Source organism: Pseudomonas sp. NY15364 (assembly GCF_048068235.1).
In the GTDB taxonomy this organism is placed as follows: domain Bacteria; phylum Pseudomonadota; class Gammaproteobacteria; order Pseudomonadales; family Pseudomonadaceae; genus Aquipseudomonas; species Aquipseudomonas mendocina_D.
In genome coordinates, this window is the sequence record NZ_JBLUPX010000007.1 from 110,130 (window position 1) to 167,800 (window position 57,671).

A 57,671-nucleotide genomic window follows, 5' to 3' on the forward strand; every position below is an offset into this window, starting at 1 on the left:
ATGACAGAGTGGCCGGGTTTCACCTGGCCTGCGCGATCAACAGCTGCAAATGGCGCGATCGAGTACCGCGCGCAGCTCCTGAGGGTGAGCCACGACCACATCGGCACCCCAGTTGCGCGGGTTGTCTTCGGGGTGGATGTAGCCATAGGTCACTGCTGCGGTGCGGCAGCCAGCGGTACGGCCGGACTCGATGTCACGGGCGTCGTCGCCGATGAACAGCACTTCCTCGGGTTTGACCCCCATCTGCTGGCAGGCGAGCAGCAGCATGTCCGGCGCCGGTTTGCTCTGCTCGACGTGGTCTGGGCAAACCAGCACTGCCGAGCGCTGGGCCAGGTTCAGACCCTGCATGATCGGTTCGGCGTAGCGCACCGGCTTGTTGGTGGCGACGCCCCACAGCAGGCGCGCCTGCTCGATGTCGTCGAGCAGGGCCTCGATGCCGTCGAACGGGCGAGTGAGGACGGCGCAGTGTTGCTGGTAACGCTCCAGAAACTCCTGGCGCAGGGTTTCGAAGGCGGCTGAGTCCGGGTCTTCATCGAAAGCGCAGGCGACCATGGCGCGAGCGCCGCCGGATACCTGGTCACGAATGGCTTTTTCTGCCACTGGCGGCAGGCCACGGGCCGCGCGCATGGCCTGGGTGATGGCGATGAAGTCCGGCGCCGAATCGAGCAGGGTGCCGTCCATGTCGAAAAGAACTGCTTTCAAACGCATGCGTTCTACTCCTTGCGCAGCGTCTGGATCATGTAGTTGACGTCGACGTCAGCTTCTAGCTTGTAGTGTTTGGTCAGCGGGTTGTAGGTCAGACCGATGATGTCCTTGACCTCCAGTCCGGCTGCGCGGCTCCAGGCACCGAGCTCGGAGGGGCGAATGAATTTCTTGAAGTCGTGGGTGCCGCGCGGCAGCAGGCGCAGGATGTATTCGGCGCCGATCACCGCGAACAGGTACGCCTTGGGGTTGCGGTTGATGGTGGAGAAGAACACCTGGCCGCCCGGCTTGACCAGCGTGTAGCAGGCGCGGATGACCGAGGACGGATCGGGTACGTGCTCGAGCATCTCCAGGCAGGTGACGACGTCGAACTGGCCTGGCATTTCCTCGGCCAGGGCTTCCGCAGTGATCTGCCGGTAGTCGACTTCCACGCCTGATTCCAGTTGGTGCAGTCTGGCGACCGACAGCGGCGCTTCACCCATGTCGATGCCAGTCACTATTGCGCCGCGCTGGGCCATGGCCTCGCTGAGAATGCCGCCGCCGCAGCCGACGTCGAGAACGCGTTTGCCGGCCAGGTCGACGCGCTCGTCGATCCAGTTGACCCGCAGTGGGTTGATGTCGTGCAGGGGTTTGAACTCGCTCTCGCGGTCCCACCAGCGGTGTGCCAAGGCCTCGAATTTGGCGATTTCGGCGCGGTCGACGTTGCTCATAAGCATCTCTATTCAAAGCATGGAAAGCGTATCGCCGCTATGTTGCCAGTTTAAGAACAGGCGTGGGGCGGCGCGGATTCGTTCAATGTATGTCAGTTTGTCGCAGTGGTTTGGGAATGTTGTCGCGCCCAAGGTTTATCCGCTGCTCATTTATTTCGTTGATACTCGGTCTGCCCCCTCTCCCATTTATGGGAGAGAGTTGGGGAGAGGGCCAGGCGAATAGCTCGGTGTTTCCTGGCCCTCTCCCCCCGGCCCCTCTCCCGCAAGCGGGAGAGGGGGGATAAGCAGTGTTACTTGCTGGCAATTCTGGCTCCCCATTCCCTGGCCTTGGCGATCAGCTCGCTTTCGTCCATGCGCGTCAGGCGGCCGTCTTCCAACAGTTGCTTGCCGCCAACCCACAAATGCTTCACGCAGTCGCGGCCGCTGGCGTAGATCAGCTGCGATACCGGGTCGTAGATCGGTTGCTGAGCCAGGCCGGAAAGGTCGAAGGCGACCACGTCGGCCAGCTTGCCCAGTCCCAGCGAGCCGGTCTGTGTTTCCAGTCCCATTGCGCGCGCGCCATTCAAGGTAGCCATGCGCAAGGCGCTGTGAGCGTTCAGGGCGGTGGCGGAGCCAGCGACGGCCTTGGCCAGCAGGGCGGCGGTACGGATTTCGCCGAGCAGGTCGAGGTCGTTGTTGCTGGCGGCGCCATCGGTGCCGATGGCGACGTTGACGCCGGCCTGCCACAAGCGCTCGACTGGACAGAAGCCGCTGGCCAGTTTGAGGTTGGATTCAGGGCAGTGCACGATGCTGCAGTTGTGCTCCACCAGCAGTGCCAGATCCTCGTCATCGATCTGCGTCATGTGCACTGCCTGGAAACGCGGGCCGAGCAGGCCGAGGCGGGCCAGGCGGGCCAGCGGGCGTTCGCCGTGCTTGGCGACGGCTTCGGCCACTTCCTGGGCGGTTTCGTGCACGTGCATATGAATGCCGGCATCCAGCTCGTCAGCCAGTACGCGAATCTGTTCCAGCTTGTCGTCGCTGACCGTGTAGGGCGCGTGGGGGCCGAAAGCGATGCGAATGCGTGGGTGCTGCTTGAGGTCATCGAACAGTTGCAGGCCCGTGCGTAGGGCTTCGGCGGCATTGAGTGCGCCGGGTACCGGGAAGTCCAGCACGGGAACGGTGATCTGCGCGCGCATGCCGGCGTTGTGCACGCGTTCGGCGGCGGTCTGCGGGTAGAAGTACATGTCGGAGAAGCAACTGATGCCGCCCTTGATCTGTTCTGCGATAGCCAGATCGGTGCCGTCACGGACGAAATCCTCGTCGACCCACTTACCTTCGGCGGGCCAGATATGTTCGTGCAGCCAGGTCATCAGCGGCAGGTCATCGGCAATGCCGCGCAAAAGCGTCATCGCAGCGTGGCCGTGGGCGTTGATCAGACCGGGGGTGAGCAGGCACTGCGGCAGCTCTCGCACTTCCGTTGCCGGGTGGCGCAGCGCCTCGGCACGTGGCGCGATCAGTGCGATCTGCCCGTCGCGGATTCCCAGGCCATGATCGCGCAGCACGACCCCGGCTGGTTCCACGGGCACCAGCCAGGTGGGCAGCAGCAACAGGTCGAGAGGAGATTCGGGCATGAGGGCGTCCGTCTGGCTTGATCGATGCAGGGAAGGTCGCCAGTGTATAGATGAACGCACGCAGCTTGAAGTCGTGGGGCGTGCCGGATAGTTCGGCTGGTGCCAGTTGGTCTGCGTATAATCCGCGATTTTTTTGGCGGTGACAGATGGAGTGCGCGATGCGCGAGCAATTGCTGGCGGTGGAGAAGGTTCAGGCAATCGAGTGGCGCGATGGTGCGTTGTACCTGCTCGATCAGCGCCTGCTGCCGTATCAGCAGACCTGGCTGCGTTTCGACTCTGCCGCCGAGGTGGCCGATGCGATTCGCGACATGGTGGTGCGTGGTGCGCCGGCTATTGGCATCGCTGCTGCCTATGGGCTGGTGCTGGGTGTCCGTGCTCGTCTACAAGACGGTGGTGACTGGCGTGAGGCGTTGGAGGCCGATTTTGCCTATCTCGAGCGCTCGCGCCCGACTGCGGTGAACCTGTTCTGGGCTCTGCAGCGCATGCGTGAACGCCTGGCAAGACTCAAGGATGGCGACGACATCCTGGCGCTACTGGAGGCTGAGGCGGTGGGGATTCACCTCAGCGACCGTGAGGCCAACCTGACCATGGCGCAGTTGGGCATGGAGCTGATTCGCAAGCATCAGGGCAATCCGCAAGTGCTGCTGACGCACTGCAATGCCGGTGCCCTGGCAACCGGCGGCTTTGGCACCGCGCTTGGGGTGATCCGTGCGGCGTATCTGGAAGGTTTGGTCGAGCAGGTCTATGTCGATGAAACCCGCCCCTGGCTGCAGGGAGCGCGACTGACGGCCTGGGAATTGGCGGGTGACGGCGTGCCGGTCACGCTCAATGCCGATGCAGCGGCGGCTCACCTGATGAAGACCAAGGGCATCACCTGGGTCATCGTCGGTGCTGATCGCATCACGGCCAACGGTGACGTGGCCAACAAGATCGGCACTTATCAGCTGGCGGTCAACGCCATGCACCACGGCGTGCGGCTGATGGTGGTGGCGCCAAGTTCGACCATCGACATGAATCTGGAAAGTGGCGAGGACATCCTGCTTGAAGAGCGCGATGGCCTTGAGTTGCTGGAGGTGGCGGGGCATCGAGTCGCGGCCGATGTGCATGCCGTCAATCCGGTTTTCGATGTGACGCCGGCTGATCTGGTTGACTACATCGTGACCGAGAAGGGCGTGATCGAGCGTCCAGATAGCGCCAAGCTGGCGCAGTTGATGTGCCGCAAGCGCCTGCATTGAGCCTGCCATGCGGGCGCCGTCGCGGGGTAGGTGTGTAGCACGCTTTGTGGTAATCTCCGGCAGTTTTCAAGGGGGCTGACTACAGCCACCTTCACTGCATCGAATCGTGACATAACTCGTTGATTTGTCGTGAGTCGCTGATGGCTTGAGGCTATCGCGACGAGCTCCATGGCGTTCAGGAAGAATGACGCGGAGTTTCACCAGAAAAAGGAACCAGGCTTCTCATGGGCGAACTGGCCAAAGAAATCCTCCCGGTCAATATCGAAGACGAGCTGAAACAGTCCTACCTCGACTACGCGATGAGCGTGATCGTCGGGCGTGCGCTGCCGGATGCGCGCGATGGCTTGAAGCCGGTACACCGCCGTGTGCTCTATGCCATGAGCGAGCTGGGCAACGACTGGAACAAGCCCTACAAGAAATCCGCCCGTGTGGTCGGTGACGTGATCGGTAAATACCACCCGCACGGCGACACCGCGGTGTACGACACCATTGTGCGTATGGCGCAGGACTTCTCCCTGCGCTACCTGCTGGTCGACGGCCAGGGCAACTTCGGCTCGGTGGACGGCGACAACGCCGCGGCCATGCGATACACCGAAGTGCGCATGACCAAGCTGGCCCACGAGCTGCTGGCCGACCTGGACAAGGAAACCGTCGACTGGGTGCCCAACTACGACGGTACCGAGCAGATCCCGGCGGTCATGCCGACCAAGGTGCCGAACCTGCTGGTCAACGGCTCCAGTGGTATCGCCGTGGGCATGGCCACCAACATCCCGCCGCACAACCTCTCCGAGGTGATCGACGGTTGCCTGGCGCTGATCGACAACGCCGAGCTGACCGTCGATGACCTGATGCAGTACATCCCCGGTCCGGACTTCCCGACCGCGGGCATCATCAACGGTCGTGCCGGCATCATCGAGGCCTACCGTACCGGCCGTGGCCGCATCTACGTGCGTGCCCGGGTCGAGGTCGAGGATATCGACAAGGCCGGCAACCGCCAGCAACTGGTGATCACCGAGCTGCCGTATCAGCTGAATAAGGCGCGTCTGATCGAGAAGATCGCCGAGCTGGTCAAAGAGAAGAAGATCGAAGGCATCACCGAGCTGCGTGACGAGTCCGACAAGGACGGCATGCGCGTGGTGATCGAGCTGCGTCGCGGCGAAGTGCCGGACGTGGTGCTGAACAACCTCTACGCCCAGACTCAGATGCAGAGTGTGTTCGGCATCAACGTCGTGGCGCTGGTCGATGGTCAGCCGAAGATCATGAACCTCAAGGACATGCTTGAGGTGTTCGTCCGTCACCGCCGTGAAGTGGTGACTCGGCGTACCGTCTACGAGCTGCGCAAGGCGCGTGAGCGTGGCCACATCCTCGAAGGTCAGGCCGTCGCACTGTCGAACATCGATCCGGTGATCGAGCTGATCAAGGCTTCGCCGACGCCGGCTGAGGCCAAGGAACGCCTGATCGCCACTGCCTGGGAGTCGTCCGCCGTGGAGGCCATGGTCGAGCGCGCCGGTGCCGACTCCTGCCGTCCTGAAGGGCTCGATCCGCAATACGGTCTGCGCGATGGCAAGTACTTCCTGTCGCCCGAGCAGGCCCAGGCCATCCTCGAGTTGCGTCTGCATCGCCTGACCGGCCTGGAGCACGAGAAGCTGTTGGCCGAGTACCAGGAAATTCTCGGCCTGATCGGCGAGCTGATCCGCATCCTGACCAGTCCCGAGCGCCTGATGGAAGTCATCCGCGAGGAGCTGGAGAAGGTCAAGGCCGAGTTCGGCGACAAGCGCCGTACCGAGATCGTCGCCTCGCGTCAGGATCTGACCATTGCCGACCTGATCACCGAAGAAGAGCGCGTCGTCACCATCTCTCATGGTGGCTATGCCAAGAGTCAGCCGCTGGCCGCCTACGAGGCGCAGCGTCGCGGTGGCAAGGGCAAATCCGCCACCGGGGTGAAGGACGAGGACTACGTCGAGCACCTGCTGGTTGCCAACAGCCATGCCACGCTGCTGCTGTTCTCCAGCAAGGGCAAGGTGTACTGGCTGCGTACTTTCGAGATTCCCGAGGCTTCGCGTGCTGCCCGTGGTCGCCCGCTGGTCAACCTGTTGCCGCTGGACGAGGGCGAGCGCATCACCGCGATGCTGCAGATCGACCTCGAAGCGCTGCAGCAGAGCGCCGGTGCCGACGAAGACCTGGACGACGAAGGCGTGGTGATCGAAGGCGAAGCCACTGAAGTGGTCGAGGCCGAGGAAGTCGAAGAAGTCGAGGGTGAAACCCCCGAACTGGTCGCCGAACCGACCGGCGCCTACATCTTCATGGCCACCGCATTCGGCACCGTGAAGAAGACCCCGCTGGTGCAGTTCAGCCGCCCGCGCAGCGCCGGTCTGATCGCGCTGAAGCTGGAAGAGGGCGATACCCTGATTGCTGCCGCCATCACCGACGGCGCCAAGGAAGTCATGCTGTTCTCCGATGCCGGCAAGGTGCTGCGTTTCGCCGAGAGCAAGGTGCGTACCATGGGCCGTACCGCCCGTGGTGTACGCGGCATGCGCCTGGGCAAGGATCAGCAACTGATCTCCATGCTGATTCCGGAGTCCGGTGCGCAGATTCTCACCGCCTCCGAGCGTGGCTTTGGCAAACGCACCGGCCTGGGCAAGTTCCCGCGTCGCGGTCGTGGCGGCCAGGGCGTGATCGCCATGGTCACCAGCGAGCGTAACGGCAAGCTGGTCGGCGCCATCCAGGTACAGGACGGTGAGGAAATCATGCTGATTTCCGACCAGGGCACCCTGGTGCGCACCCGTGTCGACGAAGTCTCCAGCTCCGGCCGTAACACTCAGGGTGTGACTCTGATCAAGCTGGCCAAGGACGAGACCCTGGTCGGCCTGGAGCGTGTGCAGGAGCCGACTGCGGTGGAAGAGGACGAACTGGTCGATGGTGAAGAGGGCGCTCAAGTCGCCGAAAGCGCCGACGCACCAGTCGCCGACGCCGAGGAAGGCAGCGAGGAGTGAGAGCCTGTGGGAGGGGCTTTAGCCGCGACTGTCGCCGCTAAAGCGCCTCCCACAGAGCGTAGGGTGGGTTGAGCGCAGCGATACCCATCGGCAAGCAGTGTGGACATGCCATCGCCTGGTGGTGGCGTTCTGTGAATCTGAGAGAGACAGACGTGAGCAAGCGAGCTTTTAACTTCTGCGCCGGCCCGGCCGCGCTGCCGACCGCTGTACTGCAACGCGCCCAGGCCGAGATGCTCGACTGGCAAGGCAAGGGCCTCTCGGTGATGGAGATGAGCCATCGCAGCGACGAGTACGTGGCTATCGCCAGCCAGGCCGAGCAGGACCTGCGTGATCTGCTCGCTTTGCCCAACGACTACAAGGTGCTGTTCCTGCAGGGCGGTGCCAGCCAGCAGTTCGCCGAGATTCCGCTGAACCTGCTGCCGGAAGACGGCGTGGCCGACTACGTCGAAACCGGCATCTGGTCGAAGAAAGCCATCGAAGAGGCGCGTCGCTATGGCGCCATCAACGTGGCTGCCAGCGCCAAGGCGCACGACTACTTCGCTATCCCCGGACAGAACGACTGGCAGCTTTCGAAAGACGCTGCCTACGTGCATTACTGCAGCAACGAGACCATCGGCGGCCTGCAGTTCGACTGGGTGCCGCAGGTCGGTGATACCCCGCTGGTCGCCGATATGTCTTCAGACATCCTCTCGCGCTCGCTGGACGTGTCGCAGTTCGGCCTGATCTACGCCGGCGCGCAGAAGAATATCGGCCCGAGCGGCCTGGTGGTGGTGATCGTCCGTGAAGACCTGCTCGGTCGAGCCCGTTCCAGCTGCCCGACCATGCTCGACTACAAGATTTCTGCTGATAACGGCTCTATGTACAACACCCCGGCGACCTATTCCTGGTACCTCTCCGGCCTGGTCTTCCAGTGGCTGAAGGAGCAGGGCGGCGTCGAGGCCATGGAGCGCATCAACCGCGCCAAGAAGGACCTGCTGTACAAGGCCATCGACGACAGCGATTTCTACAGCAATCCCATCGCCCACAACGCGCGTTCCTGGATGAACGTACCGTTTCGTCTGGCTGACGAGAAGCTGGACAAGGCCTTCCTGGCCGGTGCCGATGAGCGCGGCCTGCTCAACCTGAAAGGGCATCGCTCGGTCGGTGGCATGCGTGCCTCCATCTACAACGCCGTTGGCATGGATGCGGTCGAGGCGCTGGTGGCCTATATGGCCGAGTTCGAGAAGGAGCGCGCCTGATATGTCGGAGCAGGAACTGCAAGCGCTGCGGGTACGCATCGACAACCTCGATGAGCGCATCCTCGAGCTGATCAGCGACCGTGCGCGCTGCGCCGAAGAAGTCGCCCGTGTGAAGATGAAGGAATTGAAGGAGGGCGAGTCGCCCGTCTTCTACCGCCCCGAGCGCGAAGCTCAGGTGCTCAAACGCGTGATGGAGCGAAACCGGGGCCCGCTAGGCAATGAGGAAATGGCGCGGTTGTTCCGCGAAATCATGTCCTCCTGCCTGGCGCTGGAAAACCCGTTGAAAGTCGCTTATCTCGGCCCTGAAGGCACCTTCAGCCAGGCAGCAGCGATGAAGCACTTCGGTCACGCGGTGATCAGCGTGCCGATGGCGGCCATCGACGAGGTGTTCCGCGAGGTGGCTGCCGGTGCGGTCAACTTCGGTGTGGTGCCGGTGGAGAACTCCACCGAAGGCGCGATCAACCACACCCTCGACAGCTTCCTCGAGCACGACATGGTCATCTGCGGCGAAGTCGAGCTGCGCATTCACCATCACCTGCTGGTCGGTGAAACCACCAAGACCGACAAGATCACCCGCATCTATTCCCATGCCCAGTCGCTGGCGCAGTGCCGCAAGTGGCTGGACGCGCACTACCCGAACGTCGAGCGCGTGGCGGTTTCCAGCAACGCCGATGCGGCCAAGCGGGTCAAGAGCGAGTGGAACAGCGCGGCCATCGCCGGCGACATGGCGGCCAATCTGTATGGCCTGACCAAACTGGCGGAAAAGATCGAGGATCGCCCGGACAACTCCACGCGCTTCCTTATCATTGGCAGCCAAGAAGTGCCGCCGACCGGCGACGACAAGACCTCGATCATCGTCTCCATGCGCAACAAGCCGGGCGCGCTGCATGAGTTGCTGGTGCCGTTCCACAATAACGGCATCGACCTGACTCGCATCGAGACTCGTCCTTCGCGCAGTGGCAAGTGGACCTACGTATTCTTCATCGATTTCGTTGGTCATCACCGCGATCCGCTGATCAAGGATGTGCTGGAAAAACTTGCCCAGGAGGCCGTGGCGCTGAAGGTGCTGGGGTCATATCCGAAGGCGGTGCTCTGAGATAAAGCCCCTCACCCCCGGCCCCTCTCCCGGAGGGAGAGGGGAGACAAGCAAAACGGCGCAGGGCTGAAATCTATGTCCAGGCTAACGATCGTACTGACTGCACATGATTGATCAAACGTTCACCGTACACCTCCCCTCTCCCTCGGGAGAGGGGCCGGGGTGAGGGTGGGAGTTATCACAATTTAAAGAGAGGGCAAGGATGCCACCCAAGCACAGACCGCTTCCTGCATGGCATAAGCAGCGTGCGCGGGAGCTGCGCACGACGGCAACCGATGCCGAGGTTCGGCTGTGGTATTGCCTGCGCTCGGGGCGGTTGGGCGGTTTGAAGTTTCGCCGGCAGCACCCGTTGCCGCCTTACATCCTCGACTTTTACTGCGAGGCGGCGAAACTGGCGGTGGAGTTGGACGGTTCGCAGCACGGCGGTGAAGACGACGCTGCAAGAACGTTGGATTTAGAGCATGAAGGCATCATGGTGCTGCGCTTTTGGAATGATCAGGCCTTGAAGGAAACCGAGGCTGTGTTGCAGGAAATTTATCGGGTGGCTAGCGAGCGGATTGCGCTTTTGACGCTCTGAAAGCCCCCTCACCCCCAGCCCCTCTCCCGGAGGGCGAGGGGAGTGAATCGCGGTCGCTTCGCATTTGTGGGCATGCTTGTGAGATGTATTGTTCTGTCGCTGGGTGGTTGGTAAGTGCCGGATCTAGGTGGGCTCAAGTATCGGGCTAGCTGACGGAATGAAGATATGGCTACCGCCGCCGCCCGGTTCCCCTCTCCCCTTGGGAGACGACTGCATGGATGCAGGAGGTAGGGCGACGCAGGATGCCAAAGCAGAGGGGCTAGGGGTGAGGGTAGGGCGTGCCGCGAGGAATTGGATTGAAGAGGTTTGCAAATGAGCTGTGATTTCATCGCCCTGGCCCAGCCAGGCGTGCAAAAGCTGTCCCCCTACGTACCAGGCAAGCCAGTCGACGAGTTGGCTCGTGAGCTGGGGCTCGATCCGGCCGGTATCGTCAAGCTGGCCAGCAATGAGAACCCGCTCGGCCCGAGCGACAAGGTGCTGGCAGCGATTCGCGCCGAACTGGACGAACTGACCCGCTACCCGGATGGCAATGGCTTCACCCTCAAGACCGCTCTGGCTGCCCGTTACGGCGTCGACGCCGCGCAGGTGACGTTGGGCAATGGCTCCAACGACATCCTCGAACTGGTTGCCCGTGCCTATCTGGCGCCCGGTCTCAACGCCGTGTTCAGCGATTACGCCTTCGCGGTTTACCCCATCGCCACCCAGGCAGTAGGCGCGCAGGGCAAGATCGTGCCAGCCAAGGATTACGCTCACGACCTGCAGGCGATGCTTGCCGCCATCGATGACAACACCCGCGTGGTCTTCATTGCCAACCCCAACAACCCGACCGGTACCTGGTTCGGGCCGGATGCGCTGGAAGCCTTCCTGGCCAAGGTGCCGGAGTCGGTGCTGGTGGTGCTGGACGAAGCCTATATCGAGTACGCCGAAGGCGACGAGTTGCCGGACGGCCTTGATTACCTGGCGCGCTACCCGAACCTGCTGGTCTCGCGCACCTTCTCCAAGGCCTACGGTCTGGCCTCGCTGCGCGTCGGCTATGCCATCAGCTCGCCGGCTATCGCCGATGTGCTCAACCGCGTGCGCCAGCCGTTCAACGTCAACAGTCTCGCGCTGGCTGCTGCCTGCGCGGCGCTGAGCGATGCCGACTACCTGGCTGAAAGCCGTCGCCTAAACGATGCCGGCATGCAGCAGCTGGAAGAGGGCTTGCGCGCTCTGGGGCTGAGCTGGATTGCCTCCAAGGCCAACTTCATCGCCGTCGATTTTGGCCGGGATACCGCCGCGATCAACCAGGCGCTGCTGCGTGAAGGAGTGATCGTGCGACCGATGGCCGGTTACCGCATGCCGAATTTCCTGCGCGTTTCCATCGGTTTGCCGCGCGAGAATGCGCGCTTCCTCGAGGCACTGACCAAGGTGCTGTCGGCGTGACTGTCACTGCTGTGCAATCCAATGCCCCTAAGATCGGCCGCCTGGTGGTGGTCGGCCTCGGTCTGATCGGTGGCTCCTTCGCCAAGGGCCTGCGTGAGCGTGGTCTGTGCCGGGAGGTGGTGGGGGTCGATCTGGATGCCGAATCGCGTCGTCTGGCGGTACAGCTGGGCGTTGTCGATCGTTGCGAGAGTGACCTTGCTGCCGCCTGTCAGGGGGCCGATGTCATCCAGCTGGCAGTGCCTATCCTGGCCATGGAGAAGGTGCTTGCTCAGCTGGCCGCGCTGGATCTCGGCAATGCCGTGCTGACCGACGTCGGTAGTGCCAAGGGGAATGTCGTGCGTGCGGCACGTCTGGCATTTTCCGGCAAGGCTGTGCGTCTGGTGCCCGGCCATCCCATTGCGGGGTCCGAGCAGAGCGGGGTGGAGGCGGCCAACGCCGAGCTGTTCCGGCGCCACAAGGTCATCCTGACGCCCTGCGAGTACAGCGATGAGGCGGCTCTGGCGCTGGTCGAAGGATTGTGGCGCGAGCTGGGGGCGGATGTCGAGGCGATGGAGGTCGAGCATCACGACCAGGTGCTTGCCGCCACCAGTCATCTGCCGCACCTGCTGGCCTTTACCCTGGTCGACTCGCTGGCCAAGCGCAGCGAGAACCTGGAAATTTTCCGCTATGCCGCTGGCGGTTTCCGCGACTTCACGCGGATCGCCGGCAGTGATCCGGTGATGTGGCACGATATCTTCCTCGCTAACCGCGAGGCCGTGCTGCGCACACTGGATACGTTTCGCGACGACCTCGACGCCTTGCGCGATGCGGTCGACGCCGGGGATGGGCATCAACTGCTGGGCGTGTTCACGCGCGCCCGCGTTGCCCGCGAACATTTCAGCAAAATTCTGGCCCGCAGGGCCTATGTGGACGCTATGCACTCGACCGATCTGATTTTCCTGGCAAAACCTGGTAGCTCGCTGGCTGGACGTATCCGCGTACCGGGTGACAAATCCATCTCGCACCGTTCGATCATGCTGGGCTCGCTGGCTGAAGGCACTACCGAGGTCGAAGGCTTCCTCGAAGGCGAAGATGCCCTGGCCACACTGCAGGCCTTCCGCGACATGGGCGTGGTTATCGAAGGCCCGCACCACGGCCGCGTGACCATCCATGGTGTCGGTTTGCATGGTCTGAAAGCGCCGGCCGGCCCGCTGTACATGGGTAACTCCGGCACCTCCATGCGCCTGCTCTCCGGCTTGCTGGCCGCGCAGCCGTTCGACACTACGCTGACCGGTGATGCGTCGCTGTCCAAGCGCCCGATGAACCGCGTGGCCAAGCCGCTGCGTGAGATGGGTGCGGTCATCGAAACCGGTCCGGAAGGTCGTCCGCCGCTGACCATCAAGGGTGGCCAGCGCCTGACCGGCATGGCCTACGAAATGCCCATGGCCAGTGCCCAGGTCAAATCTTGCCTGCTGCTGGCTGGCTTGTACGCTGCGGGTAGCACCTCGGTGACCGAGCCGGCGCCGACTCGTGATCACACCGAGCGCATGCTGCGCGGCTTCGGCTACCCGGTCAGCGTCGAGGGCAGCACTGCCAGCGTCGAATCCGGCCACAAGCTGAGCGCCACGCGCATCGAAGTACCGGCGGATATTTCCTCGGCTGCTTTCTTCTTGGTCGCTGCCAGCATCGCTGAAGGCTCCGAGCTGGTGCTGGAGCACGTCGGCATCAACCCGACCCGTACCGGCGTGATCGATATCCTCAAGCTGATGGGGGGCGACATCACCCTGGAAAACCAGCGTGAAGTTGGCGGCGAACCGGTGGCGGACATTCGCGTGCGTGCGGCCAAGCTGAAAGGCATCGATATCCCGGAAGATCTGGTGCCGCTGGCCATCGATGAATTCCCGGTATTGTTCGTCGCTGCTGCCTGCGCCGAAGGTCGTACCGTGTTGCGCGGCGCCGAAGAGCTGCGGGTGAAGGAATCCGATCGCATCCAGGTCATGGCCGACGGCCTGATCGCGCTGGGTGTGAAGGCCGAGCCGACCCCGGATGGCATCATCATCGAAGGCGGTAGCATCGGCGGTGGCGAAGTCTGGGCGCATGGTGACCACCGCATTGCCATGTCCTTCAGCGTCGCCTCGCTGCGCGCCACTGCGCCGATCCGCATTCATGACTGTGCCAACGTCGCCACGTCCTTCCCCAACTTCCTAGCCTTGTCGGCTGAAGTCGGCATCAACGTGGCTGTAGAGGGCAAGGCATGAATGCCCCGGTAATCACCGTCGACGGGCCGAGCGGCTCCGGCAAGGGCACGCTCTGCTCTTTGCTGGCCAAGCAGTTGGGCTGGAATCTGCTCGACTCCGGTGCGTTGTATCGCCTGCTGGCTTTTGCTGCCGGTAACCATGGTATCGATCTGACCAACGAAGAGTCGCTCAAGCAGCTGGCTGCGCATCTCGATGTGCAGTTCATCGACAAACGCATCATCCTCGAAGGCGAGGAGGTGACCGACGCCATCCGTAACGAGCAGATAGGGGCGGGCGCTTCCATGGTCGCTTCGCTGCCGGCTGTACGCGAAGCGCTGCTGCAGCGTCAGCGTGCCTTTCGCGAAATGCCCGGCCTGGTGGCCGATGGCCGCGATATGGGCACCGTGGTATTCGCCGACGCGCCGCTGAAGATCTTTCTCACCGCCAGCGCCGAGGAACGTGCCCGTCGCCGCTACTTGCAGTTGAAGGGCAAGGGCGATGATGTTAATCTCGCGAGTCTTCTCGACGAGATACGGGCGCGCGATGAGCGCGATACCCAGCGCGCGGTGGCTCCGCTGAAGCCGGCAGCCGACGCAATCGTGCTGGATTCAACCGAACTGTCCATCGAGCAGGTGCTTGAACGAATTCTGAGCGAGGTCGCTGATCGCGATCTGGCCGGGTAAGGACTTTCGGTTGCTCTAAATCGAACAGTCCGCAAGGAGGCATACGGGAGACCAGTCCTTGTCCCGTAGGCCTCTTTTTACATGAACGAACCCACATGGTCTGGAATGTGGTTTGGGCGAATCCCCGCCCTTGATCAACAGGAATCAACATGAGCGAAAGCTTTGCAGAACTATTTGAAGAAAGCCTGAAATCCCTCGACATGCAGCCGGGCGCCATCATCACCGGTATCGTGGTCGACATCGACGGTGACTGGGTTACCGTTCACGCCGGCCTGAAGTCCGAGGGCGTCATCCCGCTCGACCAGTTCTTCAACGAACAAGGTGAGCTGACCATCAAGGTCGGTGACGAAGTCCACGTCGCGCTGGACGCGGTTGAAGATGGCTTCGGTGAAACCAAGCTGTCCCGCGAGAAAGCCAAGCGCGCTGAATCCTGGCTGGTTCTGGAAGCTGCGTTCAACGCTGAAGAAGTGGTCAAGGGCGTTATCAACGGTAAGGTCAAAGGCGGCTTCACCGTTGATGTCAACGGCATCCGTGCGTTCCTGCCGGGTTCCCTGGTTGATGTCCGTCCGGTGCGTGATACCACTCACCTGGAAGGCAAAGAGCTGGAGTTCAAGGTCATCAAGCTCGACCAGAAGCGCAACAACGTTGTCGTTTCCCGTCGTAGCGTCCTGGAAGCCGAGAACAGCGCCGAGCGCGAAGCTCTGCTGGAATCGCTGCAGGAAGGCCAGCAAGTCAAAGGTATCGTCAAGAACCTCACCGACTACGGTGCGTTCGTTGACCTGGGCGGCGTAGATGGCCTGCTGCACATCACCGACATGGCTTGGAAGCGCATCAAGCACCCGTCCGAGATCGTCAACGTTGGCGACGAGATCGACGTCAAGGTTCTGAAGTACGATCGCGAGCGTAACCGCGTATCCCTGGGCCTGAAGCAGCTGGGCGAAGACCCATGGGTTGCCATCAAGGCTCGTTACCCGGAAAACACCCGCGTCATGGCGCGCGTCACCAACCTGACCGACTACGGCTGCTTCGCCGAGCTGGAAGAGGGCGTTGAAGGTCTGGTGCACGTTTCCGAAATGGACTGGACCAACAAGAACATCCACCCGTCGAAGGTCGTCAACGTCGGCGACGAAGTGGAAGTCATGGTTCTGGACATCGACGAAGAGCGTCGTCGTATCTCCCTGGGTATCAAGCAGTGCAAGACCAACCCGTGGGAAGACTTCTCCGGTCAGTTCAACAAGGGTGACAAGATCTCCGGCACCATCAAGTCGATCACCGATTTCGGTATCTTCATTGGTCTGGACGGTGGCATCGACGGCCTGGTTCACCTGTCCGACATCTCCTGGAACGAAGCTGGCGAAGAAGCCGTGCGTCGCTTCAAGAAGGGCGACGAGCTGGAAACCGTCATCCTGTCGGTTGACCCGGAGCGCGAGCGCATCTCCCTGGGTATCAAGCAGCTGGAAGACGATCCGTTCAGCAACTACGTCTCCATCAACGACAAGGGCACCATCGTCCGTGGCGTTGTGAAAGAAGTAGACGCCAAGGGCGCCATCATCGACCTGGGCAACGAGATCGAAGCGACTCTGAAAGCCTCCGAAATCAGCCGTGACCGCGTTGAAGACGCGCGCAACGTTCTGAAAGAAGGCGACGAAGTAGAAGCCAAGATCATCAGCGTCGACCGCAAGTCCCGCGTCATCAGCCTGTCCGTCAAGTCGAAAGACGTTGAAGACGAGAAGGATGCGATGAAGGAACTGCGTAACAAGCAAGACGTTGAAAGCACCGGCCCGACCACCATTGGTGATCTGCTCCGTGCTCAAATGGAAAAACAGAACTAAGTTCGGTTGATCCATCAAAAAAGGCGACCTTCGGGTCGCCTTTTTCGTTTTTGCCAATCCATCAAACAGCGCGTCACTTGTAGGAGCTGCGCCCTGCAGCGAATAGCGGCCATCCAGCAATACCGAGCCCATACCTAAAAGCTTCGCCCCGAGTCGGGGCTCCTACGCGCATGCGCCGCCGACGCTCCCTCTGTAGGAGCCGCGCCCCGCGGCGAACGGCGGCCATCCAGTAATACCGAACCAATACCTAAAGGCTTCGCCCTGCCACGCTCATATCCACACTGCATCCCAGTGCGGATAATCACCTGCGCACTTCACAAGCCCGGCTCTCAAGGGGTTTGCCACCACATATCTCGCCATACTCCGAACATCCTCCTCCCGGCGTAGCGCGTGATCATGAAAGCCTTTTTGCCATATAGGCTGACCCAGGCGTTTGGCGGATATTGATTTAACTCTGCCCATTAATCGGGGCAATGCTTCGTCATGTAGTTGCAGCAGCCAGTGCAGATGATCCGGCATCACAACAAAGCAAAGCGTTTGGTGCGACCCAAGCATCTCGTCCTGACGAATGATCTGGATGAGCGTGCGCGCTGCAGAGAGATCGGCAAACACAGGAACACGGTCCTTGGTCACGGTGGTGACAAGATAGATTTGCCCGCTACTGGACCAGCGTCCATCGCGAAGCTTATGCGCGGCATAGCGTTTCTCGGTCATCGGATTCCCTTCCGTTAGCGTTCGCCAGTTCAGCTTAGTCGAGCCAGAATCAGAGCCCGTGAAAGCTTCACCCCGATGCAGGGCCCTCACACCAAACCGCAAAACAACGCTCCCCCTGTAGGAGCCGCGCCCCGAGGCGGGGCTCCTACACGAATGCGCCAGTCGACGCTCTCTGTAGGAGCTGCGCCCCGCAGCGAATGGTGGCCATCCCGCAATATCGAACCAATACCCAAAAGCTTCGCCCCGAGGCAAGCCTCCTACACGAAGCCCTGGTTATCCCAACTAACCGCAAAACTCGCTAACACCTTGTTTTTTAGGCTGTTCAAAAGCTGATCAGCATGCTAAAACCAAACCGTCGAGTCTTCTAGCCGCTTGAAAAAGAAGGGAAAACCATGACCAAGTCGGAGTTGATCGAAAGAATTGTCACTCATCAAGGTCAGCTGTCCTCCAAGGATGTCGAGCTAGCCATCAAGACCATGCTCGAGCAAATGTCCCAGGCACTGTCCACCGGAGATCGCATCGAAATTCGCGGCTTTGGCAGCTTCTCGCTGCACTACCGCGCCCCGCGCGTTGGGCGTAACCCGAAAACCGGCCAGTCGGTACGTCTGGACGGCAAGTTCGTGCCGCATTTCAAACCGGGCAAGGAGTTGCGTGACCGGGTCAATGAGGACGAGTGACTGCGCTTTGTCCTTCTCGCTGGAGCAAGTCTACTGATTAGGCGGCCGCCTGGCGTCACACTTTTGTCATACTTGCGAAATCATGGAAAACCGGCAAAATGTGCGGGCTTTCACAAGGCGCGCCCTTGCCAGATTTCCAGCTAGTTCAGTTAATTACCATTCTCTGAACAGTCATCCGCACTACTGGGCTGAGTCCCTTTAAATTTCGCCAGCGTTAAGGGATTGACTCGTGCGGTACCCCTCCATTGTTCATCACGGCGCCGTAACAGGTGTGACTGGCTCATGCCATCAGCTACAGATGGATGATGAGCATGCGCTGCTGATTGACTGCGGCCTTTTTCAAGGCGCCGAAACCTCCCCTGAAGGCCGGGCAGGCGCCGGCAAGCTCGCAATCGATTTCTCTCTGGACGGTATCAAAGCACTGGTCGCAACCCATGTTCATATCGACCACGTGGGCCGCATACCCTATCTCCTTGCAGCCGGCTTCAAAGGCCCGATCCTCTGCAGTGAGCCGTCGGCCAAGCTTCTACCCATCGTCCTCGAGGATGCCTTCAAGCTCGGTTTCAGTCGTGATCAGAAGCAAGTAGAGCGCTACCTCAAACTGATCGAGCAGCGCATCGTCGCCTTGCCCTACAAGCAGTGGTTCACCCTGATCGACACGCCGCAGCTCAATGCTCGTATTCGTCTACAGCGTGCTGGCCACATCCTCGGCTCGGCCTACGTCGAAGTGGATCTGCAGTACCCCGAGACGGGCGAGAAGAAACGCATCGTATTTTCCGGCGACCTGGGGGCGCCTCATGCGCCAATTCTCCCGGCGCCGAAAGCCCCATACAAAGCCGATATTCTGGTCATCGAAAGCACCTACGGCGACCGTCTGCATGAAGACCGCCGCAGCCGGCGTGCGCGTCTGGAGAAGGTGCTCGAGCATGCGCTGAGCAACCAGGGCACGGTGCTGATCCCGGCCTTCAGTACTGGCCGCACTCAGGAGCTGCTCTACGAACTTGAGGACATCATTCATCGCAGAGCGCTGAAAGAGTCAGCTAGGGCTCAGTCGAGTGCTTCCGGGCCGAACACCAGTAAAGCGCCAGCCCTCGACTGGGCAAGTTTGCCTATCATTCTCGATTCTCCGCTGGCCAGTCGCTTTACAGCGGTTTATCGGGAGCTCGACCGGTTCTGGGATGACGAGGCGAGGGCGCGCTTGGCCAAAGGCCGTAACCCACTGGCCTTCCGTAATCTGCTTACGGTGGACAGCCACCAGGCCCATCTGGCTATGGTCAACCGCCTGACGCAAACCGCTCAGCCGGCTATCGTCATCGCAGGCAACGGTATGTGCTCCAGTGGGCGCATCGTCAACTACCTGAAAGCCATGCTCGGAGATGCACGGCATGACGTGCTCTTCGTCGGCTACCAGGCGGATGGCACGCCAGGAAGGCAAATCCAGCGCTTTGGCCCGCGTAGTGGCTATGTGGAATTTGACGGGCAGCGCTATGACATTCGTGCTCAGGTGCATACCATAGGCGGTTATTCAGCTCATGCCGATCAGTTAGGGCTGGTAAGGTTTGTCACCCGCATGAGCGCGTGGCCAAATGAAATTCGTCTGGTGCACGGCGACAAGCCAGCTAGACGTGCTTTGGCTGATGCATTGCGAGAACGCTATGTTGACCAGAACAGTGATGTGGACATCCTGTTGCCGGGCATTGATGAGGAGACAGGGATGGGGTGAGCCGTTGCCATTCCTTTGCGTAGACGCCCAGTAAATCTGTGGCTTTGTCGCTCTATCTAGAGTTTGGTTGGGTCGGAAAACCGGCCTGCCATTACCTTGATCAGTACCCACCACACAGGTTCAATGTTTCATGACGTCAACTAACCCTATTCAACCAGTAGTACTGTGCGGCGGATCAGGTACGCGACTGTGGCCATTATCGCGGTCAGGTTTTCCAAAGCAGTTCCTTTGTCTGGTAGGCAACGACAGCTTGTTCCAGCAGTCCATCAAGCGTCTTCTGGGCGGTAGTGAGTCAAACGATGCGCCTTCTTCGCCTTACATCGTATGCAATGAAGAACACCGTTTTTTGGCCCAAGAGCAACTCAGGGAGCTTGGAGTCGACAATGCAACATTCCTGCTAGAACCGGTAGGCCGTAATACTGCGCCGGCGCTGACTCTGGCTGCCTTGGCAGCGCGCGATGCAGGAACAGATCCAGTACTCGTGGTTACCCCGGCAGATCAAGCTATCACTGACGACGAGGCTTTCCGCGTTGCGATGTATCGGGCGGTTGAATCTGCGGTTGAAGGCAACATTGTCATCCTCGGCATTACGCCTGACAGGCCTGAAACGGGCTATGGCTATATTAAGGTGGCTTCTGACAAAGAGGCAGTTGCTACCGTTGAGCGTTTTGTAGAAAAGCCCGATCGGGACACCGCTCAAGCCTACCTGGATGAGGGCGGCTACTACTGGAATGCGGGCTTATTCGTACTCAAGGCCTCGGTATGGCTAGCGGCTCTGGAGAGCTTTCGACCCGACATTCTTCAGGCTGCCTTGACGAGCTGGATGGGCAAGCGAATCGATGGCGCTTTCATTCGACCCGATAAAGAGGCTTTTACGGAGATCCCTAGCGAATCGATCGATTACGCCGTCATGGAGAAGTGCCCCGGAAGTGCCTTGCCCATCAAGATGCTACCGCTGGATGCTGGCTGGAGTGACCTGGGCGCCTGGGATGCCGTATGGAGCGTGTCGCCCAAGGATGACAAGGGTAATGCCCTTCACGGAGATGTGCTGATAACCAAAAGCAGTAATTCGCTTGTACATGCCAGCAGCCGCCTTGTAGCACTGGCCGGCGTTGAGAACCTTGTGGTGATTGAAACAGCAGATGCTGTGCTTGTTGCAGAGAGAAGTCGCTGCCAGGACGTTAAGCAGATTGTCAGCCTGCTTAACCAGCAGTCTCGCGAGGAGCACACCCTTCACCGCAAGGTACACCGTCCGTGGGGCTGGTATGACAGCATCGATGAGGGTGGACGCTTCAAGGTCAAGCGTATACAGGTCAACCCCAAAGCGAGCCTGAGCCTGCAAAAACACCATCATCGTGCCGAGCACTGGATCGTAGTGCAGGGCACTGCAGAAATTACTCGGGGTAGTGAAATACTGCTGCTCAGCGAAAACCAAAGCACTTATATCCCCCTAGGGGAAATTCACCGTTTGGCTAACCCTGGCAGTATTCCGCTGGAGATCATTGAAGTGCAGTCTGGTAGTTATTTGGGGGAAGACGATATTGTACGTCTCGAAGATACCTATGGGCGTAGATAATGAGATTGGTAACCCTATCGCGCTACTTGCGATTTAAACCTTTTGATGAGAGTACCGAAGAGGGGGTGAGATCCGAGCGTTATCGAAGAGCCTTATGGACCATGCTTGCCAACGTTTTTGGACGCGGTGCGTCTATGCTGGTCATGGTGTTGGCTGTTAGCTTGACAATTCCATACTTAGGGGTGGAAAGATTCGGTGCCTGGATGACTGTGGTCAGTCTGGCGGGGCTCCTGATGTTTTTGGATCTTGGAATTGGAAATGCGTTAACGAATAGGGTCGCTAAAATCAATGCCGAGGGCGGAAGAGTATGTGATGTCATTTCTGGTGGTTTGCTATTCCTGCTATTGGTGTCCGTGATTGTTCTGATTGTTTTGAGCTTGATTGCCGCTATCTTGCCATGGGATAAACTGATTAAGACTGATGACTCATCTCTCTGGGATGAGTTTAGAGATGCAGGGGTTAGTTTCGCTGTAATATTTTCTATTAGTTTGTTTTTTGGTGGTGTTCATCGGGTTTTTGCTGGTCTCCAAAGAGCCTATGAATCTCATTTGGCTAGTGTTGTTTCAGCGGGAGGGGCACTTGTTTTCCTGTTAGTTGGTGCTAGATACGAGTGCGGGATAGTTTTTCTGTTGTGGGCTACTTTGGGGGTGCAGCAAATTTCCGGATTTTTTTTATTGCTTAGACTTTGGTGGCAGGGTCTTTTTGGCTTTAAAAAAGGTCTGTTTTTTATGCGAGTTGAGAAAGATAACCTGATTCAGGTGGGAGGGCTCTTTTTTGTTTTGCAGCTGGCTTCTATTGTTTATGTGGGAATGGATGCTCTGTTGATATCGAGTGTCTTAGGTGCTGCGCATGTGGCTATATATACGGTGGCACAGCGTTTGTTTCAGTTCGTAAGTATACCTCTCTCTATTATTAATGCGCCGCTGTGGGCTGCTTATGCGGATGCTCACACAAGGAGAGATGGTTTTTTTATTGTGCATACATTTAGAAGGAGTTTATTTTTAACTGTTTTGATCGGTTTATTTGGAGGGGGTGTTCTGTGGTTTTTTAGTCAGGATATTATCGGGTTTTGGACTGGTGGTAGTCTGAACGTGCCTCTGTCTTTGGTTGGAGCCTTTTTTGTTGTGATGGTTGTAGAGTCTTTGGGGCATGCGTTAGCAATGGCTCTGAATGGATGTGGTTTTATTAGGGAGCAGGTGTTTTTTGCTATGGTAATGATTTTTTTTGGTGTAACTTTCAAGGTTTTAGGTTTCTTTCTTTATGGGATTGAGGGAATGCTATGGGTTTGGGCATTAATCTATTCTCTTTGTGCGGTTTCTTTATATGGGATTCTGTGGCGGCAAAAGATAGGTAGAGCGATGTCGTGCTCTGTTGAGTTGCGTAATGATATGCAATCCTCTTAATGTGGGTTTGTGTTTGTTTGATTTAGTGGCTTTTTTGAAGATGTTTTTGCGAGAGGTAATGGGGACAGATTTTTTTGGGGGCTCTGCTTCTATTTTTTAGATGGCTATTTGGTCGATATAGATTTGGGATTCAAAGTCGTGGATGAAGTTAGATGTTCGATATGCCAAGGTCAAATGGTGCATGTTTTCTCTGCGATACTGTTGGGGAAATATAATGCGGATTATAGGGTTTGCCAATCGTGTGGTTATTTAAAGGTTCATGAGCCGTATTGGCTGAGTGAGGCTTATTCCTCTGCTATTGCTGATGCTGATACAGGCTTGGTCGCGCGAAATGTTTTAATAAGCGAAAAACTTTCATCACTGTTGTTCTGGGGGATGGCTGAGCGTGGCCGTGGTCGGTATTTAGATTCTGCCGGTGGCTATGGAATGCTGACTAGACTGATGAGAGATTATGGTTTCGATTTTTACTGGTCTGATAAATACTGTAAAAATTTTCTAGCGCACGGGTTTGAATATGAAGCGGGAGCAGGGCGCTGTCTTGCGGTAACGGCTATGGAAGTCTTAGAGCATGTAACAGATCCTGTTGGGTATGTAGAAGAAACTCTTCGTTATGCAAGTGCCGATACATTAATTTTTTCTACTGAGCTTTATGATGGTGTGCCCCCCAACCCGGATGAATGGTGGTACTACTCGCTTCCTACAGGGCAACATATTGGTTTTTTTCAGCTTCGGACGCTGCAAGTACTTGCTGATAAATTGGGTCTTAATTTCTATAGCGCCAACGGGATTCATATCTTCACGAGGCGAAATCTAAGGAAGAAGTGGTTACGTATTGTCACTAGCTCTTATTTTGCGAAAGCTACTGCTCCTTTGCTCCGCCGTCTTATGAAGTCAAAAACAATGGATGACCATTGCAAAATTTTAAGCTCGGTGTCAAGGCCATGAAAATTGTCTACGACCACCAGATTTTTTCTTCCCAGCGCTATGGTGGTATTTCTCGTTATTTTTTTGAGTTAGCCAAAGGTTTAGCAGAGGTCGTTGGCGATGATGGCAGTGTTAATGTCAATAGCCCTTTCTTCGTAAATAATTATTTATCAGGGGCGCCTTCTTCCTTCGGCGTACTTGGAAAACACATGCCTGCCTTCCGTGGGGTGGAAAGATTTTGTCGTGCGTCTAATACGGTTCTTTCACCGTTGCTTATGAGGGCACTTAGACCCGATATTGTGCACGAAACCTATTATTCTAGCCGGCCCTCGGCTCCCCGCTCCAGTCGTACCGTCATTACAGTTTATGACATGATCCACGAATTATTTCCTCAATCTTTTTCGGAGAAAGATAAAACCTGTTCCGTTAAGCGCCAAGCTGTCCAGAGAGCTGATCACGTGATCTGTATCTCTGAACATACGCGACAAGATCTTGTTCGCTTGCTTAATGTGCCAGTCGAGAAAACATCAGTGGTTCACCTTGGCTTCTCTCTCACTACTTCAGTGATTGAGGATGTCCAGGAGCCCGTGCGCCCTTATTTGCTCTATGTGGGAATGCGAGACGGTTATAAGAACTTCGAGACGTTACTTCGGGCGTATGCATGCCAACCATGGCTGAAAGAGAATTTTGATCTTATTGCTTTTGGAGGCGGACGATTCAGTGCGTCTGAGTGCGCCATGATCGAGCGACTGGGTATTGTCGCTCAAGTTCATCAACATGGCGGCGGCGATCAGGTTCTTGCTTCCCACTACAGACAGGCAGCTCTTTTTGTCTACCCCTCTCTCTACGAAGGCTTTGGTATTCCTCCTCTGGAGGCGATGAGTTACGGCTGTCCTGTCGTTTGTAGTAATACTAGTTCCATACCTGAGGTTGTGGGTGCTGCTGCTAGAATGTTTGATCCTGACTCCACGGAATCTTTAGCCAACGCTTTAGTCGAGGTACTGCAGAGTCCGGAGGCCTGTCAAGAATTAAGACGGCTCGGACTGGCTCGAGTGAATGAATTCTCTTGGAGTCGCTGCGTTAGAGAAACTCACGCGATCTATCAACGGGTTCTGTCATGAAGGCATTGATTTGTGGTATCGGCGGGCAAGATGGTAGCTATCTAGCGAAGCTTTTATTGGAAAAGGGATACGAGGTTATTGGCACTTCACGCGACTCGATGATCGCTCCGTTTACCAATCTTGAGCGTCTAGGAATAAAGCATCAGGTTAGCCTGGTCTCGATGGCCATCAATGACTTTCGTAGTGTGCTGACGGTAATTGATACTCATCGGCCAAATGAAATTTACAATCTTGCTGGTCAAACGTCCGTAGGCCTTTCTTTTGAGCAGCCTGTCGAGGCGATGGAAAGCATCACCCAAGGCACACTTAATATGCTGGAGGTGATTCGCTTTGTTGATCCCACTATACGTTTTTATAATGCTGGATCCAGCGAGTGTTATGGCGATACCGGAGCGGAAGGTGCTGATGAGGATCGTCCATTTTGGCCCCGCAGTCCGTATGCCGTAGCGAAGGCTTCTGCTTATTGGTTGACTCGTAATTACCGTGAGTCTTACGGCTTACACGCTAACACGGGAATTCTATTTAATCACGAATCTCCTCTACGTCCAGAGCGGTTCGTGACGCAGAAAATTATTCGAGCAGCTGCTCGTATCGCTATAGGAAGTAAAGAAAAATTAAATTTGGGTAATATCGATATTTATAGGGATTGGGGATGGGCTCCTGATTATGTTGATGCGATGTGGCGAATGCTGCAACGAGATGAGGGAGGAGATTACGTTGTAGCCACAGGCGAGTCCTGCGCTCTTGAGGAGTTTGTCCAGAAAGCATTTGCTCATTTTGGTCTCGACTGGCGTGCGCACGTCACCATCAATAGAGATTTGTTTCGTCCCTCAGATATTAAATTCAGTTGCGGTAATCCTCTGAAAGCCAAGCAAATACTGAATTGGTCAGCAGCCTATAAGGTTGGTGATGTTATATCCGCGATGTGTTCGGAAGCAACTCAACAGGAAATTTCTAAGCGTAATCAGGAATTGAAATGATGAAAAAAGCTCTTATCACCGGAATAACCGGCCAAGACGGCTCTTACCTCGCAGAGCTGTTGTTGGAGAAAGGCTATGAGGTGCATGGTATCAAACGACGTGCTTCGTCATTCAATACTCAGCGTGTGGATCATATTTACCAAGATCCTCATGTAGAACATCAGAATTTCGTCCTTCACTATGGGGATCTGACCGACTCCTCGAATCTCACGCGCATTCTGCAAGAGGTTCAGCCAGACGAGGTTTATAACCTTGGCGCTCAGTCGCACGTGGCAGTCAGTTTTGAGTCGCCGGAATATACGGCGGATGTCGACGCGATGGGGACGTTGCGGCTGTTGGAGGCTATCCGTCTGTTAGGGTTGGAGAAAAAGACACGTTTCTACCAAGCCTCTACATCTGAGCTGTATGGTTTGGTGCAGGAAATTCCGCAAAAGGAAACGACGCCTTTCTATCCGCGTTCTCCTTATGCCGTGGCCAAGCTATACGCCTATTGGATCACCGTTAATTATCGTGAGGCCTACGGTATGTATGCCTGCAATGGAATTCTCTTCAATCATGAGTCGCCGCGTCGCGGTGAAACGTTCGTTACCCGGAAGATCACTCGAGGTCTTGCCAATATAGGTCAGGGGCTGGAGAAGTGCCTGTATATGGGCAATATGGATGCTTTACGCGACTGGGGCCACGCTAAGGACTATGTGCGGATGCAGTGGATGATGCTGCAGCAGGATCGGCCGGAGGATTTTGTTATTGCGACCGGTGTTCAATATTCGGTGCGTCAGTTCATTGAGTGGTCTGCAGCGGAACTCGGCATTACGCTTCGCTTTGAAGGACAAGGTGTAGAGGAGATTGCAATTGTCGAGACCGTTGAGGGCAACAAGGCTCCGGCGCTCAGTGTGGGCGACGTCGTGGTGCGTGTTGACCCTCGCTATTTCCGTCCTGCCGAGGTAGAAACGCTGCTGGGTGATCCCACCAAAGCCAAGCAAACGCTTGGCTGGGTTCCGGAAATTACGGTGCAGGAAATGTGCGCTGAGATGGTCAGTGAAGATCTCAAGGTTGCGCAACGCCACGCGTTGCTAAAGACCTATGGTCACGATGTACCGGTGTCGGTGGAGAATTGAGCGTGGCGCATGATCTGAACCAGACAATCTTCGTTGCCGGCCATCGGGGGATGGTTGGTTCAGCGATTGTCAGACACCTTAAAATGTTAGGTTATAGAAATATCCTGACCGCTGCTCGTGATGAATTAAACCTGCTTGATCAGGCCGCCGTGCAGCGTTACTTTCAGGCTAACCGCATAGAACAGGTCTATCTGGCCGCTGCTAAAGTAGGCGGAATTCATGCCAACAATACCTATCCTGCTGAGTTTATCTACGAAAATCTGATAATCGAAGCTAACGTTATTCACAGTGCGCATTTGGCCGGTGTGAATAAATTACTTTTCTTGGGGTCGTCTTGTATTTATCCCAAGCTTGCGCCTCAGCCGATGTCTGAGGATGCCTTGCTTACTGGATTGCTTGAGCCAACGAATGAGCCCTACGCCATCGCAAAAATTGCAGGGATCAAGCTTTGCGAAAGTTATAATCGCCAGTATTGTCGCGATTACCGCAGTGTGATGCCAACGAACCTTTATGGTCCTGGCGACAATTACCATCCCGAAAATAGCCATGTGATACCAGCGCTCATTCGACGTTTCCATACGGCAAAAGTTAACGGTGATGCTGAGGTTGTTGTTTGGGGAACGGGTACTCCACGCCGTGAGTTTCTATATGTGGATGATATGGCTGCTGCCAGCGTATACGTCATGAACATGTCTGAAGCTCGCTGGCAAGCTTCAGTCAGCCCTATGTTATCGCACATTAATGTTGGGTGCGGTCACGATAATAGTATTAAAGAAGTGGCTGCGTTAATTGCAGAAGTTACTGGTTATACTGGTAATTTAATCTTTGATAGAACCAAGCCGGATGGAGCTCCAAGGAAACTGATGGACTCTAGCAAGTTGCATCAGTTGGGTTGGCGGCCTGTTATTGGGCTGGATCGAGGGATTCGTGACGCTTATGAAGCATTTCTAAAGGCGGATGCTCATGGCGCTTAAGGGAAAAATTAGCATCGTTACGGCTACTTATAATGCTAAGCATGTTTTGCCGGGACTGATTGCTTCTTTACGAGAGCAAACAGATTTAAATTTCGAGTGGGTGGTTGCGGACGGCGCATCTACAGATGGAACGCTCGAACTTTTGATGTCTATTAAAGATCTTGATATAAAAATAATCTCTCAGGAAGATTTTGGTATTTATGACGCCTTGAATCGTGGCGTAAAGGCATGCTCTGGTGATTACTACCTAGTAATCGGTGCGGATGATATTTTTTATCCGGATGCGATAGAGGTTTATCGGGCTGCAATAGAGCCTAATGTGTCGTTTGTGACGGCTGGTGTAGATGTTGGTGATGTAAGCGTTTTCGCTGGGCGTTCACCCTCATGGAAGGGAGGGCACGCTGCTTATTTTTCCTGCCATGCAGTGGGTGTGTTGATAAAAAAGAAACTGCATGATCGCTATGGTTTTTATTCGCGACGTTATCCTATTTTAGCTGATCAGTTGTTTTTGCTCAGCGCAGCGGCAGGGAATGAACAGATTAAGAAGCTGCCTGTAGTCGTGGGAAGGTTCAATGAGGCTGGTGTCAGTTCTATTGATCGGGCTGGTACAATAACCGAGCTTTATAGGGTTCAGCTTCAGTTGGGAAGTAATAAATTTGTTCAAACGCTATTGTGCTGTTTTCGGTTGTTAAAAAATATCATCACCAGTAAGTGAGCAGGTGATGTGGTGCTTTTTTCTCGGGTTTCATATGCGTTTTGATATTGTTGTTCCGGTTTATAACAAAGCTCATACCGTTTTGCGCGCTGTCGAGTCCGTCCTTTCTCAAGAGTATGGGGATTTTGCTCTTTATGTGGTGGATGACGGCTCATCTGATGGTGGTGTCGATTCTTTAAATCTTATTGCGGATAGTCGATTAACTGTCTTACGCCAAGATAATTCCGGTGTTTCTGTTGCAAGAAATAAAGGTGTTTCGCTGGGCCGTTCGCAGTATGTTTGCTTTCTGGATGCCGATGACGAATGGGATAAGAATTTTTTGCAGCGCATAGTTTCGTTGATTTCTGATTTCCCAGCAGCGGCTATATACTCTACGGGGCACAGGGTTAACGAAGATGGTGTTGTTCGTGATGTTACATCTAGCTCGGTGCGGCGTGGTTATGTCACCGACTTTTATTCGCTCTCAAGAAGTGTTGAGTTAGTTAATAGCTCAAAAGTGGTGTTAAGGCGTGACGTGTTGGATGAGATAGGTGGATTTCCACCTGGAGTAAAGGTGGGTGAGGATCTTTATGTTTGGATTCGCGCAGCTTTTCAGAGAAAGGTTGCCTATGATCCTTCTGTGGCAGTAACTATATTTAGAATGTTTGATGAGGGCAAAAAAGAGCGCTCTAAGTTAGTCCCTTATCCGCTTGAGTATTTCTCCCGGAATCGGGAATTTTTCTCTGGTGCCGCATCGTTAAAGAGGTACGTGGAATTTATTGGTCTTCGCCATGTGATTGGCTCTGGGTTGAACGGGGATTTTCATGGTGGTTTGATTCGCGCCATTGCACTTGTAAAGTTAAATTTTTTTCTAGGGCTTTTTTCATTTTTTATCATTATTCCACCCCCGGCTTTTTTGCGCTATATGAAGAGGCTTGTTCGATAGTGCACCTAAGTAGATCTGCTTTTAGTGGTGTAAAGTTTTACTGAGGAATGATTTCAATTGCGCAGTATAGTTTTTGTCATAACCCGTTCTGACGTGATGGGTGGGGCCAGTGTCCATCTTCTTGATCTTGCTGCGGGCCTTCAGTCTTGTGGTTATGACATAACTATTTTGGTCGGTGGGCAGGGCGTTTTTCTGCAGCACGCGCGGGATCGATCATTAAGTTGTATTTCTCTGAAGTATTTGACCAGAGAGATCGACCTGATTATTGACGTTAAAGCGATATTCGAGTTGCGTGGCGTGCTAAAGCGCTTGAAGCCAGATCTGATTCACTTGCATTCTTCTAAGGCCGGAATTATCGGACGTATCAGCGCTATAGGGTTGACTGTTCCTTGTATATTCACGGCCCATGGCTGGGCATTTACCGAAGGCGTATCTCCAAGGCGCCGCTTCCTATATCGATTTATCGAACGGCTCATTGCCCCGTTGGCAAAACGGATCATTACTGTCTCCGACTATGACAGGAGCCTCGCCTTGGCGGAGCGGGTTGCGCCACCAGGCCAGCTCGCCGTGGTGCATAACGGCATGCCAGATATTCCTGCCAAGATGCGGGCTCAGCGGGTCGCAGTGGGAGATATCGTACGCTTTGTCATGGTCGCTCGTTTTGAGGCGCCTAAAGATCAGTTGTCATTGTTGCGCGCCTTCGCAGCGCTTCCCTCAGAGCGTTGGTGCCTTGAGCTGATTGGTGATGGGCCGCAGATGCAAGCTGCGATCGATCTTGCGACAAGCCTTGGCTTGGCTGACAACGTCATTTTTTCGGGAGCTTGCATCGATGTTTCTTCACGGCTTGCAGCATCAGACGTATTTATCTTGATCTCTCGCTGGGAAGGATTGCCGCTGACTATTCTTGAGGCAATGCGTGCTGGCCTGCCAGTTATCGCATCCGATGTAGGAGGCGTCGCCGAAGCTGTAGAGGACGGTGAGACGGGCTATCTGATCAAGCGTGACGCTAAAGGCTTACTAGTAGAACGCCTCGGTCTACTGCTTGCGGACGCTGAGATGAGGCGGCGCATGGGCGAGGCAGGACGGCTTCGATATGAATCCGATTTTACGTTTTCTCTAATGCTGAATAAAACCATCGCGGTTTATGAAGAGGTGCTTCTTTAATTATGCGAGTTTTGCTGACTGGGGCCACCGGTTTCGTTGGTGGTGCTTTGTTGCGTTATCTATCTACTGCAGGTGCGTGTGTGGTGGCCGCTGTGCGTTCAAGCGGAACTAGGAGGTTTTCTGAGCATGTATTTGAGGTGGGAGATATAAGTGCAGACACGCAGTGGGCCTCCGCTCTAGAGGGTACTACCGTAGTAGTACATACCGCTGCTCGAGCCCATATTTCTCAGGAGGTAAGTAGTAACCCGCTGACTGAGTATCGGGGTGTCAACGTGGAGGGTACGTTGAATCTTGCCCGGCAAGCCGCGATAGCCGGGGTGAAACGTTTCGTTTTCATCAGCTCTATCGGCGTTAACGGGAATATCAATGTTCGCCCGTTTAGTGCCCTTGATGTCCCGCACCCCGTGGAGCCCTATGCCCAGTCCAAATGGGAGGCTGAGCAGGGGCTTTGGCGCATCCAGCAAGAGACAGGGATGGAGCTGGTGGTCATTCGTCCTCCCTTGGTATATGGCCCCGGGGCTCCGGGTAACTTTGGGAGTCTGGTTCGCTGGGTTGGTAAAGGGATTCCACTACCCCTCGGAGCTATCCACAATCGTCGTTCGCTGGTTGGCATCGACAATCTTGTCGATTTGATCGTTCGCTGCATCGATCATCCCGCTGCTGCCAACCAAGTCTTTCTGGCGGGTGATGGTCGCGATCTATCGACTACAGAGCTGTTACGTTTAGTGGGAGATGCAATGGGGCGGCCTGCACGTTTGATTCCTCTGCCTGCTGGCGTTCTTAAGCTTAGCGCGGCACTGTTGGGGCGGAAGGCTATGGCGCAGCGCTTGCTGGGGTCTTTGCAGGTAGATATCTCGCAGACATGCGAGACACTGGATTGGCAGCCACCTTTCACGGTTGAAGAGGGGTTAAGGCGTTGTTTCCTGTCTTCGGATTGACTGGCTTTCAGAGGTTGGGTCTGTGATACGTGTTTTTGATGTTGCTCTGTCCTTACTGGGGTTGCTCTTCGGCTTTCCGGTATTGGTTTTGATCTATGTTCTTGGCTTATTGGATACAGGCGCGCCTCTGTTTCGTCAGACGCGTGTGGGGCGTGGTAAGCGGCCGTTTACGTTAGTCAAGTTTCGAACGATGGCGGTTGATACTGCATCTGTGGCGAGCCACTTGGCCTCCAGCGCCTCGATCACGCGCTTGGGCGCTTTTCTGCGCAAGACCAAGCTAGACGAGCTACCGCAGTTATGGAATGTGCTCAGGGGGGAAATGAGTCTGGTTGGGCCTCGGCCTAATCTGTTCAATCAGGAAGAGCTGATCGCCGAGCGAGAATTACGCGCTGTGTATGATGTTCGCCCAGGCATTACGGGGTTGGCCCAAGTGCAGGGGATCGATATGTCTACGCCGGCTTTGCTTGCCGAAACTGACCAGCAGATGATCCGTTCGATGTCGATCTCTCTCTATTTCAGTCTGATTCTGCAAACAGCCTTGGGAAAAGGTGCTGGCGACCGAGTGGTGCATTGAGTCTGGCGTGTCTGTTGCAGCAGGAGGGGTGATGTTTGACGTGTCTGGAGCAGGTAGCTCCATTTGAATGGTAACGAGGCAGTCAGAGAGATGAAGATGAACGGTTTGCGTCAGTTTCTGGTGAATTTGCCCAGGCGTCAGAAGCGTTTGTTGCAGTTATTGGCTGATACCATCCTCGTCTGGGTTGCGCTTTGGCTGTCGTTTGCCGTTCGTTTGGGGGAAATCGATGCGGCCAAGCCCTTTTCTGGGCATGGCTGGTTGTTCATTGTCGCCCCGATGATTGCTCTGCCTATTTTCATCCGGTTGGGCATGTATCGGGCTGTGATGCGTTATGTGGGCAGTGATGCGCTCATTACCATCGCAAAAGCTGTATCTCTCTCGGCGCTGGTGTTGGCGCTTGCCGTTTACTGGTACAGGGGCCCTACGGCCGTTGTACCGCGCTCTATGGTGTTCAATTACTGGTGGCTCAGTCTGTTGCTATTGGGCGGTCTGCGCCTTGGGATGCGCCAATTCTTCACTGGTGATTGGCTTGAGCCTGTTGCCCGACAACGTGACGCTATAGCAGGCACATCCCGGGTTGCTATTTATGGCGCGGGAACGGCTGGTAATCAGTTGGTTGCGGCTTTGCGTTTAGGGCGTGCGATGCGGGCGGTAGCATTTGTGGACGACGACGCTGGAGTCGCCAATCGTGTTATTGCCGGATTGCGAGTTTATACACCCAAGCATATTCAGCAGATGATCGACGAGACGGGGGCCGACGAGATTCTGCTTGCGATGCCGTCCATTTCTCGAGCGCGACGGCGCGAGATCCTCGATGCGTTAGAGCCTTATGCATTGCATGTTCGCAGCGTGCCAGGGTTCACCGACCTGGCCAGTGGAAGGGTGAAGGTCGAGGATATTCAGGAGGTCGACATAGCCGATCTTCTCGGGCGTGATGCTGTTCCGCCTCAGCAAGATTTGTTCGAACGCTGTATCAAGAGTCAGGTGGTTCTGGTGACCGGCGCTGGCGGCTCCATCGGTTCGGAGCTGTGTCGGCAGATTCTCGCTAGTGGCGCGCGAACCTTGCTGCTTTTCGAGCACAGCGAATTCAATCTCTACAGCATCCATGGCGAATTGCAGCAGCGTATCGAGCGGGAGTCGCTGCCGATCAAACTGGTGCCGATTCTCGGGTCTATCCGTAACTTCGAGCGGTTGTTCGACATTCTGCAGACCTGGCGCGTCAACACTGTCTATCACGCCGCCGCTTACAAGCATGTGCCGATGGTCGAGCATAACGTTGCCGAGGGTGTGCTCAATAACCTAGTCGGTACGCTCAATGCCGCGCAGGCTTCGATCAAGGCGGGTGTTGCTAATTTTGTGCTGATCTCAACTGACAAGGCGGTACGACCCACCAATGTCATGGGCAGCACTAAGCGCCTGGCTGAGATGGTGCTGCAGGCGCTGAGTCGTGAGTCTGCGCCGTTGCTGTTCGGTGATGACTCAGGTGTTCATCACGTCAACAAGACCCGTTTCACCATGGTGCGTTTTGGCAATGTGCTGGGTTCTTCCGGGTCGGTTATTCCGTTGTTTAGGGAGCAGATCAAGCAGGGTGGGCCGGTGACGGTGACGCATCCGAACATCACCCGCTATTTCATGACAATCCCCGAGGCGGCGCAGCTCGTCATTCAGGCCGGTTCGTTGGGGCAGGGCGGTGATGTGTTCGTGCTGGATATGGGCGAGCCCGTGAAGATCGCCGATCTTGCCGAAAAGATGATCCGTCTGTCCGGTCTTACTGTGCGCGATGAGCGCACTCCGCATGGCGATATCGGTATTGAGTTCACCGGGTTGCGGCCGGGTGAGAAGCTCTATGAGGAGCTGCTGATCGGCGAGGATGTGAAGCCTACGGAGCATCCGATGATCATGCGCGCGGAAGAGGACATGTTGCCCTGGGACGAGCTCAAGGGTCGCTTACAGACGCTACTGGTTGCGGTCAGTGAGGATGATTACGCTCGCGTGCGAGTGCTGTTGCGCGAAACGGTGCATGGTTATGTGCCGGAAGGTGAGATCGTCGACTGGATTCATCTCAGAAACCGGGAGCGTTGAGGCTGTGGTTTGACAGCTGGAAGATAGCGTCTAGGTTGACTCTAGTGGGGTTTGAAACCTCACTGGGATCTACTTACGACAAAGGAATGCAATCATGCAAAAACTCGGTCTATCTTCCCTTCTGTTCGCTGTTTTCGCTTCCTTCTCTCTGGCTGCCGCTGCAGCTGAAACCCCAAAAACCGAAAGCGCCAAACCGGCTGCTGTGCAGGTGGCGCAGGTTGCCGTGGTCAATCTGAATACCGCCGATGCTGCAACGCTGCAGAGTGAGTTGGTGGGGATTGGTGCGACCAAGGCGCAGGCGATTGTGGCTTACCGGGAGGAGCACGGTAATTTCGCCTCGGTCGACGAGTTGTTGGAGGTGAAAGGTATCGGCGAGGCGACGCTGGAGAAGAACCGCGACAAGCTGAGTGTTAATTGACGCCTGGCGGCGTTGTTGTCTGGGCCGGTCTTTTGACCGGCCTTTTCGTTTTTGTAGGGCGAGGGTGCTGGACTACGCGATTTGCGTTTTTGTAGGAGCCCCGCCTCGGGGCGAAGCTCTCGGCGTTGCGGTGTTCTTTCGATTCGCCGCGGAGCGCGGCTCCTACAGGTGCAGCGGGTTCCTTCAGGGAGATGAATAACCTGAGACTTAGTTCCTGGTGAGAGTCTGCCGAAAACGAAAAAGCCCCGGCATGAGCCGAGGCTTTAAATTTGGCTCCGCGACCTGGACTCGACAGCGAAGCTGAACGCGCTTCAGCGCGGCCCCGGAGGGGTGAGCGCAGCGAATAACCTGGGACATGGTCCCTGGTGAGAGTCCGCTGAAAACGAAAAAGCCCCGGTATGAACCGAGGCTTTAAATTTGGCTCCGCGACCTGGACTCGAACCAGGGACCCAATGATTAACAGTCATTTGCTCTACCGACTGAGCTATCGCGGAACAACGGCGCGTATGTTACTGATTAAAAAAGAGAAGTCAACTCTTTGCCATGATATCTACGTGGTTAGAATTCGGGGTGTTCAGCGATGGTGTCGCAGGAGGGGCTTTAGCCGCGATGGCTGTCAGTCCGCAACAGATCGTGGCTGAGGCAGAATGTCTCCCAGTCGTTCCAAGGCCAGCGGTGCCTGGGTATTGGTGTAGGAGCCCCGCCCCGGGGCGAAGCTTTGGCTTTTGCGGTGCTCTGTCGAACGATTCGCGGCTGAAGCGGAATGCCGCCCAGCCGCTCCTACAGTGACTTTTGGCGCATACAAAAACGCCGGCTCATGGGCCGGCGTTTTTGTTTATTGCAGAGGCTTACAGTACGGCGTGGATCGCGCGGGTGACGCTGCCCAGGTTGCCGTTGTTCAGCGCGGCGACGCAGATGCGGCCGGTGCCGACGGCGTAGATGCCGAACTCTTCCTTCAGGCGTTCCACTTGCTCCACGGTAAGGCCGGAGTAGGAGAACATGCCGCGTTGCTCGGCGACGAAGCCGAAGTCGCGCTTGGCACCCAGGGCTGCCAGTTGTTCGACCATGGCCAAGCGCATGCTGCGGATGCGGTCGCGCATTTCGCCCAGTTCGGCTTCCCACATGGCGCGCAGTTCGGGGCTGTTGAGTACGCTGGCGACTACGGTGGCGCCGTGGGTCGGCGGGTTGGAGTAGTTGGTGCGGATCACGCGTTTGAGCTGCGACAGGACGCGAGTCGACTCTTCACGGCTGCTGGTGACCAGTGACAGGGCGCCGACGCGCTCGCCGTACAGCGAGAACGATTTGGAGAAGGAGCTGGAAACGAAGAATTCCAGGCCCGACTCGGCGAACAGGCGCACGGCTTCGGCGTCCTGATCGATGCCGTCACCGAAGCCCTGGTAGGCGATGTCGAGGAAAGGTACGTGCTCGCGCTCGCGCAGTACTTCCAGCACGGCTTTCCAGTCTTCCAGTTGCAGGTCGACGCCGGTTGGGTTGTGGCAGCAGGCGTGCAGCACGACGATGGAACGAGCCGGCAGGTTGCGCAGGTCTTCGAGCATGCCGCCGCGGTTCACGCCGTTGCTGAACGGGTCGTAGTAGCGGTAGTTCTGCACCGGGAAACCGGCGGATTCGAACAGGGCGCGGTGGTTTTCCCAGCTCGGGTCGCTGATGGCGACGGTGGCGTCCGGCAGCAGGCGCTTGAGGAAGTCGGCGCCGATCTTCAGTGCGCCGGTACCGCCCAGGGCTTGCGTGGTGATCACACGGCCGGCTTCGATCAGCGCAGCGCCTTTGCCGAACAGCAGTTCCTGCACGGCCTTGTCGTAGGCGGCGATGCCTTCGATCGGCAGGTAGCCGCGCGGAGCATGCGCCTCGATACGCGCTTTTTCGGCTTCTGCGACAGCGCGCAGCAGCGGAATTCGCCCCTCCTCGTTGTAGTAGACGCCCACGCCAAGGTTGACCTTGGTGGTGCGGGTGTCCGCGTTGAATGCTTCGTTGAGGCCCAGGATGGGATCGCGCGGAGCCATTTCGACGGCAGAGAAGAGACTCATGATGGGTGCGACAACTCGAGTGAGGGGTGGGTGGCCAGGCGTCCCCGACAAAAGCGCTAGGGGGCGCGTAAACGGGGCGTTAGTATAACGACCCTGAATCCAGGGGGCGACAGCGCAAAGCCCTGAATTAAGGCCTTTTGCCAGGTAATTCGACTCTACCTGGCCCTATCGCCGAATCGCCCCGCAATTCATGGCGTTTGACGCGGTCCGACAGGATGCGTCACAGCCATTTGTCGAGGTACTGCATGTCTGAGTTTCAGTTGGTGACCCGCTTCAAACCTGCCGGCGATCAGCCTGAGGCGATCCGGCAGATGGTCGAGGGGCTGGAGGCCGGCCTTTCGCACCAGACCCTGCTGGGTGTGACCGGCTCGGGCAAGACCTTCTCCATCGCCAACGTGATCGCTCAGGTGCAGCGTCCGACCCTGGTCCTGGCACCGAACAAGACCCTGGCGGCGCAGCTCTATGGCGAGTTCAAGGCGTTCTTCCCGAACAACGCGGTGGAGTACTTCGTCTCCTACTACGACTACTACCAGCCGGAAGCCTATGTGCCGTCGTCGGACACCTTCATCGAGAAGGACGCCTCGATCAACGACCACATCGAGCAGATGCGCCTGTCGGCGACCAAGGCGCTGATCGAGCGGCCGGACGTGATCGTGGTCTGCACCGTGTCCTCGATTTACGGCCTGGGCAGCCCCGAGGAGTACCTGAAAATGGTGCTGCACCTCGACCGTGGCGACAAGATGGACCAGCGCGCGCTGCTGCGCCGCTTGGCCGAGCTGCAATACACGCGCAACGACATGGACTTCGCCCGTGCCACTTTCCGCGTGCGCGGTGATGTGATCGATATATTCCCGGCGGAATCGGATCTGGAAGCCATTCGTGTCGAGTTGTTCGATGACGAGGTGGAGAGTATCAGTGCCTTCGACCCGCTGACCGGCGAGGTGATCCAGAAGCTGCCGCGCTTCACCTTCTATCCCAAAAGCCACTACGTCACGCCGCGTGAAACCTTGCTGGAGGCGGTTGAGCAGATCAAGGTCGAGTTGCAGCAGCGCCTGGAGTACCTGCGCGGGGCGAACAAGCTGGTGGAGGCGCAGCGCCTGGAGCAGCGCACGCGCTTCGACCTGGAGATGATCCTCGAGCTGGGCTACTGCAACGGCATCGAGAACTACTCGCGCTACCTGTCGGGCCGCCCGTCCGGCGCGCCGCCACCCACTCTCTATGACTACCTGCCGGACGAAGCGCTGCTGGTGATCGACGAGTCCCACGTTTCGGTGCCGCAGGTCGGCGCCATGTACAAGGGCGACCGCTCGCGCAAGGAAACCCTGGTGGAATACGGCTTCCGCCTGCCTTCTGCGCTGGATAACCGACCGATGCGTTTCGAGGAGTGGGAGGCGGCCAGCCCGCAGACCATTTTCGTTTCCGCCACGCCCGGCCCTTACGAGGCCGAGCACGCCGGTCGGGTGATCGAGCAGGTGGTAAGACCTACCGGCCTGGTCGATCCTGAAGTGGAGGTGCGCCCGGCGCGCACCCAGGTCGACGATCTGCTCTCGGAAATTCGTCTACGGGTGGCGGCTGGGGATCGTGTGCTGGTTACCACGCTGACCAAGCGCATGGCCGAGGACTTGACCGACTATCTGGGCGATCATGACGTCAAGGTGCGTTACCTGCACTCGGACATCGACACCGTGGAGCGGGTGGAGATCATCCGCGATCTGCGCCTTGGCGCTTTCGATGTTCTGGTGGGCATCAACCTGCTGCGCGAGGGCCTGGATATGCCCGAGGTGTCGCTGGTGGCGATCCTCGATGCGGACAAGGAGGGTTTCCTGCGTAGCGAGCGCTCGCTGATCCAGACCATTGGCCGTGCGGCGCGCAATCTCAATGGCAAGGCGATTCTCTACGCTGACAACATGACCGGCTCGATGCAGCGCGCCATTGGTGAGACCGAGCGGCGCCGCGAGAAGCAAATCGCCTTCAACGAAGCCAACGGCATCGTGCCCAAGGGGGTGCAGAAGGACGTCAAGGACATCCTCGAAGGTGCGGTGGTGCCGGGGGCGCGCAGCAACAAGCGCAAAGGTATGGCCAAGGCCGCGGAGGAGAGTGCTCGCTACGAGAACGAGCTGCGCTCGCCAAGCGAGATCACCAAGCGCATTCGCCAGTTGGAAGAGAAGATGTATGCCCTGGCGCGCGACCTGGAGTTCGAGGCTGCGGCGCAGTTGCGTGACGAGATTCAGAAGCTGCGCGATCGGTTGCTGCAGGTTTGATGCATCAGTGAGTGTGGTGAGGCGCTTTCGACTCTGGCATCCCGCTTCGTTCTACCTCCTGCATCCATGCAGTTGTAGCGGCGACGGTCGCGGCTGAAGCCCCTCCCACAGGTCTGGCGGTATCTATGGAGTCTGTGTTGGAGCCTCGCCCCGGGGCGAAGCGGTTGGCTTCGCGGTGTTCTTGCGATTCGCCGCGGGGCGCGGCTCCTACGGAGCAGGGTCAGTGCGCCGCGCCGCCACCCGCCATGTTCTGCGGCAGCTTTCGTGTCAGCAGGATCGCCAGCATGCTCACACCCAGGGCGATGCCGATGAAATGGAATGCGTCGTTGTAGGCCATGATGATCGCTTGCTCGTGGACGATCTGGCTTAGCTTGGCCAGTGCAGCCTGTTCGCTACCCAGGGTTTGCGTCAGCAGGTGCAGGCGCACCTCCACCTGTGGATTGGTCGGCACGATGGATTCGCGCAGGTAGTCGAAATAGACCTTGGCGCGCGCATCCAGCAGGGTGGCGAGCAGGGCGATGCCGATGGCACCGCCGAGGTTTCGCAGGATGTTGAACAGGCTGGAGGCCGAGCCGGCATCCTGCGGCAGGATGTAGGCGGTGGCGATCAGCGACACCGTGACCATCACCAGCGGTTGGCCCAGAGCACGGATGATCTGGATGTGCTGGAACTGCTCGCCGGCGAAGTCCGGGTTGAGCACGCCGGAGAAGAAGCTCGCCGCGCCGAACAGGGCAAAGCCCAGGGCGCACAGCCATTTCGGCGAGATGATCTTCATCAGCTTGGGTACCAGCGGGATCAGGAACAGCTGCGGCACGCCCATCCACATGATCACTTCGCCGATCTGCATGGCGTTGTAGCCCTGGATCTGCGCCAGATACAGCGGCAACACGTAGATCGAACCGTACAGCCCGACGCCGAGGCCCAGGCTGGAAATGCTGGCCAGGCCGAAGTTGCGTTCGCGCAGCACGCCCAGGTTGATCAGTGGATTGGGGCGGGATATCTGCAGGATGACGAACAGGATCAGGCTCACCAGGGCCACGCTGCCCAGGCCGACGATCAGCTGAGATTCCAGCCAGTCCTTGCGGTGGCCTTCTTCGAGAAATACCTGCAGGCAGCCCAGGCCCATGCCCAGGGTGACGATGCCGGCGTAGTCGGTGGTCTTCAGCAGCTCCCAGTGTGGCGCCTTTTTCTCCAGGCCATAGAGCAGGCTGGCGATCATGATCAGGCCGGGCGGCACATTGATGTAGAAGATGTACTCCCAGCCCCAGTTCTCGGTCAGCCAGCCACCCAGCGTCGGGCCGATGGAGGGGGCGAAGGTGGCCGTGATGGCGAACAGGGCCATGCCCTTGGCGCGGTGGTGCTCGGGCAGCTTGATCAGCGTCATGGTGAACGCCAGCGGGATCAGCGCGCCGCCGGTAAAACCCTGCAGGGCGCGGAACACGATCATGCTTTCCAGGCTCCAGGCCAGGGAGCACAGCAGCGAGGCGATCAGAAAGCCCACCGACACCCACACCGCCAGGCGCCGCGCCGAGAGCAACTGCACCAGCCAGGCGGTCAGCGGGATCATGATGATCTCGGCCACCAGGTAGGAGGTGGAAATCCACGAACCTTCCTCCAGGGTGGCGGACAGTGCGCCCTGAATATCCTTCAACGAGGAGTTGGTGATCTGAATATCCAACACCGCCATGAAGGCGCCGAGCATCGCACTCATCACCGCAATCCAGTCGCGGCGGCTGGGCTCAGCCGTGGGGCGGATCAGCGCATCACCCGCCATGGCTTTCGTCGCTGCGCAGATCCACTGTGACCTCCACCGACATGCCGGGGCGGATCAGTCCATGCAGCGGGTTGTCGGCGGCGAAGGTCAGCTTGACCGGGATGCGTTGCACCACTTTGGTGAAGTTGCCGGTGGCGTTGTCTGGCGGCAGCAGGCTGAATTGCGCGCCGGAGGCGGCGAACAGGCTGTCGATGCGGCCTTCGATGGGGGTGTCGGGATAGCTGTCGAACAGCAGTTCGGCTTTCTGCCCAGGGTGCATCTGGCCGATCTGGGTTTCCTTGAAGTTGGCCTGGATCCAGATGTCCTGATCCGGTACCAGCGATAGCAGGTAGGCGCCGCTTTGCACCACCTGGCCTTCACGGGCCGAGCGCTGGCCGACCATGCCGCTGATCGGTGCATGGATCTGCGTACGCGAGAGGTTGAGGTCGGCCTGTTCCAGGTCGGCCTGCGCCGAGAGAATCAGCGCGTCCAGGCGTTTGAGCTCGGCTTCCAGGCTGGCGACCTGCTGACGCTGAGCCTGCAGATCGGCCTGGGCCTTGGCCACTTGCGAGCGGGCCACGCGGTTGTCGGCGGCCAGGGTGGTGACGCGTTCTTCGGAGACGTAACCCGGCTTGCGCAGGGTCTGCGCGCGGCCGAGATCGAGCTTGGAGCGATCAAGGGTCGCCTGGCTGGCGGCGACGTCGGCCTGGCTGGCGGCAATCAGGCTGGCCTGCTGGTCGAGCTTGCTCTGCGCCTGGGCGCGCTCGGCCTGGTGAGTTTCCAGGGCGGCGAGGGCGCGCTGGCGAGCGAGGCGGAAGTCGGCGTCTTCCAGTACCGCTAGAAGTTGGCCGGCCTCCACGCGTTGATTGTCACGCACCAGGACCTTTTCGATGCGTGCATTCAACTGGCTGGAGACGCGGGTGATCTCGCCCTGCACGTAAGCGTTGTCCGTGCTCTCGTGGTAGCGACCGATCAGCAGCCACTGGGCGAGCAGGGCACCGGCGATCAACACCAGCAGGATCACGAATACGAGAAGGCGACGTTGCAGTTTGGCGGGCATGCTTGAGGCTCGGGGTGCGTCGGAGAAATGTAAGTAAATTTAACAGCGTTCCCTTTTCGCTAGTAGACTCTCGGCTTGGCATGCTTTGTTGCGTATGAGGAACAATCATGGGGCTGGATGACGCACTGATCTTTACCCGAGTGGTGGAATGCCACAGTTTCACCCAGGCCGCGACCAGCCTGGGTATGCAGAAGTCGACGGTGAGTCGGCGTATCGCGTTGCTCGAAGAGCGCCTTGGTGTGCGTCTGCTCAACCGCACCACGCGCAAGTTGCGCCTGACCGAGGTGGGGCAGGCCTATTACGAGCGTTGCCGGCAGATCATGCTCGACTTCGCCGAGGCCGAGCAGGCGGTGATGCAGCTGCAGCGCGAACCCTCCGGATTGTTACGCATCACTTCACCGATAGAATTTGGCCAGTTGTTTCTCGGGCGAGTACTGGGCGAGTTCATGCGTCAGTACCCGCAGATCGACGCCGAGGTGGAACTGACCTCGCGATCCGTGGACCCGCTGGAGGAGGGCGTGGACATCGCCATCCAGGTCGGCCAGCCGCAGGATTCCACGCTGATCGCGCGCAAGTTGTTCGAAAGTGGCCGGCGCCTGTGCGCCAGTCCCGCTTACCTGGCGGCGCACGGGACGCCGCGCAGCGTTGCCGGGCTGGAGGGGCATCGGGCGATCCTCCTGCAGCATGACGCCCCGCGTTACTGGCCGCTGTTGGGCGAACATCTGCCGTGCCAGCGGGTGATGACCTGCAACAACATCACCTTCGCCCGTGAGGCGACGCTGGCAGGTGCCGGGATTTGCGGGTTGCCGGTGATGATCAGCGAGGAGGCGGTGCGCAGCGGGCGCCTGGTCGAGCTGCTGCCCGAGGCGCGGCTGCCGGTGGGCGAGGTCTATGCCATCTATCCATCGCGGCGCTTTCAGGCAATGAAGGTCAAGACCTTCCTCGACTTTCTCATCGCCAGCTTGCCCATCACCCGGGGCGGCCTGCTGGAGCCGGGGGCCGCCGGCCTGCTAACATCGTCCGCTTGATTCAATCCTCGTGTCTTCCTTCCGAGAGCATTCATGACCACCGTCCGTACCCGTATCGCGCCATCGCCAACTGGCGACCCCCATGTCGGCACCGCCTATATCGCGCTGTTCAACCTGTGCTTCGCTCGTCAGCACGGTGGCCAGTTCATCCTGCGTATCGAGGACACCGACCAGGTTCGTTCCACGCGTGAGTCCGAGCAGCAGATTTTCGATGCGCTGCGCTGGCTGGGTATCGAATGGGACGAGGGCCCGGACGTTGGCGGCCCGCACGGCCCGTACCGTCAGAGCGAGCGTGGCGAGATCTACAAGAAGTACTCCGATGAGCTGGTCGGCAAGGGCCATGCCTTCCCGTGCTTTTGCTCCGCCGAGCGCCTCGATGAAGTGCGCGCGCAGCAGATGGCCAACAAGGAAACCCCGCGTTACGACGGCCACTGCATGCACCTGGAGCCGGCCGAGGCGCAACGTCGCATCGCCGCGGGCGAATCGCACGTGGTGCGCATGAAGGTGCCCAGCGAGGGTGTCTGCACTGTGCCGGACATGCTGCGTGGCGATGTCGAGATCCCATGGGATCGCATGGACATGCAGGTGCTGATGAAGGCCGATGGCCTGCCGACCTACTTCCTGGCCAATGTGGTCGATGACCACCTGATGGGCATCACTCACGTGCTGCGTGGCGAGGAATGGCTGCCGTCGGCGCCCAAGCTGATCAAGTTGTACGAGTACTTCGGCTGGGAACAGCCGGCGCTGTGCTATATGCCGCTGCTGCGCAATCCGGACAAGAGCAAGCTGTCCAAGCGCAAGAACCCCACCAGCATCACCTTCTACGAGCGCATGGGCTATCTGCCGCAGGCCATGCTCAACTACCTGGGACGCATGGGCTGGTCGATGCCGGACGAGCGCGAGAAGTTCTCCCTGGCCGAGATGATCGAGCACTTCGACATCAACCGCGTGTCGCTGGGCGGGCCGATCTTCGATCTGGAGAAGCTGTCCTGGCTCAACGGCCAGTGGCTGCGAGAGCTGCCGGTGGAAACCTTTGCCGCCGAAGTGCAGAAATGGGCGCTCAACCCCGAGTACCTGATGAAGATCGCGCCGCACGTGCAGGGCAGGGTGGAAACCTTCAGCCAGATCGCACCGCTGGCCGGCTTCTTCTTCTCTGGCGCGCTGAACCTGGACACCAAGCTGTTCGAGCACAAGAAGCTGTCGCCCGACCAGGTGCGTCAGCTGATGCAGCTGATCCTGTGGAAGCTCGAGTCGCTGCGTCAGTGGGAAAAGGAGCGCATCACCGGCTGCATCCAGGCGGTGGTCGAGCATCTGGAGTTGAAGCTGCGTGATGCCATGCCGCTGATGTTCGCCGCCATCACCGGCCAGGCCAGCTCGGTATCGGTGCTCGATGCGATGGAGATCCTCGGCCCGGACCTGACTCGCTTCCGCCTGCGCCAGGCGCTGGAGCTGCTAGGCGGCACCTCGAAGAAAGAGGCCAAGGAGTGGGAGAAGCTGCTGGCGAGCATCGGCTAAGTCGAGACGTGCCACCGTGGGAGGGGCTTTAGCCGCGATGATTTGATTTTGTCGCCGCTGAAGCGCCTCCCACGGTTATGGCTAACTTTCCACGAGTGAGGCTCTAAGTAATTGTTCTATTGGCAAAAACTTTGGGCTGGCCGGAAAAATGTTGTTGACAGCCAATCGGGGCGCTCTTAACATGCGCCCCGTCCTCGAGATGGGGCTATAGCTCAGCTGGGAGAGCGCTTGCATGGCATGCAAGAGGTCAACGGTTCGATCCCGTTTAGCTCCACCAATCTCGACTCCTTTGGGAGTGCCAGAATCGATGTGAATCGGTTCGCGATTAGGGTCTTGCGTCCCCTTCGTCTAGTGGCCTAGGACACCGCCCTTTCACGGCGGTAACAGGGGTTCGAGTCCCCTAGGGGACGCCACTTATTCCAGCAGCAGCGTTTAGGCGTTGCAGCCAGACCGCAAGGTTTCGGGGCTATAGCTCAGCTGGGAGAGCGCTTGCATGGCATGCAAGAGGTCAACGGTTCGATCCCGTTTAGCTCCACCAAACACTGACAAGGCCAGCTTAGTGCTGGCCTTGTTCTTCGAAGGTTTTGTCCCCTTCGTCTAGTGGCCTAGGACACCGCCCTTTCACGGCGGTAACAGGGGTTCGAGTCCCCTAGGGGACGCCACTTATTCCAGCAGCAGCGTTTAGGCGTTGCAGCCAGACCGCAAGGTTTCGGGGCTATAGCTCAGCTGGGAGAGCGCTTGCATGGCATGCAAGAGGTCAACGGTTCGATCCCGTTTAGCTCCACCAATCACACACAAGGCCAGCCTAGCGCTGGCCTTGTCGTTCGAAGAACTTCGTCTAGTGGCCTAGGACACCGCCCTTTCACGGCGGTAACAGGGGTTCGAGTCCCCTAGGGGACGCCATTTTTCTTGCCGCATTTGCGGAACCCAGGGGCCACCTCTTCAGAGGTGGCCCCTTTTTGTTTTGTCCCCTTTCTCTGATTCTCGATGTGCGCCTGCCGGCAGGTGGGCATCAGCGTCTGTTGAGTGATCCTGAAGGCTGTGCTCGAACTGGTGGAGCAGGTGCCTCAGGCGTCCTTGAAGGCCATGGCCTCGTAGCTGACCACACGGTTACGGCCGCCCGCCTTGGCGCGGTAAAGGGCGCGGTCTGCCAGTTCCAGCCAATGCTCGCCGCAGTCCGGGTCGCTCGGTACGCCGGCATGCAGGCCGATGCTCAGGCTCAGCGCTATCGATTGTTGTTGGTAGAGGCAGGGATTGAGCGCGAGCTCTTCGCGCAGTTGTTCGGCCAGGTCGAGTGCGCCGGTGAGATCGGTGCTGTCGAGCAAGATGACGAATTCTTCGCCGCCGAAGCGTGCCAGCAAGTCGCTGCTGCGCAGGCGCTGCTGGATGCGCTGGGCTGCATGGCGCAGGCAGGCATCGCCGGCGAGATGGCCGTAGCGGTCATTGACCTGCTTGAAGTGATCCAGATCCAGCATCAGGACTGCCAGTGACTGTCGGCTGCGCAGGGCGCGGGCGCAGGCGCGCGCCAGTTCTTCGCTGAGTGTCTGGCGGTTGAACAGGCCGGTAAGCCCGTCGCGTCGATTCAGTTCGGCCAGGCGCAGGTTGGCGTTGGACAGTTGCTGCAGGGTGTCCTGCAGCGTCGCGGTGCGCTCCTGTACGCGCTGTTCCAGGCTTTCGCTGATCTGCGTTTGCAGTTCCAGGTGCTTGGTCTGTTCGCTGCGCAGGCGGCGCTCCTGGTCTATCAGCTTGGCCTGAGCCTGGCGTTCGGCTTGCTGCACCTGGCGGATGCGCGAGGCCAGGGCGATGGAGAACACCGTCATCTCGATCAGGCCGCCAATCTGCTGGGCATGCAGGGTCAGCAGCGAGTAGGGCAGAAGTCCGGTGCCGGTGAGGATGCTGGCAAGGCTGGCGGCGATCAGCACGAACCAGCCCAGGGCGAACAGGCGCGCGGCTGCGTAACCGCCGCGCCAGCGCAGCAGGGTAATGATGAAGGCGGCCAGTGCGCAGGCGGTCACCAGTACGAAGCTGCCGATCAGGGCGGGTGCGTACAGGCCAAACAACGCCATGCCCAGCACCAACCAGGCGCAGGCTTTGAGCGTATTGGCGACCCAGCGATAAGGCCTGGCGGCCTTGTCCAGATCCAGCACGCCGTAGGTGAATTGAATGCCGAACCATGTCGCCAGGGCGGAGCTGAGCGGGAAACTCAGTTGATGCCAGGCCAGCGCGTTGGGCCACAACCATTGCAGGGCGAAGCCGAGCTGGATGAACTGGTAGAGACTGAAGCTGGCGACGAACAGGCTGTACCAAAGGTAGTTGCGGTCGCGGGTGATGCAGAAAATGCTCAGGCTGTAGATCAGCATTGCCATCAGGGCGCCGAAGAACATGCCCTGCAGTAACAGGCTGCTCTGTTCCTGGTGGTCGAAGGCATCGCGGGTCATCAGGCTGGCGCTGAGGTTGGCCGAGCCGTCGGTTTGCATGCGCAGCCAGATGCGCTGGCGTTCGCCAGACGCTACGTGCAGAGGCAGTACCAGTTGCCGGTGCTCGACCCAGCGCCAGTCGAAGGGGCGCTGGTCGCCGGCGCGGTAGATGCGTTCGCCGTCCAGGCCGTAGGCGTCCAGTTGATCCAGCAGTGGATTGCCGATCAGCAGTACCCAGCCCAGCGGGCGGCTGTGCGGGTTGTGTACGTCCAAGCGTAGCCAGTAGGTGCTGCCGCTGTAGCCGAAGCTGGCATCGCGCCGCTCCACTGCTTGCCAGGCGGAGTCGGGCAGTGCATGCACATCGGTGATGTCGGCACGGCCATCCGGGTCTTCCCAGAAAGCCATGTAAGGCCCGGGCAATGTCTGCGTCTGACCATTCGGCAGCGGCAGGCTTTGCGCCCAGGTCAGTGCTGGTAGCAGCAGAAGCATCAATAGGCGCAGGGTGGCAGTCAATTGCTCGTTCTCGGGCTCTCAGGCGAATGCGCGGCATTATGGCGCGCCATGATGGCACGATGAAAGCTCGGCGCTGCATGGAGAGGCCGTGCGGCGTATCATGCGGCACCTGATCGACTGGCCGCCGAGGAAGCAGGCAGCCGCATTCTGGAATCGGATCACCCGGCTTGCCGCATGCAGGCTGCATACCTGGAGGTAGAGTCATGAACTGGGAGTTGCCCGACCCCTTCGTCATCGATATCGAAGTGAGCGCAGACGACATCGATGGCCTCGGCCACGCCAACAACGCGGAGTATGTCAGTTGGCTGGAGCGTTGCGCCTGGCGGCACTCGCAGTTCCTTGGGCTGGACCTGGTCGAATACCGCCGCCTGGATCGCGCCATGGCTGTGGTGCGTCATGAGATCGACTACCTCGCCAGCGCCTACGAAGGTCAGCATCTGCAGATGGCGACCTGGATCGTCGAATCCGATCAGCGCCTGAAGATGGATCGACGTTTCCAGCTGGTGCGTCCGGAGGATGGCGTTACCTTGCTGCGCGCCAAGACCACCTTCGTCTGCATCGAACTGTCCAGTGGGCGCCCCAAGCGCATGCCGGCGGAGTTCGTCGAGGGCTATGGCAAGGCGCTGACGCCGCCTTATCCGCTGGAACTGTAGGCTGCTCAGTCATCCTGCGGCGCAAGAAAAACCTGCTCCGGCTCGACCATGATGGCGAAGTGACGGGTTTCGCCGGGACGCAGGATGACGGACTGCGCCACATCCGGCCCACGGCCTCCGCAATAGCCATCCGGCGACATGGCCACGGCGACACTTAGCTCGCCGTTGGGCAGGTCCAGGCTGGTGTGCTCGCCGGGGCCGAGTTTCGCCACCACCTGCTGATTGACGTAGAGCTCCACGTCGCAGGCATTCGGCGCGTTGTTGTCACGGCTGAAGATCAGGCGCGCGGGCGCATCGGCAACCGGGTCTGCCGGCATGGGGACGATGCTGCTGGGCATTGCTTCATCAGCCTGGGCGCCCCAGCAGCAGATGCCCAGAGCGATCAGTGCGAGATAACGCATGGCGAGCCTCTCTGTTGGGGGGAATGTCAGTGTGGCCTATCTGATGCCGTAGATAGGACACCTGTGGCCCTGCTGAGTGCGGTTTGAGCATCGTCTTTCGCCTTGTCTGAGCGTCGCTCGACGGCTATTCATGCAGCCCCTAAACTGTGCGCCCCATTTTTCCGGACAACCTTATGCAAATCGCCCTGGCGCCCATGGAGGGGCTGGTCGACGAGATTCTGCGCGACGTGCTGACCCGCATCGGCGGCATCGACTGGTGCGTCACCGAGTTCATTCGCGTCAGCGAACGGCTGTTGCCGGCTGCCACCTATCACAAGCTGGCGCCCGAGTTGTTCAATGGCTCGCGCACTCAGGCCGGCACACCGATGCGCGTGCAGTTTCTGGGATCCGATCCGCAGTGCCTGGCGGACAACGCTGCCTTCGCCTGCACGCTCGGCGCGCCGGTGATCGACCTCAACTTCGGTTGCCCGGCCAAGACGGTGAACAAGTCGCGTGGCGGCGCGGTGCTGCTCAAGGAGCCGGAACTGTTGCATGTCATCGTCCGCGAAGTGCGGCGCACGGTGCCGGCGGAGATTCCGGTCACGGCGAAGATGCGCTTGGGCTTCGAAGGCAAGGAGGGCGCGCTTGACTGTGCGCGGGCGCTGGCCGAAGGCGGAGCGAGCCAGATCGTCGTGCATGCGCGCACCAAGGTCGAGGGCTACAAGCCGCCGGCGCACTGGGAGTGGGTGGCGCGGGTGCAGGAGGTGGTCGGCGTGCCGGTGTTCGCCAACGGCGAGGTGTGGACGCTGGACGACTGGCGCCGCTGCCGTGAAATCAGCGGTGTGGATGACATCATGCTGGGGCGCGGCCTGGTTTCTCGGCCAGGGCTGGCGCGGCAGATCGCTGCCGTTAGGGTTGGTGAGGAGCCCGAGGAAATGAGCTGGGCCGAATTGCAGTCGCTGTTGCTCGACTTCTGGCAGCAGGCACGGCGCAAACTGGCGCCGCGCTACGCGCCGGGGCGTCTGAAGCAGTGGTTGGCGATGCTCACGCGCACCTATCCGGAGGCTGTTGCGCTGTTCGCTGAAGTTCGCCGCGAGCAGGATTGCGAGCGTATCGACCAGTTGTTATCTAAACAACCTCGGTAGGAGCGTAATGCTGTTCACATAAGCGATGGTTAGACGAGATTAGTCCCCTCGCCCCTTTGGGGAGAGGGTTAGGGAGAGGGGAAAACTGGCAGTTTTGCGGTGTTTTCAGCCCTCTCCCCCAGCCCCTCTCCACTAGGCGTGCCCCCAATAAATGGGAGAGGGGAGCCAAACGTGTTCCCCTTAAAGTGAACAGCATTACGGTAGGAGCGAGCTCTGCTCGCGAACGCATTTTCGCGAGCAGAGCTCGCTCCACAGCATTTCCCATGGCATGCCTTGAAATTCCTCTGACAGGCCTCAGATAAGTGACTGCGGGATGCCGAAGTCGGGTTCCGCGATATGACACTTGCTGAAATTTTCAGGAGATTACTCATGAGCAACGTACTGTCCCTGGCCCCTCTGTTCCGCCAGTCCGTCGGTTTCGACCGTTTCAATGATCTTTTCGAATCTGCCCTGCGAAGCAATGACGCTGGCAGTTCTTACCCGCCCTACAACGTCGAGAAGCATGGCGAAGACCACTACCGCATCGTGGTCGCGGCTGCCGGCTTCGAGGAAGACGACCTGGAGTTGCAGGTCGAGCGGGGCGTGCTGACCGTGGTGGGCAACAAGCGTGATCGCAGCGCCGAAAGCATCAGCTATCTGCATCAGGGCATCGCCCAGCGTGCGTTCAAGCTGTCGTTCCGCCTGGCGGATCATATCGAGGTCAAAGGTGCCAACCTGGCCAACGGTCTGCTCCATGTCGAGCTGGAGCGTATCGTGCCGGAAGAGGCCAAGGCCAAGCGCATTCCAATCGGTAGCCAGCGTCCTGCGCTGGAAAACTGAGCCGCTAGCTGACCGAGAAGGCGCCCCAAGGGGCGCCTTCTTCGTTTCAAGCGACAGGTAGGGTGTGCCGTGCGCACCGAGGGCGCTACCAGATTGCGACTGCTACCTTCCCAGCAGTTCGCAGAAGACTTCTTGCGGTAGCGGCTTGCTGAACAGATAACCCTGATAGAGGTGGCAACCCTGCGCTTTTAGAAAGTCCAGTTGATCCTGCTGCTCCACGCCCTCGGCGATCAGCGCCAGGCCCAGGCTGCGGGCCATGGCAACGATGGCGCGAATGATCTCGGCATCGTTAGGGTCGTTGGTGGCGTCACGCACGAACGACTGATCGATCTTCAGCATGTCCACCGGCAGGCGCTTGAGGTAGGTCAGCGAGCTGTAGCCGGTGCCAAAGTCGTCCATGGCGAAGCTGACGCCATGTTTCTTCAGGCGCAGCATCTTGCCGACGGTGTCGTCGATATTCTGAATGACGATGCCTTCGGTGATCTCCAGCTTGAGCATCGCATTGGGCAGCTGGCTGTCGCGCAGGCTACTGGCGACTCGCTCGACGAAGTCGTGCTGACGGAACTGGCGGGGGCTGATGTTGACGCACAGGCTGAAGCGTTCGCTGTCGACCAAGCCATCAACGAGTAGCTGTGAGCAGAAATGGCAGGCTTCGGCCAGCACCCAGCCGCCGACCTCGACGATCAGCCCGCTTTCTTCCAGTACCTGGATGAATTGCGCGGGCGACTGTGGGCCCAGCTGTGGATGCTGCCAGCGCAACAGCGCTTCGGCGCCGACCACCTTGCCGTCACGGGCATCGACCTGGGGTTGGAAGTGCAGTTCGAATTCGCCGCGAGCCAGGGCCAGGCGCAGGTCGTTTTCCAGGCGCAGGCGTGCGCTGGCGGCGTCCTGCATGGTGGTGCGAAACAGTTGGATGGCGTTGCGCCCGGAGTCCTTGGCGCGATAGAGGGCGATATCCGCGCGCTTGAGCAAATCGGCCGGGGTGTTGCCGTGGTCGGGGATCAGCGCAACGCCGATGCTTGGGGTCACCTGCAGGCGGTGACCGTCCAGCAGCATGGGTTCGGCAAGCAACTGGCGCAGCTTGTCGGCAACCTGGCGGACATGGCGGGTCACTTCCGAGCGCTTGCCCTGCAGGCCAGAGAGCAGCACCACGAATTCGTCGCCGCCGAGGCGGGCCACGGTGTCCTCCAGGCGCACGCTGGCTTCCAGGCGCGCGGAGATCAGGCGCAGTACCGAGTCGCCGACGGGATGGCCGAGCGAGTCGTTGATGTGTTTGAAGTGGTCGAGGTCGAGAAACAGCAGGGCGCCGCGCAGTTCATGGCGCTTGAGCAGGGCAATCTGTTGGGTCAGACGATCCATCAGCAGGGCGCGGTTGGGCAGGTTGGTCAACGCATCGTGATAGGCCAGGTGCTGGACCTGCGCCTGGGCCTGCTTCAGTTCACTGGTGTCGCGCGCGGTGAGCAGCAGGCAGGGCACATCATTGAGTTCGATGGGTTGCACGGACACGTCGACCAGGCGTACTTCGCCGTCGCGGTGACGGCCGTGCATTTCCATGTGCAGCACCTGGCCGTGCTGGGTCAGGTGCTCGATCATGCGCACGCGCTCTTCCGGGTAGGCCCAGATGCTCAGCTCATGCACCGTGCGGCCGATCACTTCCCAGCCCTGGTAACCGGTGATGCGGGTGAAACCTTCGTTGATCTCGATATAGCGGCCGGTATCACGTTCAGTGATGGTGATGGCGTCCGGGCTGGAGTGGAAGGCCTTGGCAAATTTCTCTTCCGAGGCTTGCAGGCGTTGCTCGCGCAACAGCCGCTCGCTGATATCGACCAGGGTACCGACCATTCGCTGTGGTTGACCGGCATCGTCGAGCTGCAGCTTGGCGGTGCTTTCGAGAAAACGCAGGCCGCCATTTTCCAGCTGTACGCGATAGGTGATCTGATAGTGGCTGCGGCGTTCTGCGACCAGGCTTTGGTAGCTCTGGCGCAGGCTGTGTCGGTCCTCCATCGGTACTTTGCAGAAAAAATCGAGGAAGGCGCCTTTGAAGGTTGCTGCCTCCAGCCCCTGGAGTTGTGACGCTCGCGCACTGGCGATCAGCCGGCTGCTGGGTATATGCCAATCCCAGGTGCCGAGATCGGCGGATTCCAGGGCCAGGCGCAGGCGCTGCCTGCTTTCGTTAAGGGCCTGTTCCTGGGCGCGCTGTTCGGTGATGTTGCGCACGGTGAGGACCAGGCAAGTGGTGCCATTGAGCTCGATTTCGCCGCCGAACAGCAAGTTGCTGGTGACGCTGCCGTCGCGGCTGAACAGTCGTACCTCGAGGTTGTTCAGGCGCCCTATCTGCGCGGCGTCGAGCATACGCTGGCGGTCGCTGGGGTCAGCCCAGATGCCCAGATCCAGTGAGCTGCGGCCCACGGCTTCGGCGCTGCTCCAGCCAAATTGCTGCTCGAAACTCGGGTTGACCTCGATGAAGCGGCCGGTCGCCCGGTCGGTAATGGCCACCGCGTCGGGGGTGTGCATGAAGGCCTTGGCGAACTTTTCCTCGCTGGCGCGCAGTGCATTCTCTGCACGCTTGCGCTCGCTGGTGTCGAGAAAGGTGCAGAGCATCAGGCGGTCGCCCTGCAGTTCGATGTACTGGCTCGACAGCACGCCGTCGAGAATGTCGCCGGCGCGGGTGCGCAGCTGCACTTCCTGAATCACCGGCTCACGGCTCAGTGGTGCCTGCTGGCGCAACTGATCGCGCTGGCTGGCGTGTACCCACAGATTCAGCTCATGGGTCGGGCGGCCAAGAATGTCGCTGGCGTTCCAGCCGAAGGCGTGGGTGAAGTGCTGGTTGACCTCGACGATCTCGCTGTTGTCGTAGCGCACCAGCATCATGATGTCGGGGCTCAGGCGGAACAGGCTGGCGAAGCGTTCTTCCGAAGCGCGCAGGGCCTCGGCACGCTCCTGCTGGGCGCTGATATCGCGGATCACGCCAAACATCCGTGGCCGGCCGTCGGCCTCGCGTTGCAGACTGCCGGTGATCTCCAGCCAGTGCAGGCTGCCGTCCGGCCAGCGAATGCGGTGGCGCAGGGCGTTGGAAATCTGTTCGCCCTTGAGGATGGCCTCGAATGTCGCCAGGACTTCGGCGCGCTCCTCCTCGGGGATCAGTTCGATGTAATGCAGTTCTCGCGTCACCGGGCGATTGGGGTCGAGGCCGAACAACGCCTGTGCGCCGCGCGACCAGTTGACCTGGCCGCTGCGAATGTCCCAGTACCAGGTGCCGAGGTGCGCACCATTCAGGGCAGCCAGCAAGCGCGGTGCGTCTTGCCAGGTTTGCTCGAATTCGGCGGGATCCATCGCCGGGATATGTGGCAGTGGCGGGGTCTGGTCAGTCGATCTGGCCATGGCCGAACCGTTCTCCGGAATGCGCGATGCGCGGGGCGGGCATTAATGGCATCTAGACACTTTTTTATCGTTATGTCGCCACGTTAGTCTGATGCCGGTGGCCTATGCAAGGTCGTCCCGCTGGCTGTCGAGCAGATCCATGAATGCCCGTGCCGCATTGGACAGCGTGCGTTCGGTATGCAGGATGTAGCCCAGCTGGCGGGTCAGCTGAATGCCGGGTATCGGCAGGCGTGCGACCTGCTCGTCGAGCATGGTGCGTGGCAGCACGCTCCAGGCCAGACCGATGGAAACCATCATCTTGATGGTTTCCAGGTAGTTGGTGCTCATGGCGATGTTCGGTGTCAGGCCCTGAGCCTCGAACAGGCGCTGCACGATGTGATGGGTAAAGGTGTTGCCTCCGGGGAAGACCGCGGGGTGTTGCGCCACGTCGGCCAGGCTGATCACCTGGCTACGCGCCAACGGGTGTTCCGGTGCGGCGACGAAGTCCAGCGGGTCATCCCAGACCGCCACGGCACGAATCGGCTCGCGTGTTTCCGGGGCGAGGGTAATCACCGCCAGCTCGGCACGACCGTGCAGGACTTCTTCATAGGCCACTTCCGAATCGAGGAACTGGATGTCCAGCGCCACCTGCGGGTGGGCGCGGGTAAAGGCGCGTAGCAGGGCAGGGAGGCGATGCAGGCCGATGTGGTGGCTGGTGGCCAGGGTCAGACGGCCGCTGACTTCACCGGACAGGTTGGTCAGCGCGCGGCGCGTGTCGTCCAGCACGTTGAGAATCTGGTAGGCGCGTGGCAGCAGGGCGCGGCCGGCCTGGGTCAGACCGATCTCGCGACCGAGGCGATCGAACAGGCGCACGCCCAGCTGTTGTTCCAGGCCGGCGATGCGCTTGCTCACGGCGGGCTGGGTCAGGTGCAGGCGCTCGCCCGCTTCGGAAAAACTGCCCGTCTCGGCGATGGCGATGAAGGCGTTGAGGTTGGCCAGATCCATGGAGCGCGCCGGGTGTGGAAGATGAAGGGAGCATACATTCCAATGCGGAATCCTTTGAATAAAAAATATGAATTTGAGTTATTTCGTGCTCGGCAATAGCATTCTCCCCATAAGCCAAAGGGCCATTTTCGCCCAGGCATAGAAAGGTGCACTTCTGACGCCGGGCGGTGATAACGCAGGCAGTTGCTGGATGTGCTCAAAAAGCGCTGATGAGGTAAGGCTGATGACTGGCAAGACGCTCTACGACAAGCTCTGGGAAATGCACGAAGTGAAACGTCGTGACGACGGTTCCTCGTTGATCTACATCGATCGTCACATCCTCCACGAAGTGACATCGCCGCAGGCATTCGAAGGGCTGCGTCTGGCCGGACGCAAGCCATGGCGCATCGACGCTAACATCGCTACGCCGGATCACAACGTGCCGACCACCAAGGCCGAGCGTCAGGGTGGCCTCGAAGCCATCGCCGACGAAGTCTCGCGCATCCAGGTTCAGACCCTGGACGAGAACTGCGATGACTTCGGCATCCTCGAATTCAAGATGAACGACGTGCGCCAGGGCATCGTCCACGTGGTCGGGCCGGAGCAGGGCGCTACCCTGCCGGGCATGACCGTGGTCTGTGGCGACTCGCACACCTCCACCCACGGCGCCTTCGGTGCGCTGGCCCACGGCATCGGCACCTCCGAGGTCGAGCACGTGCTCGCCACCCAGTGCCTGGTGGCCAAGAAGATGAAGAACATGCAGGTTCGCGTCGAAGGCAAATTGCCGTTCGGCGTGACCGCCAAGGACATCGTCCTGGCCGTGATCGGCAAGATCGGCACCGCCGGCGGCAACGGTCATGCGCTGGAATTCGCCGGCAGCGCGATCCGCGACCTGTCGCTGGAAGGGCGCATGACCATCTGCAATATGTCCATCGAGGCGGGGGCCCGCGTCGGTCTGGTGGCGGTGGACGAGAAGACCATCGCCTACGTCAAGGATCGTCCGTTCGCGCCCAAGGGCAGCGACTGGGACAAGGCCGTGGCGCAGTGGCAGAACCTGGTGTCCGACGCTGACGCGGTGTTCGACACCGTGGTCGAACTGAAAGCCGAAGACATCAAGCCGCAGGTCAGCTGGGGCACCTCGCCGGAAATGGTGCTGGCCGTCGACCAGAACGTGCCGGATCCGGCCGTTGAAGCCGACCCGGTGAAAAAGGACTCGATCACCCGTGCGCTGAAATACATGGGCCTCTCCGCGAACCAGCCGATCACCGATATCCAGCTGGATCGCGTGTTCATCGGTTCCTGCACCAACTCGCGCATCGAAGACCTGCGCGCTGCCGCAGAAGTGGCCAAGGGCCGCAAGGTCGCCGCGACCGTCAAGCAGGCGTTGGTGGTGCCGGGCTCCGGCCTGGTCAAGGCGCAAGCCGAGGCGGAAGGGCTGGACAAGATCTTCATCGAAGCTGGTTTCGAATGGCGTGAGCCGGGTTGCTCCATGTGCCTGGCGATGAACCCGGACAAACTGGGCAGCGGCGAGCATTGTGCCTCGACCTCCAATCGTAACTTCGAAGGCCGTCAGGGCGCGGGTGGTCGTACCCACTTGGTCAGCCCGGCCATGGCTGCCGCTGCTGCGGTGACAGGCCGCTTCATCGACGTTCGTGAATTGATCCAGGCCTGAGGAGACCGCACATGAAAGCTTTCACCCAACACACTGGCCTGGTTTGCCCACTTGATCGTGCCAACGTCGACACCGACCAGATCATTCCCAAGCAGTTTCTGAAGTCGATCAAGCGCACCGGCTTTGGCCCGAACCTGTTCGACGAGTGGCGCTACCTGGATATCGGCCAGCCGAACCAGGACAACTCCAAGCGTCCGATCAATAAGGATTTCGTGCTGAACTTCCCGCGTTACCAGGGCGCCAGTGTGCTGCTGGCTCGCGAGAACTTTGGCTGCGGCTCCTCGCGTGAGCACGCGCCCTGGGCGCTGGATGAGTACGGTTTCCGCACCGTGATCGCGCCGAGCTTCGCCGACATCTTCTTCAACAACAGCTTCAAGAACGGCCTGCTGCCGATCATCCTCAAGGATGAAGAGGTCGATGCGCTGTTCGAGCAGGCCGAGGCCACCGAGGGTTATCAGCTGACCGTCGACCTCGAGGCGCAGACTGTGACCCGCCCCGATGGTGTGCAGTACAGCTTCGAAGTCGATGCCTTCCGCAAGCACTGCCTGCTCAACGGTCTGGACGACATCGGCCTGACCCTGCAGGATCAGGACGCGATCAAGGCCTTCGAAGCCAAGTATCAGCAGAGCAGCCCCTGGCTGTTCGGCGCAATCAAATAACAGCGGCTGCAAGCGACAGGCTGCAGGCTTTTTGCTTGCGGCCTGAAGCCTGTGGCCCGCAGCCTTTTCCGAAGGAAAAAAGATGAGCAAACAGATTCTGGTTCTCCCCGGCGATGGTATCGGCCCGGAAATCATGGCCGAGGCGGTCAAGGTACTGAACCTGGCCAACGACAAGTACGCCTTGGGGTTCGAGCTGAGCTTCGATGACCTGGGTGGCGCAGCCATCGACCGTTACGGCGTGCCGCTGGCTGACGAAACCCTGGCGCGTGCTAAGGCCGCCGATGCCGTGCTGCTCGGCGCCGTTGGCGGACCGAAGTGGGATACCATCGACCCGGCCATCCGTCCGGAGCGCGGTCTGCTGAAAATTCGGTCGCAGTTGGGCTTGTTCGGCAACCTGCGTCCCGCCATCCTCTATCCGCAACTGGCCGAGGCTTCCAGTCTCAAGCCGGAAGTCGTCGCTGGCCTGGACATCCTCATCGTCCGTGAGCTGACCGGCGGCATTTACTTCGGTCAGCCGCGCGAGAGCAAGGTGCTGGAAAACGGCGAGCGCATGGCTTACGACACGCTGCCGTACAGCGAGAGCGAAATTCGCCGCATCGCCAAGGTCGGTTTCGATATGGCGCGCGTGCGCGGCAAGAAACTGTGCTCGGTGGACAAGGCCAACGTCCTGGCGTCCAGCCAACTGTGGCGTGCCGTGGTCGAGGAAGTGGCCAAGGACTACCCGGACGTCGAACTGAGCCACATGTACGTCGACAACGCCGCCATGCAACTTGTGCGCGCGCCCAAGCAATTCGACGTGATGGTCACCGACAACATGTTTGGTGACATTTTGTCTGACGAAGCTTCGATGCTCACTGGTTCCATCGGCATGCTGCCCTCGGCATCCTTGGACGCCAACAACAAGGGCATGTACGAGCCGTGCCATGGCTCCGCGCCGGACATCGCCGGCAAGGGCATCGCCAACCCGCTGGCCACCATTCTCTCGGTGTCCATGATGCTGCGTTACAGCTTCGGCCAAGTCACAGCTGCCGATGCCATCGAGCAAGCGGTGAGCCTGGTGCTTGATC

The 57,671-nt window shown here is 58.8% G+C and carries 45 protein-coding genes and 7 tRNA genes (1 of these 52 only partly in view); 40 read left to right on the forward strand and 12 right to left on the reverse strand.

The features are described from left to right. Positions 1 to 36 precede the first annotated feature (36 nt). From mupP to ACNFCJ_RS08545, 3 genes are all read right to left on the reverse strand, one after another. On the reverse strand, positions 37 to 708 hold the full coding sequence (gene mupP / locus ACNFCJ_RS08535) for an N-acetylmuramic acid 6-phosphate phosphatase MupP (protein WP_416770814.1): 672 nt from the start codon (positions 706 to 708) through the stop codon (positions 37 to 39). Between the two features lie 5 nt (positions 709 to 713). After that, positions 714 to 1,412 (reverse strand): bifunctional 2-polyprenyl-6-hydroxyphenol methylase/3-demethylubiquinol 3-O-methyltransferase UbiG, encoded by a 699-nt coding sequence (ubiG, locus tag ACNFCJ_RS08540; RefSeq protein ID WP_416770815.1) that lies wholly within the window; start codon positions 1,410 to 1,412, stop codon positions 714 to 716. A 290-nt stretch (positions 1,413 to 1,702) separates the two neighbouring features. Then, on the reverse strand, positions 1,703 to 3,022 hold the full coding sequence (locus ACNFCJ_RS08545) for a TRZ/ATZ family hydrolase (protein ID WP_416770817.1): 1,320 nt from the start codon (positions 3,020 to 3,022) through the stop codon (positions 1,703 to 1,705). Positions 3,023 to 3,180: 158 nt separating this feature from the next. Here ACNFCJ_RS08545 and mtnA point away from each other — a divergent pair, with 158 nt between their 5' ends. From mtnA to rpsA, 9 genes are all read left to right on the forward strand, one after another. Then, the gene (gene mtnA / locus ACNFCJ_RS08550) at positions 3,181 to 4,257 is read left to right on the forward strand and encodes an S-methyl-5-thioribose-1-phosphate isomerase (protein ID WP_416770818.1); all 1,077 of its coding nucleotides are present in this window, start codon (positions 3,181 to 3,183) and stop codon (positions 4,255 to 4,257) included. A gap of 224 nt (positions 4,258 to 4,481) precedes the next feature. Further along, positions 4,482 to 7,250, forward strand: a complete 2,769-nt coding sequence (gene gyrA / locus ACNFCJ_RS08555; protein ID WP_416770819.1) for a DNA gyrase subunit A — start codon at positions 4,482 to 4,484, stop codon at positions 7,248 to 7,250. 152 nt (positions 7,251 to 7,402) lie between these two features. Further along, on the forward strand, positions 7,403 to 8,488 hold the full coding sequence (serC, locus tag ACNFCJ_RS08560) for a 3-phosphoserine/phosphohydroxythreonine transaminase (protein ID WP_416770821.1): 1,086 nt from the start codon (positions 7,403 to 7,405) through the stop codon (positions 8,486 to 8,488). 1 nt (position 8,489) lies between these two features. Further along, a complete protein-coding gene (gene pheA / locus ACNFCJ_RS08565; RefSeq protein WP_072424705.1) occupies positions 8,490 to 9,584 on the forward strand; it encodes a prephenate dehydratase in 1,095 nt (364 codons plus the stop codon). Positions 9,585 to 9,786: 202 nt separating this feature from the next. Beyond that, positions 9,787 to 10,161 carry a DUF559 domain-containing protein gene (locus tag ACNFCJ_RS08570; RefSeq protein ID WP_322319834.1) on the forward strand — a complete coding sequence of 125 codons (375 nt, stop codon included), beginning with the start codon at positions 9,787 to 9,789 and terminating at the stop codon, positions 10,159 to 10,161. A gap of 312 nt (positions 10,162 to 10,473) precedes the next feature. Continuing rightward, on the forward strand, positions 10,474 to 11,583 hold the full coding sequence (gene hisC / locus ACNFCJ_RS08575) for a histidinol-phosphate transaminase (protein WP_416770822.1): 1,110 nt from the start codon (positions 10,474 to 10,476) through the stop codon (positions 11,581 to 11,583). Beyond that, entirely contained in the window at positions 11,580 to 13,820 is a 2,241-nt protein-coding gene (locus ACNFCJ_RS08580) for a bifunctional prephenate dehydrogenase/3-phosphoshikimate 1-carboxyvinyltransferase (protein WP_416770823.1), read from the forward strand. Before hisC ends, ACNFCJ_RS08580 begins: the two co-directional genes overlap by 4 nt. After that, the gene (cmk, locus tag ACNFCJ_RS08585) at positions 13,817 to 14,482 is read left to right on the forward strand and encodes a (d)CMP kinase (protein ID WP_416770824.1); all 666 of its coding nucleotides are present in this window, start codon (positions 13,817 to 13,819) and stop codon (positions 14,480 to 14,482) included. The genes ACNFCJ_RS08580 and cmk overlap by 4 nt, the downstream gene beginning before the upstream one ends. Positions 14,483 to 14,631: 149 nt before the next feature. Next, positions 14,632 to 16,314 (forward strand): 30S ribosomal protein S1, encoded by a 1,683-nt coding sequence (gene rpsA / locus ACNFCJ_RS08590; protein ID WP_074861018.1) that lies wholly within the window; start codon positions 14,632 to 14,634, stop codon positions 16,312 to 16,314. Positions 16,315 to 16,584: 270 nt separating this feature from the next. Here the strand turns inward: rpsA and ACNFCJ_RS08595 are convergent, their stop codons facing one another. Further along, on the reverse strand, positions 16,585 to 17,028 hold the full coding sequence (locus tag ACNFCJ_RS08595) for an REP-associated tyrosine transposase (protein ID WP_416770826.1): 444 nt from the start codon (positions 17,026 to 17,028) through the stop codon (positions 16,585 to 16,587). A 392-nt stretch (positions 17,029 to 17,420) separates the two neighbouring features. Between ACNFCJ_RS08595 and ihfB the strand changes: the two genes are divergently transcribed. The 16 genes from ihfB (at position 17,421) to ACNFCJ_RS08675 (ending at position 34,340) form a co-directional block, all read left to right on the forward strand. Beyond that, complete coding sequence (gene ihfB, locus ACNFCJ_RS08600) at positions 17,421 to 17,705, forward strand: integration host factor subunit beta (protein ID WP_143497302.1); 285 nt, start codon at positions 17,421 to 17,423, stop codon at positions 17,703 to 17,705. A 229-nt stretch (positions 17,706 to 17,934) separates the two neighbouring features. Beyond that, entirely contained in the window at positions 17,935 to 19,428 is a 1,494-nt protein-coding gene (locus ACNFCJ_RS08605; protein WP_416770828.1) for an MBL fold metallo-hydrolase RNA specificity domain-containing protein, read from the forward strand. Between the two features lie 130 nt (positions 19,429 to 19,558). Next, positions 19,559 to 21,004 carry a mannose-1-phosphate guanylyltransferase/mannose-6-phosphate isomerase gene (locus ACNFCJ_RS08610; RefSeq protein WP_416770829.1) on the forward strand — a complete coding sequence of 482 codons (1,446 nt, stop codon included), beginning with the start codon at positions 19,559 to 19,561 and terminating at the stop codon, positions 21,002 to 21,004. A 101-nt stretch (positions 21,005 to 21,105) separates the two neighbouring features. Then, positions 21,106 to 22,407, forward strand: coding sequence for an oligosaccharide flippase family protein (locus ACNFCJ_RS08615; RefSeq protein ID WP_416770831.1), 1,302 nt, complete (start codon positions 21,106 to 21,108; stop codon positions 22,405 to 22,407). Between the two features lie 138 nt (positions 22,408 to 22,545). Then, positions 22,546 to 23,352 (forward strand): class I SAM-dependent methyltransferase, encoded by an 807-nt coding sequence (locus tag ACNFCJ_RS08620; protein WP_416770833.1) that lies wholly within the window; start codon positions 22,546 to 22,548, stop codon positions 23,350 to 23,352. Then, positions 23,349 to 24,452, forward strand: a complete 1,104-nt coding sequence (locus ACNFCJ_RS08625; RefSeq protein WP_416770834.1) for a glycosyltransferase family 4 protein — start codon at positions 23,349 to 23,351, stop codon at positions 24,450 to 24,452. Before ACNFCJ_RS08620 ends, ACNFCJ_RS08625 begins: the two co-directional genes overlap by 4 nt. Further along, positions 24,449 to 25,432 carry a GDP-mannose 4,6-dehydratase gene (locus ACNFCJ_RS08630; RefSeq protein ID WP_396507501.1) on the forward strand — a complete coding sequence of 328 codons (984 nt, stop codon included), beginning with the start codon at positions 24,449 to 24,451 and terminating at the stop codon, positions 25,430 to 25,432. Before ACNFCJ_RS08625 ends, ACNFCJ_RS08630 begins: the two co-directional genes overlap by 4 nt. Beyond that, the gene (gene gmd, locus ACNFCJ_RS08635; RefSeq protein WP_396507503.1) at positions 25,429 to 26,550 is read left to right on the forward strand and encodes a GDP-mannose 4,6-dehydratase; all 1,122 of its coding nucleotides are present in this window, start codon (positions 25,429 to 25,431) and stop codon (positions 26,548 to 26,550) included. Before ACNFCJ_RS08630 ends, gmd begins: the two co-directional genes overlap by 4 nt. Before the next feature lie 2 nt (positions 26,551 to 26,552). After that, on the forward strand, positions 26,553 to 27,524 hold the full coding sequence (fcl, locus tag ACNFCJ_RS08640) for a GDP-L-fucose synthase (RefSeq protein WP_079783973.1): 972 nt from the start codon (positions 26,553 to 26,555) through the stop codon (positions 27,522 to 27,524). Next, the gene (locus ACNFCJ_RS08645) at positions 27,514 to 28,239 is read left to right on the forward strand and encodes a glycosyltransferase (RefSeq protein WP_161492484.1); all 726 of its coding nucleotides are present in this window, start codon (positions 27,514 to 27,516) and stop codon (positions 28,237 to 28,239) included. Before fcl ends, ACNFCJ_RS08645 begins: the two co-directional genes overlap by 11 nt. 34 nt (positions 28,240 to 28,273) lie before the next feature. After that, positions 28,274 to 29,164: a glycosyltransferase family 2 protein gene (locus tag ACNFCJ_RS08650; RefSeq protein ID WP_161492483.1), complete on the forward strand. Its 891-nt coding sequence runs from the start codon at positions 28,274 to 28,276 to the stop codon at positions 29,162 to 29,164. 57 nt (positions 29,165 to 29,221) lie between these two features. Then, positions 29,222 to 30,328 carry a glycosyltransferase family 4 protein gene (locus ACNFCJ_RS08655; RefSeq protein ID WP_416770837.1) on the forward strand — a complete coding sequence of 369 codons (1,107 nt, stop codon included), beginning with the start codon at positions 29,222 to 29,224 and terminating at the stop codon, positions 30,326 to 30,328. A gap of 2 nt (positions 30,329 to 30,330) precedes the next feature. Then, a complete protein-coding gene (locus tag ACNFCJ_RS08660) occupies positions 30,331 to 31,266 on the forward strand; it encodes a UDP-glucose 4-epimerase family protein (RefSeq protein WP_416770840.1) in 936 nt (311 codons plus the stop codon). Positions 31,267 to 31,288: 22 nt separating this feature from the next. Further along, positions 31,289 to 31,840 carry a sugar transferase gene (locus tag ACNFCJ_RS08665; RefSeq protein ID WP_416770841.1) on the forward strand — a complete coding sequence of 184 codons (552 nt, stop codon included), beginning with the start codon at positions 31,289 to 31,291 and terminating at the stop codon, positions 31,838 to 31,840. 96 nt (positions 31,841 to 31,936) lie between these two features. Further along, positions 31,937 to 33,922: a polysaccharide biosynthesis protein gene (locus ACNFCJ_RS08670; RefSeq protein WP_416770882.1), complete on the forward strand. Its 1,986-nt coding sequence runs from the start codon at positions 31,937 to 31,939 to the stop codon at positions 33,920 to 33,922. Between the two features lie 94 nt (positions 33,923 to 34,016). Next, positions 34,017 to 34,340 (forward strand): ComEA family DNA-binding protein, encoded by a 324-nt coding sequence (locus tag ACNFCJ_RS08675; RefSeq protein WP_416770843.1) that lies wholly within the window; start codon positions 34,017 to 34,019, stop codon positions 34,338 to 34,340. Between the two features lie 418 nt (positions 34,341 to 34,758). Here the strand turns inward: ACNFCJ_RS08675 and ACNFCJ_RS08680 are convergent. Next, positions 34,759 to 34,834: transfer RNA gene (locus tag ACNFCJ_RS08680), tRNA-Asn, on the reverse strand. 354 nt (positions 34,835 to 35,188) lie between these two features. Next, a complete protein-coding gene (locus ACNFCJ_RS08685; protein ID WP_416770844.1) occupies positions 35,189 to 36,385 on the reverse strand; it encodes an amino acid aminotransferase in 1,197 nt (398 codons plus the stop codon). A 245-nt stretch (positions 36,386 to 36,630) separates the two neighbouring features. On the opposite strand from ACNFCJ_RS08685, the gene uvrB reads away from it, so the two are divergent. Beyond that, the gene (gene uvrB, locus ACNFCJ_RS08690) at positions 36,631 to 38,646 is read left to right on the forward strand and encodes an excinuclease ABC subunit UvrB (protein ID WP_416770845.1); all 2,016 of its coding nucleotides are present in this window, start codon (positions 36,631 to 36,633) and stop codon (positions 38,644 to 38,646) included. A 220-nt stretch (positions 38,647 to 38,866) separates the two neighbouring features. On the opposite strand, the gene ACNFCJ_RS08695 is transcribed toward uvrB, so the two are convergent. Beyond that, a complete protein-coding gene (locus tag ACNFCJ_RS08695) occupies positions 38,867 to 40,360 on the reverse strand; it encodes an MDR family MFS transporter (RefSeq protein WP_416770884.1) in 1,494 nt (497 codons plus the stop codon). 49 nt (positions 40,361 to 40,409) lie between these two features. Beyond that, positions 40,410 to 41,459: an HlyD family secretion protein gene (locus ACNFCJ_RS08700; protein WP_416770847.1), complete on the reverse strand. Its 1,050-nt coding sequence runs from the start codon at positions 41,457 to 41,459 to the stop codon at positions 40,410 to 40,412. Between the two features lie 107 nt (positions 41,460 to 41,566). On the opposite strand from ACNFCJ_RS08700, the gene ACNFCJ_RS08705 reads away from it, so the two are divergent. The 8 genes from ACNFCJ_RS08705 (at position 41,567) to ACNFCJ_RS08740 (ending at position 44,905) form a co-directional block, all read left to right on the forward strand. Continuing rightward, positions 41,567 to 42,487 carry a LysR family transcriptional regulator gene (locus tag ACNFCJ_RS08705; protein WP_416770848.1) on the forward strand — a complete coding sequence of 307 codons (921 nt, stop codon included), beginning with the start codon at positions 41,567 to 41,569 and terminating at the stop codon, positions 42,485 to 42,487. Between the two features lie 33 nt (positions 42,488 to 42,520). Beyond that, entirely contained in the window at positions 42,521 to 44,002 is a 1,482-nt protein-coding gene (gene gltX, locus ACNFCJ_RS08710; protein ID WP_416770850.1) for a glutamate--tRNA ligase, read from the forward strand. A 201-nt stretch (positions 44,003 to 44,203) separates the two neighbouring features. Then, a tRNA-Ala gene (locus ACNFCJ_RS08715) sits at positions 44,204 to 44,279 on the forward strand. A 60-nt stretch (positions 44,280 to 44,339) separates the two neighbouring features. Beyond that, positions 44,340 to 44,415 (forward strand) — tRNA-Glu (locus ACNFCJ_RS08720). 49 nt (positions 44,416 to 44,464) lie between these two features. Then, positions 44,465 to 44,540: transfer RNA gene (locus tag ACNFCJ_RS08725), tRNA-Ala, on the forward strand. A gap of 48 nt (positions 44,541 to 44,588) precedes the next feature. Then, positions 44,589 to 44,664, forward strand: a tRNA-Glu gene (locus ACNFCJ_RS08730). 49 nt (positions 44,665 to 44,713) lie between these two features. Beyond that, positions 44,714 to 44,789, forward strand: a tRNA-Ala gene (locus ACNFCJ_RS08735). Between the two features lie 46 nt (positions 44,790 to 44,835). After that, a tRNA-Glu gene (locus ACNFCJ_RS08740) sits at positions 44,836 to 44,905 on the forward strand. A gap of 164 nt (positions 44,906 to 45,069) precedes the next feature. Here the strand turns inward: ACNFCJ_RS08740 and ACNFCJ_RS08745 are convergent. Continuing rightward, a complete protein-coding gene (locus tag ACNFCJ_RS08745) occupies positions 45,070 to 46,932 on the reverse strand; it encodes a diguanylate cyclase (RefSeq protein ID WP_416770851.1) in 1,863 nt (620 codons plus the stop codon). Positions 46,933 to 47,135: 203 nt separating this feature from the next. Here ACNFCJ_RS08745 and ACNFCJ_RS08750 point away from each other — a divergent pair, with 203 nt between their 5' ends. Then, positions 47,136 to 47,585, forward strand: a complete 450-nt coding sequence (locus ACNFCJ_RS08750; protein WP_416770853.1) for an acyl-CoA thioesterase — start codon at positions 47,136 to 47,138, stop codon at positions 47,583 to 47,585. Positions 47,586 to 47,590: 5 nt separating this feature from the next. Here the strand turns inward: ACNFCJ_RS08750 and ACNFCJ_RS08755 are convergent, their stop codons facing one another. Beyond that, complete coding sequence (locus ACNFCJ_RS08755) at positions 47,591 to 47,986, reverse strand: hypothetical protein (protein WP_416770854.1); 396 nt, start codon at positions 47,984 to 47,986, stop codon at positions 47,591 to 47,593. A 173-nt stretch (positions 47,987 to 48,159) separates the two neighbouring features. Here ACNFCJ_RS08755 and ACNFCJ_RS08760 point away from each other — a divergent pair, with 173 nt between their 5' ends. Next, entirely contained in the window at positions 48,160 to 49,110 is a 951-nt protein-coding gene (locus ACNFCJ_RS08760) for a tRNA dihydrouridine synthase (protein WP_416770856.1), read from the forward strand. A 369-nt stretch (positions 49,111 to 49,479) separates the two neighbouring features. Then, positions 49,480 to 49,929 (forward strand): Hsp20 family protein, encoded by a 450-nt coding sequence (locus tag ACNFCJ_RS08765; RefSeq protein ID WP_143506267.1) that lies wholly within the window; start codon positions 49,480 to 49,482, stop codon positions 49,927 to 49,929. 102 nt (positions 49,930 to 50,031) lie between these two features. Here ACNFCJ_RS08765 and ACNFCJ_RS08770 read toward each other — a convergent pair whose 3' ends face one another. Further along, positions 50,032 to 53,310 (reverse strand): EAL and GGDEF domain-containing protein, encoded by a 3,279-nt coding sequence (locus ACNFCJ_RS08770; protein WP_416770858.1) that lies wholly within the window; start codon positions 53,308 to 53,310, stop codon positions 50,032 to 50,034. A gap of 102 nt (positions 53,311 to 53,412) precedes the next feature. After that, complete coding sequence (locus ACNFCJ_RS08775; protein WP_013715120.1) at positions 53,413 to 54,294, reverse strand: LysR family transcriptional regulator; 882 nt, start codon at positions 54,292 to 54,294, stop codon at positions 53,413 to 53,415. A gap of 223 nt (positions 54,295 to 54,517) precedes the next feature. On the opposite strand from ACNFCJ_RS08775, the gene leuC reads away from it, so the two are divergent. The 3 genes from leuC to leuB form a co-directional block, all read left to right on the forward strand. After that, positions 54,518 to 55,945: a 3-isopropylmalate dehydratase large subunit gene (gene leuC, locus ACNFCJ_RS08780; protein WP_099525415.1), complete on the forward strand. Its 1,428-nt coding sequence runs from the start codon at positions 54,518 to 54,520 to the stop codon at positions 55,943 to 55,945. An 11-nt stretch (positions 55,946 to 55,956) separates the two neighbouring features. After that, positions 55,957 to 56,604: a 3-isopropylmalate dehydratase small subunit gene (gene leuD / locus ACNFCJ_RS08785; protein ID WP_013715122.1), complete on the forward strand. Its 648-nt coding sequence runs from the start codon at positions 55,957 to 55,959 to the stop codon at positions 56,602 to 56,604. A gap of 82 nt (positions 56,605 to 56,686) precedes the next feature. Then, positions 56,687 to 57,671: the 5' portion of a 3-isopropylmalate dehydrogenase gene (leuB, locus tag ACNFCJ_RS08790; RefSeq protein WP_416770860.1), read on the forward strand. It continues 98 nt past the right edge of the window; the window shows 985 of its 1,083 coding nt (coding positions 1-985); it begins with the start codon at positions 56,687 to 56,689; the stop codon falls past the right edge of the window.

Coding starts and splice junctions, on each gene's coding strand:
- mupP (WP_416770814.1), bottom strand. CDS start 708: ATGCGTTTGAAAGCAGTTCTTTTCGACATGGACGGCACCCTGCTCGAT.
- ubiG (WP_416770815.1), bottom strand. CDS start 1,412: ATGAGCAACGTCGACCGCGCCGAAATCGCCAAATTCGAGGCCTTGGCA.
- ACNFCJ_RS08545 (WP_416770817.1), bottom strand. CDS start 3,022: ATGCCCGAATCTCCTCTCGACCTGTTGCTGCTGCCCACCTGGCTGGTG.
- mtnA (WP_416770818.1), top strand. CDS start 3,181: ATGCGCGAGCAATTGCTGGCGGTGGAGAAGGTTCAGGCAATCGAGTGG.
- gyrA (WP_416770819.1), top strand. CDS start 4,482: ATGGGCGAACTGGCCAAAGAAATCCTCCCGGTCAATATCGAAGACGAG.
- pheA (WP_072424705.1), top strand. CDS start 8,490: ATGTCGGAGCAGGAACTGCAAGCGCTGCGGGTACGCATCGACAACCTC.
- ACNFCJ_RS08570 (WP_322319834.1), top strand. CDS start 9,787: ATGCCACCCAAGCACAGACCGCTTCCTGCATGGCATAAGCAGCGTGCG.
- hisC (WP_416770822.1), top strand. CDS start 10,474: ATGAGCTGTGATTTCATCGCCCTGGCCCAGCCAGGCGTGCAAAAGCTG.
- cmk (WP_416770824.1), top strand. CDS start 13,817: ATGAATGCCCCGGTAATCACCGTCGACGGGCCGAGCGGCTCCGGCAAG.
- rpsA (WP_074861018.1), top strand. CDS start 14,632: ATGAGCGAAAGCTTTGCAGAACTATTTGAAGAAAGCCTGAAATCCCTC.
- ACNFCJ_RS08595 (WP_416770826.1), bottom strand. CDS start 17,028: ATGACCGAGAAACGCTATGCCGCGCATAAGCTTCGCGATGGACGCTGG.
- ihfB (WP_143497302.1), top strand. CDS start 17,421: ATGACCAAGTCGGAGTTGATCGAAAGAATTGTCACTCATCAAGGTCAG.
- ACNFCJ_RS08610 (WP_416770829.1), top strand. CDS start 19,559: ATGACGTCAACTAACCCTATTCAACCAGTAGTACTGTGCGGCGGATCA.
- ACNFCJ_RS08615 (WP_416770831.1), top strand. CDS start 21,106: ATGCTTGCCAACGTTTTTGGACGCGGTGCGTCTATGCTGGTCATGGTG.
- ACNFCJ_RS08625 (WP_416770834.1), top strand. CDS start 23,349: ATGAAAATTGTCTACGACCACCAGATTTTTTCTTCCCAGCGCTATGGT.
- ACNFCJ_RS08630 (WP_396507501.1), top strand. CDS start 24,449: ATGAAGGCATTGATTTGTGGTATCGGCGGGCAAGATGGTAGCTATCTA.
- gmd (WP_396507503.1), top strand. CDS start 25,429: ATGATGAAAAAAGCTCTTATCACCGGAATAACCGGCCAAGACGGCTCT.
- ACNFCJ_RS08645 (WP_161492484.1), top strand. CDS start 27,514: ATGGCGCTTAAGGGAAAAATTAGCATCGTTACGGCTACTTATAATGCT.
- ACNFCJ_RS08650 (WP_161492483.1), top strand. CDS start 28,274: ATGCGTTTTGATATTGTTGTTCCGGTTTATAACAAAGCTCATACCGTT.
- ACNFCJ_RS08660 (WP_416770840.1), top strand. CDS start 30,331: ATGCGAGTTTTGCTGACTGGGGCCACCGGTTTCGTTGGTGGTGCTTTG.
- ACNFCJ_RS08670 (WP_416770882.1), top strand. CDS start 31,937: ATGAACGGTTTGCGTCAGTTTCTGGTGAATTTGCCCAGGCGTCAGAAG.
- ACNFCJ_RS08675 (WP_416770843.1), top strand. CDS start 34,017: ATGCAAAAACTCGGTCTATCTTCCCTTCTGTTCGCTGTTTTCGCTTCC.
- ACNFCJ_RS08685 (WP_416770844.1), bottom strand. CDS start 36,385: ATGAGTCTCTTCTCTGCCGTCGAAATGGCTCCGCGCGATCCCATCCTG.
- uvrB (WP_416770845.1), top strand. CDS start 36,631: ATGTCTGAGTTTCAGTTGGTGACCCGCTTCAAACCTGCCGGCGATCAG.
- ACNFCJ_RS08700 (WP_416770847.1), bottom strand. CDS start 41,459: ATGCCCGCCAAACTGCAACGTCGCCTTCTCGTATTCGTGATCCTGCTG.
- ACNFCJ_RS08705 (WP_416770848.1), top strand. CDS start 41,567: ATGGGGCTGGATGACGCACTGATCTTTACCCGAGTGGTGGAATGCCAC.
- gltX (WP_416770850.1), top strand. CDS start 42,521: ATGACCACCGTCCGTACCCGTATCGCGCCATCGCCAACTGGCGACCCC.
- ACNFCJ_RS08750 (WP_416770853.1), top strand. CDS start 47,136: ATGAACTGGGAGTTGCCCGACCCCTTCGTCATCGATATCGAAGTGAGC.
- ACNFCJ_RS08755 (WP_416770854.1), bottom strand. CDS start 47,986: ATGCGTTATCTCGCACTGATCGCTCTGGGCATCTGCTGCTGGGGCGCC.
- ACNFCJ_RS08760 (WP_416770856.1), top strand. CDS start 48,160: ATGCAAATCGCCCTGGCGCCCATGGAGGGGCTGGTCGACGAGATTCTG.
- ACNFCJ_RS08765 (WP_143506267.1), top strand. CDS start 49,480: ATGAGCAACGTACTGTCCCTGGCCCCTCTGTTCCGCCAGTCCGTCGGT.
- ACNFCJ_RS08770 (WP_416770858.1), bottom strand. CDS start 53,310: ATGGCCAGATCGACTGACCAGACCCCGCCACTGCCACATATCCCGGCG.
- ACNFCJ_RS08775 (WP_013715120.1), bottom strand. CDS start 54,294: ATGGATCTGGCCAACCTCAACGCCTTCATCGCCATCGCCGAGACGGGC.
- leuC (WP_099525415.1), top strand. CDS start 54,518: ATGACTGGCAAGACGCTCTACGACAAGCTCTGGGAAATGCACGAAGTG.
- leuD (WP_013715122.1), top strand. CDS start 55,957: ATGAAAGCTTTCACCCAACACACTGGCCTGGTTTGCCCACTTGATCGT.